The sequence below is a fragment of the Chryseobacterium sp. Leaf180 genome (assembly GCF_001424585.1).
Taxonomy (GTDB): Bacteria; Bacteroidota; Bacteroidia; order Flavobacteriales; family Weeksellaceae; genus Chryseobacterium.
In genome coordinates, this window is record NZ_LMPJ01000009.1 from 112633 (window position 1) to 170303 (window position 57671).

Genomic DNA, 57671 nt, shown 5'->3' on the forward strand with positions numbered 1-57671 from the left:
GGAAAAAAAATATTTTCTGGATCATCCATACAAATCACCTGAATGTCGACAGGCAAAACCGTGGAAGCTTTTATGGATTCCAGAAGGTTGCCGAGTTGCTTTCTCCTTCCTTTTACAATCGTAACAACGCTAAATTCAGGCATACCAGTTATTCATTTTTTGAGCGATTTCTTTTGCAGCAAAAGGATTTACTACATTTTTATTTAAAGGTTTAAAAGATTTTGCTTCAGATAAAATATTTTTCCAGTCTTGAGCGGTAAAATTTTCTTTAGCAAGCAAAGCAATTCCTTCTTCTGCTAAAATCTCAGCGTGAATTTTCTGTTCATCGTAAGGTCTTGATTCAGGAAGTAAAATCAACGTTTTATTTAATGAAAACATCTCGGCAACCGTGTTTTGCCCGGCCGCGGAAATAACAATTTTACCTGAAATGCCATCACTGATATTTTTCACTCGGCCAAGCTGAACACAGTTTTCAGCCAGATTATATTTTCTTTTATTTCCGATAACGGTAAATTTGGTATTCAGATCACTCGTGATGTTTCTAAGAACAGATTCATCATAATTATCATAACCTAAAATAATGGTCACCGGATTTTCGTTCAAACTCTTATTTTGAATTAAATTTTCCTGAAAATATTTCGACAGATATCCGCTGTAAAAAGTTTTTGTGGCAAACCGGTAATTTTCCTGTTCGAGAGAAGCAGGAAAATGCGCCACAATATGATCTGCCAGTTCGTGGGCAAAAACCTGCGTTGGATCTTGTATGATATTTCCCGGAAGATGAACCAAAACAACCGGTAAACCCATACTGCGCGACATTATGGCTATCTCAGGAACGCCATCGCAATAGAAAGCTTTGGGTTGATATTTAATAATCGCTTCTGCGAAAGACTTTGCCCGAAATGCAGGTTCAATTTCGTAAGGTGTCATTTCAAAAGCTTTGGAGAAAGTATGCTCAGGAATTTCATAGTTGGGTGGATATTTCGGCGGTAACTGCAGAATTTCGACTCTGTGGTTCCACTGCAAATATTCTGTAACTTCCTCATTTGTAGTAACTGCAATCACATTAAAAAACTCCGACAATTCTGGATAAAGCAAATTAAAAATCGCGCGGTGACCGTTTCCATGAGCATGAACAAAGTAAAAAATAGTGGGTTTTTCCATCAGTTTGCGTTTAGTTTTAGACGTTCATACAGTTCCACATATTCTTTCACTGTATTTTTTACATCAAATTTTGAAGCAAAATCTCTGCAAGATTGTGATTTTACTTTTCTGATATTTTCCACAGGTTCTATCAAATCACGCCAGTCATCAGAATTAACAGCGATTGAGACATCTTTATCACGCAATTCTGGCGGAATGGCAGTTTCAAAACCCACAACCGGCAATCCGCTGGTAAGCATTTCGACTGTACTGAGACCAAAAGGCTCTTCCCAAACCGCCGTCGCCAAATATGCTGAAGCGTTCGCTGCGATCTGATTCAGCTTATTTTGCGTGACATGAGGAATGTATTGAATATTTTCGTTCAGATGCGGTTCTACACAGCTTTTAAAATAATCTTTGTCGAAAACCGGACCGATGATTTTTAATGGTTTTTGGAGAAAATTCGCGAGTTTAATTGCGGCTTCTACATTTTTTTCTTTTGCAATACGCCCGCTCCACAGCAGATATCCGTCTTGATTTCTTTCATTAAATTTCCATTTATCTAAAGGAATTCCATTTAAAATAACTTCCATATCAGTTTTAAAAATCTTTTTCCATTTCGCGCCCATCCTTTCTGAAATGCCGATGGGAACTACAGGCGCATGTTTAACGAAAAACCGGTATATCAAAGCAAATTTTTCTGTTGGAGGCAGATGTAAGGTCAAGACGCCGGGAGTTTTAAAAAGTGCCGCAACGGAATAAATTTCGGGTATAAAAGAGTTGTAATGAATGACGTCGTATATACTGACATCCAACATACTTAATTGTAAAGTCTGAAAATGCTGCTGACCAAGTTCTTCCGAGCAAGCGCGGTAAGAATTATCTTTCATGCTCAAAGGACTTTCGGGAAATTCAATTACCTGAAAAAGATTTTTTTCATCAGCATCTTTAGCAATCACATCAACAGAGTGACCCAAACGTACCAGTTCGTTGGCATGTTCGACAATGAAAGCTTCTGTACCACCATTGTACGGTTCGCGCAAAGAGATAAATGGTCCGGCAACGATCAATATTTTCATATAATTTCCTCAAAAAATTTAATGTATCGCTCAGCCATTGTTTCTATAGAAAATTTTTCTGCGTGGCATCTTACGTTACTGCTTTCCAACTGTATGGCAGCCTCAATGGCTTTTACGAGCGACTTTACGTTTTTCTGTTCGGCAACTACTCCACTTTCATTATTTATCAGTTCACGGAAAGCACCACGGTCAAAACCAGCAATCGGAACTCCGGCTGACATGGCTTCAATCGTCGTAAGGCCAAAGGGTTCTTCCCACCGAACAGCACTAATAACAGCGGCTGCGCCTATCATTTGCTGGTGAATTTCGGATTGTTTTAAATGGCCGAGATAAGTAATATTTTCACTGAGAAACGGTTGAATATGTTCCTCAAAATATTTTTTATCATCCAGAGGTCCGGCAAATTTCAGCGGCATATTCATTTCAATAGCGGCATCGATGACAATATCAAGACCTTTAGAATGCACCATCCTACCGTACCAAAAAAGATATTCAGAATTCTCACGAATGAGTGGCCACTTTTCAAGATCAACACCATTATGAATCACTTTTGACCGGGAATTTATAAAAGGATGCCATGATTTCCGGAAGGAGTCTGATGGGAAAACGAAATGAAGATTTTCAGATCCAGAACAAATAGTTGTAGCCGCTTTCAATTTGCTGATCGGCGGCGTATGAATGGTTGTCACCACTGGCACAGTTTCTTTTACGCCCCAAATAATTGGCAGTTCATGCGTCGAATTATTATGAACGATATCAAAATTATTTTTTTCAATATCTTTTAAAATTGATAAATATTCATCATTTTCATAGATTTCAAAATAATCGCTGTCACGGTTTTCTTCACCGTAAAATCCTTTTACATTCAGTGCAGGATCGCTGTCTCTGTGCGCGTATAAAGTCACTTCATGACCAAGACGCAAATATTCTTTGCACAATGAATGGGTAAACGCTTCCAAACCGCCCCGAAATGGCTCAACAATAGGCAGTCTGGTTTTGGCTATAACGGCAATTTTCATGAATAGTTAAGATAAAATTTGTGTTGATTCGGCGATTTTAGCTGCAGAAAAATCCGTTTGCTCAAATAATTTATCATTAAATAATTCTAAATAATCAGATGTCATTTTTTGAATGGTCATTCCCAAAGCGAATTCTCTGCATTGAAAAGGGCTGATTTTTGTGCTCTTTTCAACCAGCCCAATCAAGTCTTCCCAACGTGTAGACTCTGTAGTCAAAACACTTATGTGCTTCCAGCTGGGCGGAACGGCAGTATTAAAACCTACAACGGGCACGCCACTTGCCAACATTTCTAAAGCTGCCAAACCAAAAGGTTCCTGCCATGTTGCCGTTGCCAGATATACTTTGGCATTTTGTGCCAGACCGCTGATTTCACGTTGTGTAACGTGCCCAATATATTTGATCTTACTGTTTAAATAAGGTTTTACGTTTTCATCGAAATACTGCTGATTCACAATTCTGCCGGCAATTTTCAGTGGCAAATCTAAATGCTGAGCAAGTCGAATGGCATCGGCAACATTTTTTTCTTCTGCAATCCTTGCCGACCAAAGTAAATATTCTCCACTGCTTGTCTTTTTTATTGGCCAGAGATTTACATCAATTCCATTGTTTATCAAAGGAATATCTATCTCAAGCACTTCTTCCCACTGCTTTTTTATTCTCTTTGAAACTGCAATGAAATTAAGATCAGATGTTTTCAAACGCTCTTTGTAAAACGCGATTCGCTCCTCTTCCGGCGGTGTGTGAAGTGTCAGAAAAGACTTTTTTTTGAAATTCATTCCCGCTTTTATCAAATGCGGATAAAACATATGATAATGTATCAGATCGTAAGAGTCAACATCCAAGTTTCTGTATTGATGTTTTTCTATCGCCCGCTTAGCCAAGCGTCTGCTATCTGAGTAGTGATTTTTAGACGGCTTGATAATTTTAAAAGCTGCAGTGTCATCTGCTTCTTCTGCAAAAATATCCACTTCATGACCTTCCGCAAAAAGCCGGTGAGCAAAGGAAACCATGAAAGCTTCTACACCGCTGTTAAAAGGCTCTTTCAGCGATATATTAAAACCGGATACAAGTAAAATTTTCATACGATGTAAGTTTTATACGTAAACTTCACATTTTTATAGTTAACAATTGAAGTAGCCAAAAAAGAATTTCTGCAAGTGGTTTGAGTTTCTGTTGTTACAAATAAGATGCTAAAAACGCTACCGATATTTAATATGATCAGGAAATGAAACAGAAACACTGAAACTTTATCTGTAAATAATTATATGCTTAATGCTAGTTATCATGTCAGAAGTTAAAGGTGAAATGGCTGTCTACATGTTGGTTTACAATGGATGTTTATAGTAATTATAATTACTATAAATTTATTATTAATAAATTAATAAACATTTTATTGAAAGCATAGTTATTATTATTTAAATAATGATAAATTCGCGAACGATCTAAAAATCAAAAAAAACGTAATGGTTTTTCAAAGTTTTATCGGCAATTGTATCATAGTAATTGTTCACAAATGACAGTAGATTCCTCCATTGAAAAGAAACTCTACAGGTAACAGATTTTGTACAGCAGCTTATCATTTAAATCAAAAGACAGCATATAAACCAAATTATTTATGGGAAAGAATTTACTCATTGCCCCAATATTTTTCATTTTATCAAACGCAAACTTTTCGGCACAGCAGAAACCCGACACCGATACTGTTTCAACATCAAATATTGATGAAGTTGTCATCACTTCGCTTGGTTTAAAAAGTGAACGAGACAAATTTGCCTCATCAGTAAGCACTGTGAAAGGTTCTGTAGTTGCACAATCTGGCGAAACCAGCGTTCTGACAGGTTTAAGCGCAAAGGCATCAGGTGTTTTGATCACCAGAAACGGTGGCGATCCGGGGGCCGGAGCGTACATCCAGATCAGAGGTCAAAATACCATCAGCGGAGATGCGCAGCCATTATTCATTGTTGACGGTATGCCGATCAGCAATTCTAGTTCAAAAACCGGTTCATCTCTGGCCAATGGAATTGTGCAGCAATCGCGGACGAATGATATCAACCCGAACGATATTGAGCGTATCGAGGTTTTGAAAGGCGCTGCCGCAGCGGCACTTTGGGGAACCAGAGCGGCCAACGGTGTTATTATTATTACCACAAAAAAAGGAAAAAACAATGCAGGAAAAGTTAATATCTCCCTTAGATCGACGGTTTCTTTTGACGTTGTAAATAAAATGCATCCGCTTCAGACAACTTACGGACAAGGTTCAAACGGACTTTATATTCAGGGTGACCGGTTGAGTTTTGGTGACCGTATTGCTGACCGCCCCGGCGGTGCCGATACATATATCACAAATCCCGGCAATACTCTTTATCAGGGTTATGTCACTTTTCCTGACGGAACGGTGCGATATGCAATTGCTCCCGGCACTGCAACAAATAAAAACGGCGGGAAAAACTCACGCGATGTTTTTGATCATGGAAAAGACGCGTTCCGAACGGGACATTTTATTGAAAATAATTTATCCGTAGACGGTGGAAATGAAAAGTCAAATTTTCTCCTGAGCTTTTCAAATTTAATGCAGGATGGTGTAATCCGAGCATTCAGCGATTACGACCGAAATACTGTGCGGCTAAATACGTCGCAAAAATTCAATGATTGGTTTAAAGCGAGCGTCAATGTAAATTATATTAAAAGTAAATCTTCACGAACGCAGGAAGGCGATAATGTCGACGGGCTTTTGCTCAGCAGTTTGAGAACGCCGCCGGATTTTGACAATTCATATTACGAGGGAACTTACACCGATCCTTCTGGTCAGATTTTTCCGAATGCGCACGTTTCGTACCGAAATCCTTTAGGAATTGACCGAAAAACGACGTACGCCAATCCGTACTGGAATATTTTAAATAATAAAAACACCAGCAACGTAGACCGGATTTTAGGAACTGTGCAGGTTGATATTACGCCTCTGAAATGGTTAACAGCAACAGGCCGCGTCGGAATTGATAATTTTACCGATAAAAGAGTGGAACGATTTGCGGCAAACTCTGCAAACTTTGTAGACGGTTATCTGGGAATCACCTCGATTGCTGAAAAACAGTTTAATACAGATCTTTTTGCGATTGCGAAACATACGATCAACGAAAATTTCAGAAGTTCTTACTTATTCGGTTTTAATTATAACAGCCGCAGAGCCGAGTCGGTTTCCAACGCTATTACAAATCTTATCGTTCAAAACGGACCGGATATTTTGGACAATGCGCTAAATACAAATCTGAAAGCAAACAATGTAGCTTCACTTTTGAGAACCTACGCATTTTACACTCAAATTGATTTGGAAGCGTATAATACATTGTTTTTAACCTTAACCGGAAGAAACGAAAGCGCTTCCACTTTTGGAAAACAAACGAAAAACAGTTTCTTTTTTCCTTCCGCAGCTTTGGCTTGGCAGTTTTCAGATTTAAATTTTCTGAAGGACAAAAGTGCGTTCAGTTTTGGTAAATTGAGAATAACGTGGGGCCAGGTGGGAATTCAGCCACGACCGTATGAGAATTTTACACTATTTAATCCGGCGAATTTTGGCGATCCTTTTACGACTGGCGTAAGCGGAGTCAGTAGTCTTTATAACGGCGGATATATTAGAAATTCAAAAGAAGGCAATGCTTTTTTAAAACCGGAAAGGAAAACCGAATTTGAGCTGGGAACCGATCTGCGTTTCTTCAGAGACCGCGTGAGTTTTTCTGCAACCGTTTACACCAATAAAACTAAAGATGTCATTCTGAATTTAGGGCTGCCAGCTTCTACAGGATTTACCAACAGAACCACCAACGCTGCCGTTTTGCAAAATCGAGGTCTGGAGCTTGATTTAAGCGGAGATCTTATCAGAAAAGGCGATTTCAGATGGAATCTTTCAACCAATTTCTCTACCAATAAAAATAAAGTCGTTTCGCTGGCGGGCGTTTCTGCGTTTACTTTGGAGGACAGTTTTATACAAAATTCATCGTTGATTCCAGGGCAGCCTTTTGGCGTGTTTCTGTCGACAGATTTCCTTAAAGATGCTTCGGGAAATTACATACTTGATGCCAACGGTTTTCCACAGCCCGGAACAACTACTGAAGTGATCGGTGACCCGAATGCCGACTGGCGCGCAGGTTTGGGAAGTACATTTTCGTATAAAGATTTCAGTCTTTATCTGCTTTTCGACCGCGTTCAGGGTAATGATGTTTTTAACGGAACGAGAGGTTCACTTTATGCTTTCGGAACGCACGGCGATCAGGGAAATACTGTAATTGTTCCGGCTGGCGGATTACGTGATGTCAATGGAAATATTCTTGCCGCAGGCACAACGTATCAGGGAGAAATCAGAGATTTCGGCGCCGGACCGGTTGCTTTAAATCAAGCTTGGTATCGCGGAAGAGGAACGGCTTCTACGACGGCTTCATACAAACAGTTTGTGGAAGACGGAAGTGCAACAAGACTTCGCGAGGTGACTTTAAGCTATACTTTAAGAACCGAGAAGCTGAAAAAGAAACTGAAGTTATCAAGCATTAATTTCAGTCTCACAGGAAGAAATTTAGTTTTGTGGACAAAATACACAGGTATTGATCCGGAATCCAATGTTTCGGGTGCAGGACTTTCCCGCGGACAAGACTGGTTTACCAACCCAAATACGCGGTCTTTCCTCGCTTCTATTCTTATTAATTATTAAAAACATCTATTATGAAAAATATATTTAAAATAAAATTTCTTCCGTTAATCATTGCCGGTTTGCTTTCTACAACCGGGTGCAGTCATCTTTTTGATGAAGCCGATATCTTGAATAGCCCGAATGCACCAACCGATGTTGATGTAAGAACGTTACTCGCAGGAACGCTTTTAGGCATGTCTCTGCTTCACGAAGATACCGATGTGAGAATTGCATCAATGTGGTCGCGCGAAGTAAATGGTCTTGCCAGAGCGCATTTCGGATACGGACAGTACATCGTTTCATCTACCAATTTTACCTGGAGAAATCTGTATCCGGTTGCGGCAAACGCCCGTTTAGTACAGCAGAAAGCAGACGCCATCGGCAATAAAAGGATAAAAGGTGTGGGGCAAATCATTGAAGCTTTAGTGATTACTAAAGCCACTTCTCTGTACGGCGATGTGCCTTACAGCCAAGCTTTTGATAAAGAAAATTTTCCGAATCCTGTTTACGATCCGCAGCTTGAAGTTTATCAGCGTCTTCAAAATACGCTTGATGACGCGATTATCAATTTAAATTCTACTGCTGTATTGGCTTTTAATAATCAGGATTTCATCTTTAAAGGTGATCTTGCAAAATGGAAAAAAGCCGCGTACACTCTGAAGGCCAGACTTTATCTTCACACCGGAGATTATCAGTCCGCGGTTGCAGCAGCAAACCTCGGAATGTCTGCAACCAGTGATGATGCTCTGGTTCCGCACGGAAAAAGTCAGGGAATTAATTTCAATCAGAACTACGATTTTTTCAGGGTAAAATCTACCGGAGATGTAGGTTTTGCAGGCGCCTATTTACCGGTTTTAATGACTTCACGGATTAATTCTTTAAATACGAAAACCAATGAAACGGCTTTGTTAAATTTTTTCAGGCTGGCGAATTTAGAACCTAATACCGATGACGGAGCGTTTACGAATGATGCGCCGCATCCAATCCTTACATATTATGAAAATCAGCTGATCTTAGCGGAAGCAAACGCCAGACTCGGAAATCAAACGGCAGCAATTACAGCTTTAAATTCGGTACGAACGGCCTTAAACACGGGCTACTTTAACGGAAAAACCTTTTCTGCGACCGGAAGATTATATGAAAATTATGTCGCTGCAGACTTTGCTCAGAATGGCTTGGCAAATCCTAAAAATTATTCTTCTGCGCAGCTGGCTATTTTATATGAAATCATCAGTCAGCGTTATATTGTTTTTTTAATGCAGTACGAATCTTTCAATGATTACCGACGTCTGTCTAAAGCAATACCGGTCGTTGAATTGGCGATTCCGCTTTCTGTGGGAACTCAGAAGCCGCAGCGCTTAATTTATCCGGAAAATGAGATCAACACCAATTCGAACACGCCAAAACCGGTACCCAATCAGTTTGTAAAAACTGCAGTTTTCAATTAAATAAATTTAACAGCCATCCTATAACTGTATGAAAATTCCTGCCTTATCGCAAAGCGCTTTTCTTAGATATTTTAATTTTATCGTCCTGTATTTTGTGGAAGGTTTACCGCAGGGAATGATCTTCATCGGAATTCCCGCCTGGCTGGCAACTTCAGGAAAAAGTGTAAGCGAAATCGGCGCTTTTGCCGTTGCCTGCTCACTTCCCTGGACTTTCAAATTCGTGGTTGCACCGCTGATGGACCGCTACACATACCTTCCGATGGGCAGAAAACGGCCCTGGGTTTTGCTCAGTCATTTGGGTTTAATTGCCAGTTTAATCGGGATTGCTTTCGTTGAAGATCCGCTTAATAATTTATCAACTTTAAATATTGCCGCATTTATTCTGTCTTCTTGTGGAGCGATTCAGGATGCGGCGGGAGACGCGATGGCGGTAGATGTTATTCCTGATGATCAGCAGGCGCGTGCCAACGGTTACATGCAGGGATCCCGAATGTTGGGAAGCTCTCTTGCTCTCGCCTTGGGAAGCTGGGCGCTGAATGCGTACAGTTTCAAAGTGGCGATGCTCCTAATTTGTGTTTTGGTGATTATTTTAACTATTGTTCCGCTTGTTTTACGCGAAAAAGAAGGTGAAAAAATCCTGCCTTTTACACCTGGAAAAGCTTCTCCCGCTTCTGCGGAAATGCAGATCTCAAACTGGTCTGTTATTCTGAAAGCTCTGTTTGAAGTTTTCAGTTTAAAAAACTCAATTCTTGTCGTTCTTCTTGTTTTTATCACACAAGGCGCATATAATTTTTTTGAACATTTACTTCCGATTTTTACCGTTAAAAATACAGGCTGGACGAATGTAGATTACAGCCAGATCTTTGCTACAGCAGACATAGTGGGAGGAATTGGAGGCATTCTTTTGGGAGGTTTTCTTATCGAAAAATTTGGGAAAAAGCGCATGATCAATCTTTATCTTTTCATCATCATCGGAATGGCTCTGGTTCTTGTTTTTATTAAATCGGTTTGGGCTAATTCCGTTTTTATGGACGGATTTATCATTACTTACCGGCTTTTCAATGCGTTTGCGAAAATAGGAGTCTTTGCCATCGCCATGCAGTGCTGTTCCAAAAATGTTTCGGCCAGTCAGTTTACATTGTACATGACTTTCGGGGCAACCGGTTCTATCGCTGGTGCGGCATTAATTGGTCCCATCAAAGATAATTTCAGCTGGGAAATTTCGTTCCTTTTCTTCGCCGGATTTCTCGCTTTGGCGTGGCTGGTTCTTACTGTTCTCAACATCGATCAGCAGATTGAGAAAATCAGTAATCTGGAAAAGAAACACATGGATCATGATGTGGTGAAAGTAAATTCACTTTAGTTTAATATTATATTCATAAAAAAACCATCACAGTTTGATGGTTTTTTATGTATATATGAATTACAAATTTCAAACGATCTTCGAAGCGGCCGCCTGATCCAGAAACCAATGTACTTTTTCATTATCAGAATCAATCAGCCTTCCGGGATATTTTTCTGCTGAAACATTTTTCTCTTTTAAAACATGATAAACAGCTTCAGATTTATCTCTTCCGAAAACCAAAAAAGCAATTTCTTTCGCCTGGTTGATCAGCGGTGCCGTCATCGTAATCCGGTACATTTCCACTTCTTCTACAAAAATTGATTTCATACTTGCTTCAGTTTCCTTTAAAACAGAAGTGTGCGGAAAGAGCGATGCCGTATGAGAATTATCGCCCAAACCCAACAGAATAAAATCAAATTCTACTTCTTCTCCATTAAAATGTTTTAAAATATCCTGCCAGTATTTTTCAGCAGATTCTTGCGGCGTTCCGGTGGTATCAACTTCAAAAATATTTTCCGAACAAATATTCAACGGTTCAAATAAAGCCTCTCTCGCCATCAAAGAATTGCGCTGGGAATCGCCTGCCGGGACAAACCTTTCATCTCCAAAAAAGAAAAATATTTTATTCCATTCTATTCTGTTTTTAAATTTTTCAGAAGCCAGTAACTCATAAAGTTTCTTTGGCGAACTGCCACCGGAAAGCACAAGATCAAATCTTCCGTGATCCCGAATGGCTTTTTCCGCTGATTCACAAATTTGTTCTGCTAAGGCATTCAGCAATTCATCGGTATCATTTAAAACCGTCAGATTCATCATTATTTTTTCTTATGCGGAATATTAATCCAGTGAAAACCGTCTTTCGCGATCAAAGCCTCTGCATTTTCCGGTCCCCACGAGTTCGCCGGATAATTCGGGAAATTCGTCATCTGATTTTTCTCCCAATAATCGAGAATCGGCATCACCGCTTCCCAGGCTGCTTCCACCTGATCGGCACGCATGAATAACGTCTGATCTCCAAAAATCACATCCAGCAGCAGTGTTTCATAAGCTTCAGGCGTTTCAGTTTTTGCTTTTCCGGAATAATCAAAAGTCATATCCACTGTATTCAACATCATTTCCAGACCCGGAGTTTTGCTCTGAAGCTGAAATTTAATAGCCATATCCGGCTGAATACTTATAATTAAACGGTTTGCTTTAGGTAAATTTCTTTCGTCGTTATTAAAAATATTGTGGGGCACTTCGCGAAACTGAATAATGATGTGCGATGCTGATTCATATAATCTTTTCCCTGTGCGCAGATAAAACGGAACGCCCTGCCAGCGCCAGTTATCAATGTGCAGTTTCATCGCAGCGTACGTTTCCGTATTAGAATCTTCTGTAACATCTACCTCATCACGGTAACCCGGAACTTCCTTTCCTTCTACCCAACCGGCGCCGTACTGACCGCGAACGGCAATATTATCAATGGTTCCCGGAAGAATTTTTCGCATCGCTTTCAAAACATCTACTTTTCGGTCGCGAACCAAATCAGCATCAAAATTTACGGGCGGTTCCATCGCAATAATACATAATAACTGCAGCAAATGATTCTGAATCATATCCCGCAGAATCCCGGCATGGTCGAAATAACTGCCGCGGTCTTCAACACCAATCTTTTCTGTAACGGAAATCTGTACATGCTCAATGTGCGTGCGGTTCCACAAAGGTTCCATAATAGAATTTGCAAAACGGAATGCCATCACATTCTGCACTACTTCTTTGCCCAGATAATGATCAATTCTGTAAATCTGTTTTTCATCAAAAATATTCAGCAAGTCTTCATTCAATGTTTTTGCCGACCCAAGGTCTTTTCCAAAAGGTTTTTCGATGATAATTCTTGTAGAATCTTTCTTGTTTTCAAGTTTGCTTTTCGAAATATTTTCAGCAATCGTACAGAAAAGATCAGGTGAAACGGCACAGTAATAAAGCACTGATGGGTTTTCTTTCCACTCGTTTTTAAGCTCAGTTATTCTTGTATGAAATTCGTTGTACGAAGCCACATCTTTGATATCCGCAGCCTGATAAGAAATGTTTTTAGAAAATTCTGCCCACTGTTCTTTCTTAGCTTTTCCGGTTCGTGAAAATTCATTAATACCTTCCAGAAGATCGTTGCGGTATTTTTCATCTGTGAATTTTGTACGTGAAGTGGCAATGATGGCAAACTTTTCCGGAAGATGATTTTCAAGAAAAAGATTATATAAAGCAGGTATTATTTTGCGTTTCGTAAGGTCGCCATTGGCGCCAAAGATGATAATCACCGTTGGCTCTATTTTTTTGTCGGATGTGTTCGGCATTTTTTAATCTTAAATTAAAAGTAATTATTCCTTAATATTTTCCATCACCCATTTTGTATGGAAAACACCTTCTTTGGCTTTCAATTCATACGTGTGCGAACCAAAATAATCTCTTTGTGCCTGAATGAGATTCGTCGGCATATTTTCATTTCTGAAATTGTCGAAATACGCCAACGCCGATGAAAACGCCGGAATAGAAATTCCGTGAAGCGCAGCATCTGAAACTACCGCGCGAATTCCAGACTGCGTTGATGAAATTTCTTTCGCTACATTTTCGTCCAAAAGCAAATGTTCCAGTTTTGAATTTTTATTGAATGCCGCATAAATATCCTCCAAAAATTCCGAACGGATGATGCAGCCGCCACGCCAGATTTTGGCTATCGTATCTAGATTTAAATCATATTTAAAATTTTCATTCGCCTGATAAAGCAGATGCATTCCCTGCGCGTAAGCAGAAACCATGGCAAAATAAAAGGCATCTTCCAGTTTCTGAATGTATTCTTCAATGCTTTTCTGATAAACCATTCCGGAATTATCATCATAGATTTTTGAAGCTTCCACACGAAGATCCTTTAACGAAGAAAGATCACGCATTGATACAGAAATATCAATCACAGGTGTTGGCAAATGTAAATCCATCGCAGCCTGAGAAGTCCATTTCCCGGTACCTTTTGCTTTTGCCTGATCCCTGATTTCATCGAGTAAAAGCCCATCCTCGTTTTCATTTCTGTAGGCAAAAATCTCAGTTGTAATTTCAAGAAGGTATGATTTCAGTCTTCCATCATTCCATTTTCTGTATACAGCATGAATTTCTTCGTTATTCATCTGAAGGCCTTTCTTCATGATTTCGTACGACTCAGAAATCAGCTGCATGATTGCATATTCAATTCCGTTGTGCACCATTTTCACAAAATGTCCGGCGGACCGGTTTCCCATAAAAGCAACTGTGGGCTCGCCATTTACCTGAGCGGCAATTTTTTCTAAAATAGGTTTCAAAGTTTCGTAGGCTTCCTCGTCGCCACCCGGCATCATACTTGGACCTCGGCGCGCGCCTTCTTCACCGCCGGAAACTCCCATTCCCACAAAGTGTAAACCTTTATCTTCAAGTTCTTTCGATCTTCTTTCGGTATCAATATAATGCGAATTTCCACCATCAATGATGATGTCACCTTTGTCTAAAACGGCTAAAAGTTCGTTTATTACACTGTCAACGATTTCTCCTGCAGGAACAAGCATCATCACAACCTTCGGACTTTTAAGACTGTCAGTAAATTCTTTAAGATCAGAAAATCCGTGAATATTTTCGCTGCCTAAATTATTTAAAGCATCTACTTTATCCCTGCTGTTATCATAACCGGCGCAGCTGAAACCATGATCTGCAATATTCTGTAAAAGGTTGGAACCCATTGTTCCCAAACCGATCATTCCGAATGCGTTTTTATTTTCCATGAGACTGTAATCAAATATGTTTTTGAGTTTTTAATAATTTTAAATAGATCGTCCGTAATTTATTTGTTCCCTGAAACCAGAGCAGTGGCTTTTTTCACGACGTTTTCCACGGTGAAACCAAATTCTTTAAAAAGTTCGTCGGCAGGCGCAGATTCACCGAAACGGTCAATTCCGATCACATCGCCACCGTCGGTAGTGTATTTCATCCAGCCAATTGTTGATCCTGCTTCTACAGCCAGTCTTGTACGAATTGCTTTCGGGAAAACTTTTTCTTTATATTCATCATTTTGCTGATCAAATAAATTCCACGAAGGCATGCTTACGACACGTGCGGAAATATTGTTTTTCTTTAATTCTTCCTGAGCTTTCAGAATTAACTGAACTTCTGAGCCGCTAGCCATTAAAATAACATCAGGCTGACCTTCAGAATCCGAAAGAATATACGCACCTTTTTCAAGATTTTCAGCGGAAGCAAATTTCTTCTGATCAATCACCGGAAGTTCCTGTCTCGTCAACGCCAGTGCGACCGGACCGTCTGTATGTTCAATTGCTACATGCCATGCATGAGCCGTTTCGTTAGCATCAGCAGGACGAATAACCGTCATATTTGGAACCGAACGCAAACCGATCAACTGCTCCACAGGTTGGTGCGTCGTTCCATCTTCACCCAAACCGATGCTGTCGTGTGTGAAAACCATAATCTGACGGATTTTCATAATGGAAGCCAAACGCAATGGAGGACGCATATAATCAGAAAAGATCAAAAAAGTAGCGCCGTAAGGAATCAAATATTTGCTCAGAACCATTCCGTTTAAGACCGCACCCATCGCATGTTCGCGGATTCCGAAATGAAAATTGCGCCCGTCTCTATTTTTGGGAGAAAAAGATTCAAAAGCTTCAAGCACTGTATTGGTTGATGGCGACAAATCTGCTGATCCGCCAACCAACTGCGGTAGATATTCTGCAATCGCATTCAATACTTTACCAGAAGCTTTTCTTGTGGCAACGGGTTTTTCGTCATCGAATACAGGAAGTTTTTCTTTCCATTCCTCTGAAAATTTTCCGGAAATTATGTTTTCATATTCAGTAGCAAGTTCAGGATAAGCTCTTTTATAATTTTCATAAAGCTCATTCCATTTTTGCTCGTTTTCCGCTGATTTTCTTCCGGCTTCAAGATAAAAGTTGGAAACTTCAGAAGAAATATCAAAATCTTTATCAGGATCAAATCCGAATTTTTCTTTTACCAACCGGATCTCATCTTTTCCTAAAGGCGAACCGTGCGCTTCTGCTGTATTTTCTTTATTCGGACTTCCGTAGCCGATGTGACTTCTCACTTTAATTAAAGAAGGTTTACCTGTTTCCTGCTGCGCATTTTTAATCGCTTCAGACAATGCATCCAAATCATTGATATCAGGAAGATTCTGTACATGCCAACCGTACGACTCAAACCTTTTTGAAACATCCTCATCAAAAGCCAAATCTGTGCCCCCTTCTATGGTAATCTGATTGCTGTCGTAGAAATAGATAAGATTTCCCAATCCCAGATGGCCCGCGAGTGATGCTGCTTCTGCTGTAACGCCTTCCATCAAATCACCGTCGCTGCAGATGGTGTAGATTTTATAATCGAAAATACTGTAATCTTTTTTGTTGTAGCGTGCGGCCATGTATTGCTGGGCGATTCCCATCCCGACTCCGTTGGCAAAACCCTGCCCCAGCGGTCCGGTTGTCACTTCAATTCCCGGCGTCATACCATATTCCGGGTGACCGGGCGTGATGCTGTGCAGCTGTCTGAAGTTTTTGATGTCGTCTAAAGTGATCTTATAACCGGTTAAATGCAGAAAACTGTATTGCAACATACACGCGTGCCCGCAGGAAAGAACGAAACGGTCGCGGTTTGCCCAATCTGGATTTTCAGGATTGTAGTGCATGACTTGCGACCACAAAACATGACCGAGCGGAGCCAGCGACATTGGCGTTCCCGGATGACCGGAATTGGCTTTCTGAACTGCATCTGCCGCTAAAACGCGAACGGTATCAATACTTTTCTGAATTAAATTTTTGTTCTCCATATTAATGTGATGTAAGTGTAAATGAGCAGCGAAAATGATCTGATCTGAGATTTTCCTGCTTTTAGAATCCGCCTTTCTACATCAAAACTGTGACCACTTTTTTTTTTGAATTGTGGTGTGTAGATTCTTCATTAATATTTTAATCTGAATTTAATAAACGAAAAATTTTGATTCTTTGAATTAAGAATGATCGATTTTTATGTACACCATTTTAACTGACGAGATTATATGTCAATCAATATTACAACCTTGCATTTTATCTTTTAACAAGAAAAACCGCCCAGAGATTCTGAGCGGTTTAATATTAGGGAAAAAACTGTTTTTAGTTGTTAAACATCAACAGTTTTTTAACGATTTTTTCACCATTTACCGTTACGTGGATCAAATAAGTTTCTTTAGGCAGATAAGTAAGGTTGATTCTTTCTAAATGCTGCTCAAAAATGTAGCGCGTTTTTTTAGGGATAATCAGCTTGCCATCCATTGAATAGATTTCATACGTCACTTCGTACGGTGCACGTGGTATAATTGGCGGGAAATCAGCTTTGATGTACACATAGCCGTCATACGAAGGAACTGGATAGATCATTAAGCCTTCAAAAATTTTAATTGGAGAAGGCGTCGGCGTACCAGGCGTGCCAGGATTTCCTCCCGGCGGCGGAACTACTACTGCTGATGAAACTACGCTGATATTCTGAGAATTGACATTCAGAAACACATTATCAACCGCTTTTACCATAATTCTGGCATTGGAAAACGTTCCTAAACCAGCCGGAACCGTGTAAGTGTACGTACCATTGTTTGGCGTGCTTGATACTATCACTTCGGGGAAAGTGAGTCCACCATCTTTTGAAAGTAAAATCGTAACATTTGGCGTGCTAACCGGTGCTGAAGTGGTATTGGCGACATCCCAGGTGATCGTCTGCGCAGATCCCTGATTCCAGATGATTCCGGCGGTATTTTGAGATGTTACAACGAAAGGTCCTGCAGAGTTTGTTACAGTAATTTTCACATCGTCCCTACCGGTTTGTCCGCCTTGCGTATTATTGTCGCGCACCATTGCTGAGAAATTTAATATACGGTCTCCTGACGCTAACTTTTCCCATGCTCTTACATCGGTCGGTGTGTTGATCGCAGGATTGTATCCTGAAATAATTGTCGATAATCTCGGGAAATATCTAAAAGAATTCGCTGTAGGAAGTACCGATCTGAACAGTGGTCCAACGGTATTTGCAGGAAGCGGAGGCATCGTGGCAGCACCAAAATCTGTCTGTTCCCAAGTGTAGGTGAGTGGATCGTTATCTGAATCTGTCGCAACTGCATTCAGCACGAAAGGGGTACTTTTTGGAATGGTTTTATCCAGACCGGCATTTACTACCGGTTCGGCATTGCTGAAAGGCGTTTTTGTACCACACGTTGATGTATTTCCTGTTGTAAGCCTGGTATAAATTTCAGCAATACTCACAGCATGAAAATACGCATCACTGTTACTCTGAACGTTTGGCGGACAAATTCCGGCATAACCCATAATAGAACTTGCACTTCCAGGCTCTACAGAGGTCGCATTATTCCTGTTGCAGTTGTTATTTTGTGTATGGTTGGCTCCAAACTGGTGACCCATTTCATGCGCCACATAATCAATCACAAAAGGATCACCAACCGGAACTGCAGAGCCGGTCACACCACCCGCTTTATTGTTGCTGCAGACAGAGGGCGTCTGGGCCAGACCATTATCATTCCCAGCATTAGCCTGGAAAAAAAGATGACCAAGATCGTAATTTGCTACTCCGATAAGGTTATTGGTAACCGTAATATTTTCACCCAGCATCTGACCTGCATCTAAAGCGTTAAATGTATCGGTCTGAATGAAAAACAAAACATCTGTATTGGCAATCAGCTGAAATCTTACAGAAAGATCTTTTTCGAAAACCTGATTCAAACGGTTTACTGCAAGATTTACTGCTGCTAAAACGGCTGCTTTTTTCTGTGCATCGGTTCCGTTTCCTACGCCAGCCTGTGTAGCAATATATGCTGTATACTCTGTCGTTGTGGTAATTGCGAGTCGGTATAATCTTTTTAAACCGTCAATCACCGTTTTTTGAGAATTACTGTTAGCGACTAAAGCCTCGGCAGTTTCTGTATTAAAAAGACAATCGAACTGGCTGTTGGATGTAGCATTTTTTCTGTTGTACAGACGGTACACTTTATTGTCCTGTGTATAAGAATCGAGGTAATAAATGTTTTCAGCATCTCTCATCATTCCATTAAAACCGAAATACGGATCAACAGTAAATCTAATCTCAGAAGACACATCGCCTTTTCTGTAACCTACATACGATTTTATATCAGAATATCTGCTCTGCAAATCCGGGTGCATCGTAGACGCTTCAAAAACTTCGTACGCAGCGAAACTTCCATCATTGGTAGGAAAACTCAGCAAAACACCTTTTTCCTTTCCAAATAAACTGCTTTCTGGTGCGGCATGTAGCTGCGCTGTAATTTGTGAAAGATCAAGAGCAAAAAGAGTCTGAGCAGAAGTACGTACACTATGATCACGTAATCTATTCTCAGTCTTCAAAACAGTGCTCTGCCAATTATTTTTCTGAGCAAAAGCGCCTGCAGAAAACAAAAGGGCAGAACTAAGAATAAGTAATTTTTTCTTCATATAAGGATAAATTTATCAGTTTTTAAATGCGGATCAGGTCCACTTTAGCCGGAACAGCTCCTTTAATTTTCACAATGATCACCGGATTTTTAAGCTTTTCTTCAGCGTACTGCGAATTTTTTACTTCACGGTAGAAAACCTGAAAACCGGTTTTTGAACGGACGATTTTTGAAATCTCAATATCACCATATACTTCATTTTTCATTTTTGGCTGAATGGCCAAAAGATATTCACCATCTTCCAAGATAGGAATGGGTGCCGATCTCTTAAACTTTTTGTCCTGCAGCAGACCGTACAGTTTGGTGGTTTTTTCCAGGTTTTCAGCGATTCTGTAAGTACCGATCATCACCTCTGTGGTAAGCCGTCTTACTTCTTCAAACGCTACAGAAGTTTTCTGATCAGATTCGGATGTATTTTTATCATTCATAAAAGTGCGTGCAGACTGAGTTCCGCAACCTGCAAAAAGGTACGTAAATGACAGAAAAAAAAGAATTAAGGCATTTCTCACGATGAATCTTGTAAAACGCAAAGATAATATTATTGATTACTCAACAAAATCTTTTTATTAACAATTATTAATATTTGTAAAATAAAAAATTTCTGAATTAATCATTTACAAAAAACTGAAAATCAACAAGTAGAGATTTTACAGCAAAATTGCGAAGCCTTTACAAATGACCGCTTTAAGACTGACGTAATTTCACTTCAACAAAAAAATCAGTTATGAAAAAGTTTATTGTAATGGCTGCCGTCATGAGCAGTTTTATCATGTGTAAAAAAGGTGAAGTTACTGGAGAAAGTTTTGAAAACACTAGCCCGACTTCCGATACATTAAGTGTGCAAAATGCTCCATCAAGTGTAACAAAAGAAAATTCAGCAGTCGATTCGGCTTTTATCAAAGTGAAAAATTTCGAGAAAGAAGTTCCGGATATTGTCTCTAAAAAAATTGATTCTGTAGCAGAAAAGCTCGGCAATATTTCATTAAAATCTGAAGAAAAGAAAACAGATTCTCTGAAAAATGAGAAGCAGAATATTACGATCAATGTTGTGCCCCCGAAAATTATCAAGGAAACTAAAATAATTTATCCAAAAAAAACTTCTTCGCCCGAGAAAACAATCCGCATAGGCGATATGAAGAAAAAAGGTGAACTTCAAATCGGAGTCAGCGATATAGAAACGGCGAAAAAACTGGTGAAAGAAGAACTGTATCAGCATGATGCGCTGCTGAAAAGCCAAAGTACGTCATCACAAAACGGAAATCAGAAATACGCATATCTAAATGTGAAAGTTCCGCTGAAAAAGTATGAACATTTAATGGAAAGTATTGGTTCTTTAGGTGAAATTGAGCGCGAAGACAGCCAGATTACCGAAGGAAATTACCGCCCGGAAACACTCTGTGATCTTGAAATTACGCTTTATGAAAACGAAGACAAAGCAGCTGGCGCATCTGAACCCTTAACATTTGGAGGAAAATCTGCAGCTGCTATCTCTTCAGGCTGGCATGTCATCACTTCCATCTTCCTGTTTTTCCTTCCTCTCTGGCCACTCTTTCTACTTATTGGCGGCGTTTATTATTTTGTGAAGAAAAGAAAAAAAGTTAATCCATAAAAAAAGGCTCTCAACTATGAGAGCCTTTTTCTTATTTCATGCTTACGATTTTGTCGACGACAAATTTTGTGTTGCCACGCCATGGCAAAGTACCGTTGTATTCTTTGTAGTGCAGATCAAACATTTTTCCGCTGTTGGTCTCGAGCTGTTTGAAAACTTCAGGATCTGAAACCGAAAACTCAAATTCGTAGCTGGTTATTGAACCGGTTTTACCGCGGCCAAAACCTTCCTGAATCAGTTTTCCTTCGTATGTCTTAAAAACATATCCTTTATTTATGGCATAATTCAGATAACCCGATTTTACGCCTTCCCCAAATACAAAAAAGTATTTGTACCAAACGAGAGCCGCTAAAATGACTGCTACTACTGCAATGGTAATTCCCCAAGATTTTTTCATAAGCTGTGTTTTATATTCAAATTTTATTTCGAGATACTTCTCGAGATCACAATTTTCTGGATCTCGGATGTTCCTTCATAAATCTGAGTAATCTTCGCATCACGCATCATTCTCTCCACATGATATTCTTTCACGTAACCGTAGCCACCGTGAATCTGTACTGCTTCTATCGAAGTATCCATTGCTACCTGAGAAGAATACAGTTTGGCCATAGCACCACTTTCAGAGATATCTTTCCCTTCATCTTTTTCACAAGCCGCTTTGAAACAAAGCATTCTCGCTGCGCTGATCTGTGTCGCCATATCTGCCAATTTAAACGCGATCGCCTGGTGATTGATGATTTCAGTTTTGAAGGCTTTTCTGGTTTTAGCATATTTTAAAGCCAACTCATACGCTCCGGAAGCAATCCCCAAAGCCTGAGAAGCAATTCCTATCCTACCACCATTTAATACAGCCATTGCAAAATTGAAACCAAAACCGTCTTCACCAATTCTGTTTTCCTTCGGAACTTTTACGTTATTAAACATCAAAGAATGCGTATCACTTCCGCGAATTCCGAGTTTATCTTCTTTCGGACCAACTGAAAAACCTTCCCAGCCTTTTTCTACGATAAATGCATTGATTCCTTTATGTTTCTTCTCAGGATCGGTCTGTGCGATGACGATATAATAAGTTGCTGTTCCACCGTTTGTGATCCAGTTTTTGATTCCGTTTAAAAGATAATGATCACCTCTATCTACCGCGGTCGTCTGCTGTGAAGTGGCATCAGAACCAGCTTCCGGCTCAGACAGTGCAAAAGCACCGATCACTTCGCCGCTTGCCAAAGGTGTAAGATATTTTATTTTCTGTTCCTCGGAAGCAAATTTTTCTAATCCCGCGCAAACCAATGAGTTATTTACAGACATCACCACCGCTGCAGAAGCGTCGATTTTTGCGATCTCTTCCATCGCCAAAACGTAAGAAACACTATCCATACCGGCACCGCCGTATTTAGGATCTACCATCATTCCCATAAGACCCATCTCGCCCATTTTCTTCACCTGCTCTGTCGGAAACTTCTGGTCGCGGTCTCTTTCGATCACCTCAGGTAATAGCTCTGTCTGTGCAAAATCTCTTGCTGCCTGCTGAATCATCAGCTGCTCTTCGGATAAATTAAAGTTCATAAAAATAATAATTAGATACCCGTAAAAATACACTTTTTGCAGGAATCTGAAAATTAAAATAAAATGCTAAAAAACTCATTAAAACATCACCGTCAGCAATAAAATCCTTATATTTAAAATCATTTTTCAAAATATATTAAGATCATGGCCATAAAAAGACTGTTCGACATACCTCATTATGTATTAGAAAAATTACCGCAGACCACGATGTTTGCCACCAAATACAATGGTGAATGGAGAAAAACTTCTACCCAGGAGTTTGTGAATCAGGGGAATAAAATCTCGCGCGGACTGCTAAAACTGGGCATAAAACCTGGCGACAAAATTGCGCTCATCACCACCAATTCGCGTACCGAATGGGCGATCATGGATCTTGGTATTTCTCAGATCGGTGTGGTTTCCGTCCCTGTTTACCCGAGTATTTCTTCAGAAGATTACGAATTTATTTTTAATGATGCAGAGATTAAATACTGCTTCTTATCTGATAAAGATCTGCTTGAAAAAGTGGTTAAAATAAAAGGCAATGTACCGTCATTACAGGGCGTTTTTACCTTTGATGACATTACAGGTGCCGCCAACTGGAAAGAAATTATCGATCTTGGTGAAGACGATTCTACACAGATTGAGGTGGAAGACCTTTCTAAAGCCATCAATACTGAAGATCTGGCGACGCTCATTTACACTTCCGGAACAACAGGCCGGCCAAAAGGCGTAATGCTGACGCATGAAAATATTGTTTCCAATGTACTTGGCTCAATTCCCAGAATTCCCCGAAAGAAAAGTTTAGACTATAAGGATACGCGCGTTCTGAGCTTCCTTCCGATCTGCCATATTTTTGAGCGAATGCTTTTCTATTTATTCCAGTACAACGGTTTCTCGATTTATTTTGCCGAAAGCATTGAGAAAATGGGTGAAAATGTAAAAGAAGTAAAACCACATTATATGAGCGTGGTGCCGCGTTTGGTGGAAAAAGTGTATGACAAAATTTATACAACAGGTTCTACCGCAGGCGGATTAAAAACTAAAATTTTCTTCTGGGCCCTGCAGCTGATCAGCAAGAAAAAAGAAGTTTCAAAACCTTCAGGACTGCAGGAAATTATTGCTGATAAACTCGTATTTAAAAAATGGCGTGAAGGTTTGGGTGGCGAAATCATCACTTTGGTTTCCGGCTCGGCTGCGCTTTCCACAAGATTAAATCTGATGTTTCAAAATGCCGGAATTCCGATTCTGGAAGGATACGGACTTACCGAAACTTCACCTGTAATTTCTGTGAACTCCGTAGAAAAGATGAAGGTGGGAACTGTGGGTCACCCTTTGGATAATCTCACGGTGAAAATTCAGGAAGACGGCGAAATTACCGTGAAAGGTCCGTCGGTTTTCAAGAGTTATTTTAAAAATGAGGAACAGACGCGCGAAGCTTTTACTGATGACGGATTTTTTAAAACCGGAGATATCGGTCATCTGGACAACGAAGGTTTTCTGCAGATCACCGACCGTAAAAAAGAAATGTTTAAAACGAGCGGCGGGAAATATATTGCGCCTCAGACGATTGAAAATTTAGCCAAATCTTCAAAATTTATCGAGCAGATTATGGTGGTTGGCGATGGCGAAAAAATGCCGTGTGCTTTTGTACAGCCAGACTTTGAATATGCTAAAATCTGGGCTTCAAAAAACAACCTGAACTTTGGAACAACACCCAAGGAAATCGCGCAAAGCCAGGAACTAAAAGATAAAATAGAGGCCGACATCAAAAAAATCAACGAGCATCTCGGTCACTGGGAACAGATCAAAAGAATCGAGCTAACACCGGAAATCTGGAGCATTGAAAGCGGCTTGCTGACGCCAACTTTAAAGCTAAAAAGAAAAGCCATTAAAGAAAAATTCAGCGATCTTTATCAGAAAATGTATCCTCAAAATCAGTCATAAAAAAATGCGCTTCAAAACATGAAGCGCATTTTTTTTATTATTAAATCAAATTAAAACTTGATTTCAGATTTCATTCTCTCGTTCTCTTCCATTACCAGTTCGTCATCAACCAGGATTTTACCGGAATGCTCATCGATGATGATTTTCTTTCTCTGGGCAATTTCCATCTGCTTCTGTGGCGGAATGGTGAAGAACGAACCTTTCGGAGCGCCTCTTTCCAAACCAACTACAGCAAGACCTGTAGAAGAATTTGAACGGATTCTGTGGTAAGAAGCCAAAAGTCTTTCGTCGATTTTTGAAGCGAATTCCTCAGATTTTTTAATCAGATAATCTTCCTCTTTCTGCGTTTCAGCAACCAAACCTTCCAGTTCTTCTTTCTTAAATTTCAAGTGATTTTTAAGATCTTCAATCTTTTGGTTAAGCTCACTTACCGTTTCGTCCTTCAGGCCGATTTTTGCGCCAAATTCTTTGATTCTTTTTTCAGAAAGCTGAATTTCCAGTTCCTGGTACTCCATTTCTTTACCAAGCGCTTCGAATTCTTTATTGTTACGCACGTTATCCTGCTGCGTTTTATATTTTTCGATCAGCGCACGGGCATGATTGATCACTTCATTTTTTGTATTGATCTGATCATTCTGCTCCTTAATTTCTGCATGAAATTTTTCTGCTCTTTTCTCTAAACCTTCAATCTCGATTTCAAGATCTTCCACTTCTATCGGCAATTCTCCTCTGGTATTACGGATCTCGTCTAGTCTGGAGTCGATGATCTGCAAATCGTATAAAGCTCTTAGTTTTTCTTCGACTGAAATATCGTTGGTTTTTGCCATATCTATTAGAAATAATTTACGGGGTTTGTTTTTTCGCTGGATTTAAAGACTGCAAATGTACTAAATTTTTGTGATAAAATCTGAAATATTTGCTCGCTGACCAATTGCTCAGATTCATAATGTCCTATGTCACAGAGCAGCATTCTGCCTTCCGCCAGAAAATAATCGTGATACTTCAGATCGCCTGTAATGTATGCATCACAACCTTTTGCCATCGCTGCCAGAATTCCTGAAGCGCCGGAACCACCCAAAACACCTACTCTTTTTATCTTTTTTTGATTTAGATCTGTATGTTTAATAATTCTAAGATCAAATTTGTTTTTTATTAACGCTAAAAATTCTTCTTCCGACATTTCATTCTCAAATTCTGCAGACATTCCCAAGCCTGAATACCGGTTTTCATTTTCAAGCTGATAGATCTGATGCGCCACCTCTTCATACGGATGCGCTTCCTTCATCGCGGCGACAACGGCATTTTGTTTATACGATTCAAAAATCACCGAGATCATATTTTCATCGGCATTTTCGCGTACATTTTTTGTCCCGGAGAAAGGATCAGAACCTTCTTTCGGTCTGAAAGTTCCCGCACCTTTGATGGTGAAACTGCACTCATCATAAAATCCTATGCTTCCGGCGCCAGCATTCAGTAAAGCCTCTTTTACTTTTTCAGAAAAATCTGCAGGAACATATACCGACAGCTGTTTCAAATTACTCTTTTTAGGCTGAAGAATCTGCAGGTTTTTTAAACCCAAATAATTGCAAATCCCTGCATTTACGCCAAAAAAGTCATTATCAAAAGCTGTGTGAATTGCGTACACGGCAATTTTATTTTCAATCGCTGCTAATACCGCTCGTTCAACATAATTTTTACCGGTAATCTTTTTTAAACCAGAAAAAATAACCGGGTGAAAGCAAACGATAAGATTGCAGTTTTTTTCTATTGCTTCTTCCACCACATTTTCTAGCGCATCATGACAGACTAAAATTCCGCTCACATTGCGATCCAGACGGCCGCAAAGTAATCCCACATTATCAAAATCTTCTGCCTGAGGCATTGCGATCTGTTGCTCGATCTGAGAAATAACTTCTTTTACTGTCATAATATTCTGTAAGTTTGTTACGAAAATACTGATATTTTGCTGAACCTGAAAAAGATCAATTTTGTAGAGCCGGAACATCATCTGGAAGCTGGCGATGCGTACTGGAAGCGTTTTCTTTTCCGAATCATCAACCGTTCAGATACGCGTCTGGGCAAGCTTTACGACGTGTTTTTACTTTGTCTGATTTTCCTGAGTACAGCGATTATTATGATGGAAAGTATGCCCAAACTTTATAAAAGTTATCATGCGTATTTCATCATTTGCGAATGGGTGATTTCCATACTTTTTTCGGTTGAATATATCGTGCGGATTGCGGTGCTAAAAAATAAGAAACAGTATGTCTTCAGCTTCTTCGGAATCATCGATTTTCTGGCAATCGTACCGTTTTACCTCAGTATTTTCTTTCCCGTTACGCGGTATTTTTTGATCTTCCGCATGCTGAGAATGCTTCGGGTTTTCAGAATCTTCAACCTTCTGGATTTCATGAATGACGGTTATGTGATCGTACGTGCTTTAAGAAACAGTTCACGCAAGATTTATATTTTCCTGTTATTTCTCGTCATATTTTCTGTGATCGTCGGGTCTATGATGTTTATGGTAGAAGGCGGAAGACCGGGTTTTGAAACCATTCCACATTCAATTTACTGGGCTGTGGTTACGGTAACCACTGTGGGCTATGGTGATGTTTCTCCTGTCACATCAATGGGAAAGTTTTTTGCGGTGCTTCTTATGCTGGCCGGTTATTCTATTATTGCTGTTCCTACAGGGATTGTGACGGCAGAAATGCGAAACAAGCGGCAAAACCTCGAATTAATCTGTGAGCGCTGCGGAAATGAAGACATTGATGACGATGCGCGTTACTGTAAACAATGTGGCAAGAAATTAGCTTAGTGTACTGAAATAAAATCAACACAAATACTTACATTACGTTATGGAACCAACCGCCAAAAACAAACCCAATAAACTGGTCATCGTACTTTTTTCAATGATTGTACTGCTGATCGTCGCTTATTTTTTTATTGTCATGTTTTTCCCTGCGCTCGCCGAAGGACTTACACTGGGAACGATAAAACCGACAACACCAGACAAATAATAATCTCAACCAATTTTAAAAAATCAAATCACTCTTCTCAGAGTGATTTTTTTTGATATACAGTAAAAAAATAGCGGTCCGAAGACCGCTATACACTAACCCAAAAATATTATTTATGGCTAAATAATTATTTCTTAATTGTTTTGATGGTTTGTTTTGTTCCGTCATTCATATTCAGAACTACCATGTACATTCCTGCATTCAGTTCAGATAACTGAAGTGTGGCAGTTGGTTTCTCAAATGTTTTTACCAAACGGCCTGCAACGTCAATTACAGAGATTGATTTTACATTTTTTATATCTGAGATATTCAATACATCAGAGAACGGATTTGGATATACCGAAAGGTTATTTTTCGCAACAGAAGTTTCTGTAGTTCCTAAACTTGCAGTATATGCTGAAATCTTAAACTGGCCATCAGTAGCATTCGCTGTACTTCCATATCTCCAAACACTCACCAAAAGTGTAGCTCCAGGAGTCTGACCCGTCATTACCACCTGAGAGAAAGCATCTACGCCACCGTCGTCATCACATAATAATGAGGTTGTTGCGTTACAGTTAGCAAATACTGAAATTACTGTATCAAGCAATGGTGAACCGGTTACAGGACCTGTCTCGATAGTCACGTTTCCTGACGCAGGAACAACAACGCTGTACCAAACATTCCCTCCTACATTTGTTGTGGTAGACAAACAACTAGCTGCAAGCGCCGGGGTATTTGTAGCACCAATTGTAGTTCCTGTCAATGGATTCTGACTAATTGAGCTACCTACAGGTAATGCAATAGCACCAGAGCAATTATCATTTGCAGGTGGTGTCGCCAGAGTTGTGAATGACAAAGGACCTGTCCAAGTACTGTTGGTTCCCGTAGAGCAAGAAGAACGCACCCAAAAATAGTAGGTAGTAGAAGGAAGCAAATTTGTTAAATTAGTTCCATTCGGCGTATTGCTTCCCGTTGGCGTTGTTGTTGCCGTAGGCGCAGTATTTGTCGTAGATAAATAATACTGATACGAAATCGGAGTTGGGGTTTGCAGTGCCCAGGATACCGTTGCAGAATTCGTTGTGATATTGCTGGCTGCCAAAGTATTCGGTGGAACACAAGACGGCGCTGCTGTTAGAACAAGATTAAAATCAACATAATTACCATAAGGAGCAGGGCCGCATGGCGTAATAGCACCGGAATAAGAAACTGCAGTTCTCATTCTGTATGTTCCTGTTGCAAGAGTTGCCGGTAAAGTTATTGTACCAGAATTGGTAGCTGTGTACGATGTAGTGGCAACAATAGTTTCGCCTGCATCACTAAAATCAAGATCATTATTCAAGTCAGCCCACACATAATAATAGTATGTAGAACCACCCGCAGCGGCTAACGAATAATTAAATACTCCTCCAGGATATGATGTAAGTGCTGTATTAGTGTTTACATAAGCTGCGTAAGATGTAGCTGCATAATTTAAATTAGTTGTCGCTCCAGAAGTAGTTACAGAATTCAGATAGTAAGAAGTAGATAACGTTCCTCCTGCTGGTAAACATGTACCTGTAAGCACTGCCAAAGGACCACTCCAAGAACTTTTATCCGCTGCAGTACAAGATGATCTTACCCAGACATAATATACTGTATTTGCTGTCAAGGAAGCTATCGTTGCACTTGTACCTGTCACATTAAGTGAATTAGTAGCATTCAGAACTGTAGCTGAGGTAGGCGCTGTATTTGTTGTACTGTAATAAACCTGGTACGATGATGCCGGTGCCTGCGTAGGTGCTGTCCAACTAATAGATGCTGAACTTAACGTAGACCCAGTCGAAGTTAACGCTGTTGGAGCGTAGCAAGAAGCTACCTGCGTAAGTACAACATCGTCCACATTCAGATACCAATCTCCAGTACCGATATTATTAACGCGGATTCTGAATTTAAAATCAGCACCTACAGGAACTGCTGCAGCAGCAAGATTTCCTGTAAAATTAGCACAAGATGCAGATGCCGCCGTCAAGTCAACTTGATTTCCAATCGGTAGATATGTCGTACCTCCATTGACAGAATACTCCACTACAAAGTTACCACTTACAGTTCCTGAAGTACCATATGGTTTTGCATTGTATTTAAAACTTAATGCTATTGCCTGACCGTTTGATATCGTATTCGAGTACGTTAGACTTGCTGTTGGCAAAAGGCTGTAAACATTCACGCTTGCTGCATAAGTTCCTGTGCAGGGAAATCCAGATGTCTGGGTAACAAAGAAGTTGGTTGATGCCATGCTTGATGGTAGCGATCCACTTTCAAAACCTTCATTTAAGACAATTTGTGCATTGGCTGATAGTCCAGCAGCCATCATGCACATGAGTAGAATTTTTTTCATAATATAAAATAAAATTAGACAGTGAAGTTACACAATGATTATCAAAATGATGATAATTAATTAAAATAATTATTATAAAAAACAATTTAATCCCATTTAAAATACAATTATGATAATTCACTTTACTATTGTCTAATTATAATTATTAATAATTTCCAACATTAATTGCTTTATTTTACTAATTTTCGCCTTATGACTGTTAATTAGTTATTAATAAACCTCTTATGGTATATAATTCAAACATACAGAAGTAGAGTTATTCCTTTAAAGATGAAACAAAAAATTTACTAAAAGTTTATTATTTTAGAAAATAATATTGCGAAAACGTCAAATAATATCCATTTCAGGCGTTTTATTTTGCTCCTTTACACTTTAGCACAAGCAATAGAACTATTTTTTACCAAATCTTCACAACCAATACATTTCGTTTACATCACCGAAACGCTCAGTATTCTAAATTTGTAAACCATATTAAATACAGCAACTTTCAAATACTAAAGTAAGTACAACCACACCAGTTACATCTTTATTTCGTTTATTGATCGAAAACTTATAATTTATTATCAATTATGTAAAGATTGATCAAACGTTAAATATTTTTATTTCCTATCCTTTTTGATACCACATTGACACTCTATAGTGGGAGTATCTATGCTTTATCTATAGAGTATCTATGTTTTAACATGGTAGAATCGTTGCTCCAGTTGCTTTGAAGGCCGATTTATATTGATTATTCAGATCAGATCATGTATTTTTGAGTAAAAATCAAAACAATTTTACTCTACTAATCTTGTAGTGATAACGCAATCATAATTTAAAAATATTAACAGAATACTAATCGTTGAAGTAATTAGTCATCGCTATAGCCTCTTTAAATTTCAATTTAATTTAAGATTTTTGGCTATGAGGTTCTCAGTTAGTCTGCTCATTCTTATCAGTATGTGCAGAGTAATTTCATTTATGACCGTCGAATGGATAACCTTCAACCTTTTCCTCTTGCAGTTAGTTCATCAGGGTAACCGTTCCGTCTTTTATTTCTCACATTCTGAGATTCTACATTTTCATTCAGACAGAGCTTTGAGACGAAATCGATAAGGTACTTTAGATAAGGATCGCCTATGGCAAACCGGTATTCGAAATTTGAAACTTTGACAAAATAAATATTGGAGCGGAACTAATCCCTTACCTCTGTTCCCATCTTTGGAACGCAATCTTTTTCACATCGGTTTTGGGAAAAAAGTTAACCCGAATATATGATGTACCTGATTCTTTTCTTTATTATAAATTGCCTCAGACGCCTATACTCTAAAATATAAAAAAGAGCTTCTGATATTCTTCAGCCTTACATTAACCCTGACTTATAACGGCCACTACTCGAGTGATTCATTGAGCTTATATTTACGGTTTTAGAGATCCGACTTTCATCTTCCGACAGAAATCTTATGAAATTCATCTTTTTGCGTTCATAAATTTCAGGAATACTTTCCTGATTGTTTTTCTATTACAATTACCGAGTTCTCCGAATAAAGTAATTTGTCGGAGATAAAAGTATTCGCGTTCCACTTGGTCCGTATACTTTTGGGACATTTCATAATCCCATTTACAGTTCCTAGCAAAGGCAAAACTGTAAAAGGGAAATTGATGGGTGATGCAGCAGAAAAAAAATGCATTTGGCGGCAGTAGAAATTTACCGGAAAAAATATAACTACAGGAAAGTCAAATAGCAAACCGTTCCCTTCGTATTGTTGACAGAGAATTTTACCAAAAAAAATTAAAAAAGCCCGTAAATTCACTTCTTTTTAAGTTGATAATTTCAGTAATTTTTGAATTTATTTTGCTCGACAGATAATGAGTTGATCCGAATCCTTTATCTAGAACAATAAAGTGCAACAATTTTGGTATTAATCTATTTTTCTACGTTTTAATATCGCAGACAAAAAACTAAAACAATTCATCAGATCAAAATTTCATCACGAGGATCATCAATGTTTTTGATAAAACTCAGACATTTATGATTATTCCACCATTGATTATTTCTCAAGGATCATCGTCACACCCTGACCTCTTGCAGCGCATATTGAAATAAGACCTTTGCCAGTTTCTTTTTTATCTAACAGCTTAGCGAGTGTGGCAATAATTCTGCCGGCGGTTGCTGTAAATAGATGTTCTGCATCAAGGCTGCTTCCCTTACGTTAAGTTTATTTCTGTCAATGGCTCCTAAAGCTTGATCTAAGCCAATGTTTCAGACCTCTGAAAGTAAATGGGAATTATAGTTGAAAAAACGGGCACCGAAACGGTCATTTCTTAAATTAATCTGCAATCCAATTGTTATTTTCGACTTGTTGCGTAGTGCAGTAAGTTTCTGCTAGCTTTGTATTCAATTAAACTGCGTCTTTAAAATATGAAATACTTTAAAATTATTATTCTTTGTTTTGTAATAGCCTCTGTTGTTAGCCTTACCGGCGTGTTTATCATGAAATCTACTAATATGATCGGTAAAGCGGATACAGATTTCAGAAATCTACCCTATGGTATTGCTATTGGCATTAATCTCTGTTTTTTTCTAGGGAGTTTTACGATTTTGCTTAATATGAAACAAAATATTGCCGGTAATATCGTATATCATGCGTTAAGTTTTTTTCTGTTACCTGGCTTGATTGTATTATTTTTTTTATTTGCCGGGTGGGATGAACTTTGGCCAGGAGTATTGTTTTACATTCCCTACCTGATTGTCCTGTTTATTTTTTTTGTTCGTTTAAAAAAACAAAATATCAGTAACCATAAAATTTGAAATTAAATTAAGTATTTCTGCTATGCTGTTATTTGCAGCAAGTTTTGTTGCTATTGCAGCGGTAGTTCAGTGTTAATTTTCTGAAGTTATTAAACGGTATAGTCCCGCAGCTGAGCTGTATGGATCTCATTTTGTGCGCTTTTTTAAGGCTTGCCAACATGTGTATCGATCATTTTGCTAGCCTGCGCGTTTTATTTCCTGAGTAGACATCATGTTGCACAGAAAAAACAAATGGCTTTTATCTTGAAGTTATGCCAAAAGCTGCGACGCTATCCTTGTATTTCATGCAAGTATTATTAATCTGAGCTTCTAAGCTTGCTATGGCAACGCTGGCTGTATTACCAATACCTGAATTCGAATCGGTAATAAATAGTGTTTTATTTTGTAAAAAAACCCATCGTTTTGATGAAACACCTAATGTTTACAATATGATTTTTTAAAGACTGGCTAATTTGCAGCTTATAAGATCTATCTAATATCAAAGCCAGCACGACATAAAAACTTCATAAAATAATTACAAGCAGAATATACAGCATATATATTTCATTTATTTTATATTATGATGCAAGATCAGCTGGATAATTTTTCTGGTATGCATGGTAGATATATAATTTTGTTATTGCGAAAATAAACTTAAAACTGCTTTAAATATATATTGCAGAGATTCGAAAACAAAATTATACTTTTATACAGCTTAAAGAACAAATGATTTTATAACACCAGGAAATAATAAACTGAAAAAGTGTTAGCATTAATAACGTTTCGAACAATACCGTCAAATTTTCATGATAAAAATAAAGTACGCTCATACCAACATTATAACGAAGGACTGGAAAAAACTTGCAAAGTTCTATGAAATCGTATTTAACTGCATACCAGTTCCACCTATACGAACCTATCAAGGAGAGTGGCTTGACAAAGGCACCGGTGTTGTAAATGCTGATTTACAAGGGATGCAATTACGTTTACCCGGATGTGGCGATAATGGACCAACACTCGAGATCTATCAGTATTCAGAAATGATAGATGCTGAAAGACACATAGCTAATCAAAGAGGATTTGGACATATTGCATTCCAGGTAGAGGATATTGCCGGACTTTTAGCATTAGCATTATCGAATGGAGCATCGAAGATTGGAGAGCTAAGCGAACATCATTTTGATAATAAAGGAGTTTTTAAGTTTATTTATATCTCGGATCCTGACGGAAATATAATAGAACTCCTAAACTGGAGTTGATATTGATTTAGCAAGCGTTGAAATTGACACCAAAAATTTTTATGGTTTAAATCCTTCAGTTATAATCCAGTTTAAATCGCATGATTATGCGAGAGATTTCGAACTATAATTCCAATAAAATGATTTAAGAACAGGCATTTTATTATAAAACATTCTACGCCTGAATTCCTGAAATATCCTGTAGCCGCAAAACTTAAAAAGTCAGCAGAGCTGCCAGAAAAATATATTGAATTATAGACACATAATGAGCTAAGCAAATCCCTGTAAGGAGTATCAGGGGTATGATTTGGGCAGCTGCAGATATATCCTAACGTCTACATGCAAGTATTATTATCTTAGCCCCGTAGCTTGCTATGGATGCTGGCTGCCTTTCCAATTCCTGGAGTCGAACCAGTAATAAATACTGTTTTATATTATAAAAAAACCCATAGGTATGAAATTCATTTGTTCAGATTGGCAAGCATTTAATCGTATCTACCAGCCTCACTTACTGATCATTTACTGAGAGTTAAAATTAATGTATATAATATCTCCGACCTCTTTTTCCGAGAGAATTCATGAGTTTAAATAACTGCAGATGTCGGCATTATGTCCATAAACAAGCTGACAAATAAAAATTAAAATATGGGGCTTTATCGACTGAAAATGTAAGCAATGTTGCAGTATCAGGAATTGAGCACTATTTTTTAGTTTATTTCTTCTGATCTATGAGTTCCAATGCTTTCAGTAGAAGCAGATCCTGATTATCTCTGATACTCTCAACGGTGGGGCGTACGAAAATGTCAGGCTGAATACCGATTCGCTGGGTTTCATCACCATTTGGATAATAAATGCCCAGTCCGGAAAAAATTAGTTCGCTTCCGTCCGTCATTTTAATGGAGGTCTTATTCCCGTCCGCCCCCGCAGTCTGACTTCCTACAAAAATGACGTTAGGGACTTTTTTGAATATCATTGCCCAAAGTTCAGCTGCACTCTGTGTGTACTCGTTGATTAAGACAACAACCTGACCTTTGTAGGCATTTGGATTATTCTTACCCGCAAATTTGTAGGTTTTGTCAATGATGTTATCGATAAAGCAGAATTTGNTTGATTAAGACAACAACCTGACCTTTGTAGGCATTTGGATTATTCTTACCCGCAAATTTGTAGGTTTTGTCAATGATGTTATCGATAAAGCAGAATTTGCCGGGCTGGCTGAAATCTGCTTTGGTCATAATCCCGAAATGTTCTGGCTTACTCAAAAGGTAATCAAAGATCTTTATCAGTGATCCGTCATTATTATAGCCTCGGAGATCGAAAACCATTCCTTTGGTATTTTGATACTTTTCCATNCTTACTCAAAAGGTAATCAAAGATCTTTATCAGTGATCCGTCATTATTATAGCCTCGGAGATCGAAAACCATTCCTTTGGTATTTTGATACTTTTCCATTAACGTTGGAATCTCCGTTTCTTTTAAAGATGCAAATTCAAAGTATACCTTGTCATCAAGCGGAAAGCTGGGATTCAGACGGCTTTCTTTTTCATTATATGTCAGGTACGTGTACTTTTTATTTTTGTAAAACAGCTGATAATTCGGTATGCCATCCTTGTCCCATTCATTCTGAAAAATGCGCTCAGTTCTTTCCATCACTGTTTTGAAAGCTTTTCCATTCTTTTTTACACCTTCTACTGTTGCTGTCGGGTCATTACTGCTGAATAGATAGCTNAATGCGCTCAGTTCTTTCCATCACTGTTTTGAAAGCTTTTCCATTCTTTTTTACACCTTCTACTGTTGCTGTCGGGTCATTACTGCTGAATAGATAGCTGTAAGCCTCACGTAATTTTACTGATTCATTGGAGTARGCAAAATATTTGGAATTGATATTAAGAGATTTAAGAACAGAATTTCCATTGATCTTTGTAATGAKATCTCCAACTTCAAGGTTGGCTTTCTTCATCTTGGTTTCATCTTTAATACCAGTGATGACGACTTGGCCGTCGGCGATCTGAAAAATAAAAGGAGCAGATAATTTTCCGACTACATCGTACTGTAAAGTTTTCTTTATTTCAACATGGCTGTCCTGAATTTCAGCAGCAAGCTGCATYACWGCAGATTTGTARTCTGYTTCTGTTTTTATCTGTTTGAAAACAGGGATGTACTTTTTCAGAACCTGATCCCATTTTTCATCCAGAAGATATTTGTAGGGATAAAAGTATTCGATCGCATTCCAGATTCTGAAGAGTTCCAGCATTTTAATTTCTGCAGAAAATTGMGTGTACGTTTTTTCATTACTGCTTTTGAAGCGRATGCTGTTTTCAACGGGATTGGAGTAGAAAGATCCTACGTTTTTATGTTGGGTAATAAGATCCAGCAATCGTTTTTTGTTGGTAGGATTTATTTTATTCAATTTTTTAATCCACGAATCATCATAATTACGAAGGGTAATGGAGTCGCAGTCTGATTTTATGATAGGGATTTGATCAGACGAACGTTGATCTGCCTGTCTCATCCAGTTGGTTATTACTTCGTCAGTGGTAGATTTTTTTGGATTGCTGATAGACTCCAGCAGGACATTATCCCAATCTATTTTTCCCATAGAAGCTGCCGGATGATAATATTTGATCAATCCCCACACTTTAGCTAAGTCATACAATTCACGGTCAGAGAATCTGTTGGTTTGAGCTGACAGGAGAGATGTTATAAAGATCGAGAGAAAAATGAGAAATTTCATGCGGTTAAATTATTGTTTTATTATAACGAATACGGTCTCCAAATAAAGTAAANGACAGGAGAGATGTTATAAAGATCGAGAGAAAAATGAGAAATTTCATGCGGTTAAATTATTGTTTTATTATAACGAATACGGTCTCCAAATAAAGTAAATTTTTATTATAACATGCTAAAAAGATTAAGTGCTTTTTATAATGACAATGGGAAACGTATTAAAGTTACAGGGATTTAGATTTTAAATAAATAAAAAGTTTTGTCACGCTGTTTTCAGTATAGGAAATAAATAGGACAAAAATCTAGCTGATTATTTTTTTAATACTGATCTTTCTTTTAAAAGCTAATGCTAAAATCTCCCACTGTAATTGTGGTGTAATCCGTGAATCCAGTAATCTATTGAGGTCTGTTATAATCTAATTATATATAGTTTTACCGCAGACACAAGTTGCATTTCCATGATGCACATTGATAGATAGTCGCTTAATTTTAATTAATGTATTAAGCTATAGGTGAAAATTGTATTGGTAGATTTAAGTTATTATCGTTTTTATTTTTTGTACTTTTCATTGCTATATTTATGATTTCCTTTACTGCGCAAAAAGCGACCTCACTTCAAATGAAAAATATTGAATTCACGGAGATTAGAAGAATGTACGGTAAAATGAATTTGCCCGAAGCAACAATTTTAAAATCAACGAAGGAAGTACGTGAACTGTACAGAAGTTTAAAGGACGTAAAATACTCCAGATCTACTCCTATACCTGTTTTGGAAAGCAAAGAATCAATTATCGTACTGAGACCAAGGCTTTATCAATTGAGATACTACGATATACAAGTAGAAAAGATATCAGATAACGGAAATGCCAGTATTGTTTATTATACAGAAATAGAAAATTGGGAATACGTCGATGCTAGACAGTCCCAACCTATTTTAATTATCAAATTGACACACACTCCAAAAAAAATAATTTTAAAACCTTTAAAAAAGTAATTATGAAAAAATGGTTATTATTGGTAGTCGGTTTAATCTGCGGGTCAGGCTCGGTCTACTCGCAACAGAATCGATGGTCTACAGCAGACAGAACGGTAAATGAAATCCGAGACCGTGCAGTATGGGTAACAGATTATCAACTTTTTAATCTGAATCTGAATGAATTAAACAAACAGTTGGCAGAGGCTCCTGATGGCGCTCTGTATCCTTTAGCAAAAGGTATCCTGATAAAATTCCCGAACGCAACGGGCACATTTGATACCTATGAAGTAAAAGAGGCTTCTACCATGAGTCCTGAACTGCAGAGCAGATATTCAGAAATCAGATCATACAGCGGTCACAAGATTGGAGATCCATCAACAAACATAAGGTTTACGGTAGATCCTGTTTTTGGTTTAAATGCTGTTGTACGAGGCGTGAACGGAATGTTTTATATTGACACTTACACAAAGGACAATAAAACCTATATTGCCTACAACAGAAAAAATGCAGTTTCATCAGCAGGATTCAATTGTCTTTTTAAAGAAGATGAAGCTGCCACCCAATCATTAAAAACAGAACTGGAAGGAAAAACCGTCATCGATGGTTTAAAACGCACCTACAGATTAGCTATCACTACCACCACAGAATATTCTGCATACATTGTTAACCAGGCCGGTCTGAATGCAGGAACAGATGCACAGAAAAAAGCGGCTATTTTAGCAGCGGTAAACCTTGCAGTAGCCCGTCTGAATCAGGTTTTTGAAAATGAAATTTCCGTTAAACTGCAGCTGATTTCCAATACGGATGCCCTCTTCTTTCTGACCACAGACACTTTTGATGCGCTCGATGCAGGACAAATGATCGATGAAAATGTAACAGTTACCAATAGCGCGATCGGGGTCAACAACTATGATATCGGTCATTTATTTTTTCAGGCAACTCAGGGAAATGACAATGGTTTAGCTTACACGCCTTCCGTTTGTAACAACTCTGTAAAAGCAGGTGGTGTTACCGGTTCGGGTATTCCTGTGGGCGATCCGTTCGTAATTGATTTTGTAGCACACGAAATGGGACACCAGTTTGGGGCAAACCATACTCAAAACAACGCCTGTAACAGAAATACAGCTACATCTATTGAACCCGGAAGTGCCAGTACGATCATGGGATATGCCGGAATCTGCTCTCCAAACGTCCAAAATAATAGTGATGCTTATTTTCATGCAGTAAGTATTAAGGAAATGTATACAAGAATTACAGGCGCAGGGAACTGCAGTGTCAATGTAGCGACAGGAAATAATGAACCAACCGGCGTAAATGCAGGTCCGGACAGAACGATTCCTATAAGCACACCTTTTGCACTGACCGGTACAGCCACAGATCCTGATGGAAATGCTATGACGTATAACTGGGAACAGACTGATTTTGGCGCAGCACTCATGCCTCCAAGACCTACCAATACAGTTGGACCTATGCACAGATCATTGTTCGCAACAACATCTCCTACAAGATATTTTCCAAGACTTTCAACGATTATAGAAGGGTATGATCCGTCAATTCTTACGGCAACAAATTACAGATCTTGGGAAAAACTGTCCTCTGTAGCAAGAACGTTAAACTTTTCTTTACTGGTAAGAGATAATAATCCACTGGGAGGACAAACGGGTCGTGATGATATTTTACTTACCGTGTCTCCTACTGCCGGACCTTTTATTGTGACTTCTCAAAATACAGCAGGTACCGTTTGGAATGTGGGAGAATCTAAAACCATTATGTGGAATGTAGCAAATACCAATGTTGCTCCCGTAAGCACTGCCAATGTTGCAATACTGTTATCAACAGATGGCGGACTTACGTTCCCACAAACACTGGTTGCAAGTACTCCAAATAACGGTTCTTATACCTTTACCGTTCCGGCAGGATTAGGAATGAGCTCAACTGCAAGAATTATGATTAAAGCGATTGACAATGTATTTCTGAATGTCAATACCACCAATTTCACAATCAATTCTGTCTTGGGTGTCAATGAAGCTGAAAAACCGAATGATGATTTCGCCATCTATCCAAATCCGTCAAACGGAATTTTCACACTTGAAACCAATTCAAAAGATAAGATTTCATATACAGTGTACGCAATGGACGGCAAATTAGTAAACAGAAAAACAGAGATCCGAAGCAGCAATGGGAAGATTTCTGAAAAAATAAATCTTTCTGATTTGCAGTCTGGAGTCTACATTATTCAGGTAGAAAAAGAAGGACAGAAAATTTCTAAAAAATTAATCGTCAAGAAATAAGACCTTCAACTTAAAATCTTTAGAAATTTAATCATAATCCGTCTCACTACAAATGTGAGGCGGATTTCTTTTATTAGGTTTTTAAAAGATAAATGCAACTCGTAGTGCATTATCAAATTGATAAATAAAGTTGATCATTTTCTGCAGAGATTTAATTTTATAAACAACTAAATACCATTTGATTAGAGGTAATCCTGTTCCATTCTCCAATGCTCAAAGCCTATTCCCAAAGGAAGTTCACAATTTATTTTTATTTGTTTTCAGTTTGTTGTTAACACGATGGGCATATTTTGTCAATAAGGTGGCAGTTATTTAAAAATAAGTATTTCAAAGTACTGAACTATTAATTGGTAACATTTTCAAAAAGTTATATGATTTTTTAAAACTATGTAGTGACTCAAGTCGTAGATAAAACTAAACACAATGATGAATCAGCTTATCTATCTTAAGATATTTATTNCAAAAAGTTATATGATTTTTTAAAACTATGTAGTGACTCAAGTCGTAGATAAAACTAAACACAATGATGAATCAGCTTATCTATCTTAAGATATTTATTATCAAAGCCATCGACTGGAAAGCAAGAAACGGAATAGTCATTTTACGAGTGTCTCTCGGAGCGGTATTTTTTTGGTTTGGATTTGTAAAATTTTTTCCAAATTTAAGTCTCGCCGAGGCAATCGCATCTAAGACAATCTTCGCACTTTCCGACGGTTTTATAGATAAAAACATATCGATGCCGGTACTCGCTATTTGGGAATGCGCGATAGGAATTGGTCTTTTNGTATTTTTTTGGTTTGGATTTGTAAAATTTTTTCCAAATTTAAGTCTCGCCGAGGCAATCGCATCTAAGACAATCTTCGCACTTTCCGACGGTTTTATAGATAAAAACATATCGATGCCGGTACTCGCTATTTGGGAATGCGCGATAGGAATTGGTCTTTTGAGTGGAAGATTCATGAAAATAACACTTTTTTTATTATACCTGCAGATGATCGGTACACTTACACCTTTAATAATTTTCCGAAACGAAACCTGGTCAGGAGTTTTTCTTGTGCCCACACTATTAGGACAGTATATTATCAAAAATGTAGTGCTGATTTCTGCGGGCATCGTAATAGGAGCGACTACCAACGGAGGAGCTTTGATTTCAAATCCTAATGTTGCTGTAAAGGCAGTTCATCTACAAACTCTATATTTTAGATACAAACGCCGTTATAATCAAGATCCTAAGTATAAGATTTANTTAGGACAGTATATTATCAAAAATGTAGTGCTGATTTCTGCGGGCATCGTAATAGGAGCGACTACCAACGGAGGAGCTTTGATTTCAAATCCTAATGTTGCTGTAAAGGCAGTTCATCTACAAACTCTATATTTTAGATACAAACGCCGTTATAATCAAGATCCTAAGTATAAAATTTAAAATTATAAAACGTTATTAATTCTGGATTTCATTCATTAGTAGATTTTCCAAAACGACGGTATAATCATTGATACTATCAAAACGCTACATCAAAAGATAATAAACCATCAAAAGCTGTTAAATCCTGAATATATTTCAGGATTTAACTTTTATGATCAAGAAATAATTTATCTTAATAAAGTCTGACGAATCTATCCTAATCTTTTATTTTTAAAAAATTTGCCACACCATTCAAAAATTCAAATTATCTGTTGCTTGAATTACATTTATCCATAAAAATTAGGTAATCAAATTTTCTTCAATCGATTCTATAACCTTTAAAATAAAGTTATTACTAAATAATCAAACTTTTATATTAAAGATCATAATGAAATCCTGCTCAATCCTAAACTCAGTATTAAGATAGATAACTTGTAATTTTTTAATTTTAATTATATAAAATCTTCAAAGTAAAACCAACAGCTTAAAACTCCTAATCTAATCTTTAAGATGAAATCCATTCTTGTAATTTTTATAATATCTGTACACTATCTGTACTGGTCTCCTGTACAAGAAATATGAATCAAAATTCTATAACTCTTAACAAGGAAGATATCAGTGATGATTATTTTTTAACAGAAGAATATCGATCCCGATTGACTCCAAATACCATTCTTGCCATTTTGAAGGAGAGAAATAAAGAATATATGCAGGATGATCTTACTATACGAAACACTTCGAAAAGAATTGGGAAGGCATCAATCGGACAGTATCCGGCATCGGTCATTTTATCTTTTTAAGACTCCAGAGTACCAGTAGAGTATGTCTTTCATTCGGGATAGGCAATTTATTTGTTGCACGAGTAGCAGGTAATATAAGCAATGAAGATATTTTAGGCAGTTTAAAATATGCTTGTAAGGTTTCCGGTGCAAAGGTAATAATCGTTAGGGGTCATGAGAATTGCGCTGCAATTAAGTCCGCAGTTGAAGATGTAAGATTAGGAAATATTACCGCACTCTTATTCAAAATAAAACCTGCTGTGATAGAGGCTTCAAACAATTTTTCTGGTGAAAAAATATCGAAAAGCGAAAAGTTCCTTGATTTAGTTACTGAAACCAATATTCATATGACTATCAATAACATCAGGCAGAATAGTGCTATTCTAGAGGAAATGGAGAGAAATGATCAGATTAAAATTTTGAGCGCCGAATATCAGATGGAGAAGGAAAACGTGGAATTTTTCAAGCACTGATATATTTCTAATCATATAGATATTTTTCGCACGAAACTTTAAAACACTCACTTTTTATCTATAAAAAGCGTACATTGGCTACAATTCAGTCTTTTTTATAATTTTATTATAAAAAATTAATTGCAGTTGTATACATTATTAAAGCATTTCTTTGCGCACATTTATTTCTAAAGCTAAAATCAAAATTCGTTTTATGACCATTTGTAAAAACTGCGGAAACTCATTTGACGGGAACTACTGCAACTAGTGCGGTCAGTCGGCCAAAACCAAAAGGATCAACCACGAATTTCTATGGGAGGATGTTCAGCATGGTCTTCTGCATTATGATAAGGGAATCCCTTATTCCTTAAAAAAACTTTTCGGAAAGCCTGGTTTTGTCATTGATGAGTACATTGCGGGTAAACGAGTCAATCATTTCAGACCGATTTCGATGGTAATTGTTCTGGCTACGATCTACGCTATGATTTATCACCTTTTGAATCTTAATGACAGACCAACCCTCGATCAATCTTCCGAATTGATTGTGGAAAAGGTATTTGAACATTATTACTGGTTTGTCGTTGCGACGATCCCGATCTACGCACTTACAACGTTCATTATGTTTAAAAAAACAGGATATAATTTTTTTTTTGAATTTATCATTTTTGAAGCTTTTAAGACCTCACAAAGTCTGGTAGTACATATACTCTTTCTTCCGGTTCTTTACTTCTTTAAAGATCGTTCCGTATTTAATACTATATCACATCTGCTTCTGGTGCTGGATTTCATACTAATACTTTGGATCAATAAGCAATTTTTCAAAAATCTATCACTGTCGCAGGTTTTAATTAAAAGTCTGGCAAGTTATCTCATGTATCTTATACTTTCCTTAATACTTATTGTAATCATAATTATACTATTTGGCCTTGACCGTTGAGATATTTTTTTAAATAAAAAAGTGAAGCGGTAAGGCATCACTTTTATGTTTTAACTGTCAATTTTATATGAACAGGTAATAACTGATAAACATTTATTTACAAATTCATTTTTTTTCGTAAAAATAGATTTTATAACTAATGTAAATCTAAGCTTCTGAACTACTGCAGCTTTCTCACCGAAACATTTGGCTCTTCGCCCTGTGGTACAATGAAAACCGCATTGTCACTTACCGTATCTCCCAGATCAAGATAATATCCTGCGACTACAGGAAGTACTGAACTTACATATTTACCTTCTTTGTTGTATGCCCAATACGTCACATTAAGTGTATGTGCTTTTGGTTTCAAATCGATTTTCTTTGATGTAAGTTTGGCTCCTGTGGCATTGATGCAGTTGATTTCAACCAAAGCGTTATTAATAACGATCTGAGGAGCGCTTGCAAGTCTCATATTAATGCTGTTCCCACTTTTATTGGTTGCCGTAGCAGAAACTTTGTAGCGGTCAAAATTTTTACCACCCACGGTAACAGATTCTTTATTCAGGATATTAAAACTGACATCCAAACCATTGACGTCTACTGTTCCTCCATCAGTAATTTTCTGTCCGTGTAAACTGGTCAGTGAGGAGATTGTAAAGAATACTGCTAAAAAAATAGTTTTTTTCATGGGATTAATTTTAAAATGAATATGATTTTGATGTATCTGTATCAAAGAGTTTTACTGCATCGGTTTCCGGAACTTCTTCAGTTGGCTTTACCAAAGATGGATTTGATGGATATTTTCCATTTTTATTCATCAGTTTTTTCCAAGAATTGCCTTCCTTAAACCATAGTACTTTCCATCCGTTTTCAGTTTGCGAATCTACAGTTATCGGAGTCCGGATTACGGTAAATCTGTTGATTAATTTTAATTTGCTGTCCAGAAGTAACAAAGTGCAACCACCTGAACCACAGAAGTAAGGGGTGTAGAAACTGATGAATATTTCTTTTTTAGCATCGCTGTTTAAATCAATTTGCTGCATATGAAATTTTCGCTCTCCCGGATCAATAACCCTGAGATCTTCAGGTTTCAGATATTTCGAAATGATATAATCTTTTAACTTTAATGCCAATGAATCTTCCGATTTTATTACAGATTTAACAGCTGAGGACGCACCAGTGTCCACGGAGCCCACCGGCATGTCTGAGAAATTTCTCTCCTCTACCGCTTTGTAGGAAGTTTTATCGCATGAAACTATACTAAAAAAGATCATGCACATGAGAGACGGGAACAAAGAAAATTTTTTCATTTGTTTGATTTGGTAAGTAAAGATAATGAGATCGTTTTAAAAATTTGTAAGACCATATTTTTAAACAGTATTGTGAACTCTACTTTTCAAGAAGGATTATTATTAAGGATTATTATTTTAATTAAACATAAAAAGTACAGACTAAAAAAAACAGTCTGTACTCTAAAAATCAATTATTCCAGCGGTTATTTTTTTACAAATGTTTTTTGAAACCGTTTGCTTGCTGTGTTAACCACGATAATGTAATTTGCATTGGGTAATGACTGTATATCAATATTTTCGTCATAATTCCCCATTGAAGAATTTACTGTTTTGTAGAAAACCACTTTTCCTGAGAAATCGATGATCTGCACTTTGATTTTATTTTGAGTTGATTTCAGTTTAAAATTAATTTCCTTGCTGGCCGGATTGGGATAGACTTTAAATTCTGATTCACTATCGGTAATTTCAGTTACAGCAAGACTTCCACTACTGCACTGCGGAATTCTGTTTACGCCATCAATTCCCCAGACTGACTGTACGGGAATACATAGCCAGTTAAGTACAGTTGGAAAATGATCGGTCTGTCTTGGTGTATTCAGATAATTCTGTATGGTAAAAGTTTCTGATGTCTGAAGATTTCTCGTCGGAGAACCGGTAATTGTTGCATTATTGCCTAATGGTCCTGAATCTGTCAAAGTATTTCCAGAAGCTTCAGTCATTTTATAATTTGCCAAAAGATTAGCGTAAAAAGGATGGGAACTCGTGACGTCCTGATTAGCCCACTGTAAAATGGCTTCATTCGACAATTTCGCATTCCAGATTCTTATATCTTTATAAGAGGCAGCGAGGTTGACACTATAGGTATTCGTACCGTCCTGATTGATGGTTAACGGTAGATTTGAAGTGATGTCACCAATGGTATTCAATTTTCCAACAGTTACAGGAACTCCGTCATCATACATTGTCGCAAGACCGTCTCTGTCAAACGTTACAGCGATATGCTTCCATTGGTTAGTTACAAGTTTTCCACCCGTTAAGTCCAGTCTGTTGCTTCCGTCACCGATATTCATTTTAAAATTCTGGCCCGAAGATCCTGAAATTACAAAACCTTTATTGTAACCATTATTCCAGTTTTTATTGCCGATAAAAACCGGGTCACTTGTATAGTTCGAATTAGGTTTTATCCAGAATTCAACCGTAAAATCCTGTGTTGCTCCAAAATTAAAGCCACTCTGAACGGAAGGTTTCGCATAAGTTCCGGCGGGAAAATTTACCCGGTTATACGTTGGTGTATTCTGATTTTGCGTTTTGCTGATTTGCTGAGACGTAAATGATGGATTCGAGTAAATTGAAAAAATATCTCTCTCAGAAAGGTTTGCTCCACCGTGGGCTGTATCGGTAGCCCCATGATCAGTGGTAACTACTACCAACCAGTTTTCATTATTATAAGTACTTCTGTTTTTCATCGCTGTCAGTATTTCACCGACATAAGTATCTGTTACCTGAATAGAAGTTACATATTGGGGCACAGCCGAAGAGAAACCGTACGAATGTCCCGCGTGATCTACGTCATCAAAATCTACAAAAAGTACATCAGGATTATCGTTTTGCAGGGCATTAACCGCTGCATTTTTAACTGCAAGATCAGTTGAGAAGTTGGTTTTTACATCTGCATTCTGAATAATAGTATTGTTGATGGGAGCCCAGTGTGCCAGGGAGATGGTTTTCAAATTTGCATTGTAGGTTTCAATTCTTGAAAGAAAATCAGGATAAGCTGTAAAATTGGGAGCCGTAAAATTGTTATCCTGTACATTATGTTTATTATGGTATACTCCGGAAAGCATCGTACTCCAGCCGTTTCCACTCCATGTCGGTGCCAGCGTTATCGCATCTAAAGAATAGATTGCAGTAGGCAATAATCCCTGGATGTTAGGCGTGTTCGATGACATCATCACATCAGGTCTGCACCCATCTATCCCTATGAACAGGACTTTTTTGGTCTGAGCACTCATCATTGCGCCGGTTATGAGCAGAAGAGAAAGAAGTTTTGTTTTCATAATAACTATTTTAAAGATTTAATTTTGGAATTGAGTTAAAACTGACTACAGAATTACTTCCGTAATCAGTTTTTTGAAGTAATTAAAAAAGAATATATTCAGCCTCTGATAGGTTGTTTAAAATATGATCAGGTGATGCCAGTTCAAGTTGTGCTCTGGTTTGTGCACCGCTCAAAACGGCAATTGTCATTCCGCAGCCTGCGTTTTTCCCCTCCTGAATATCGATGGCAGAATCTCCAGCTTTCAAAACCTTTTTGGGATCGGTAATTCCGAATTTTTTCATCGCAAGGATGATCATTTCGGGGCTTGGTCTGCTTTCAGAAACATCGTCGGCAGTAATAAGTGCATGATAATGAACATCAATTTTCCAGTTAAGTTTTGTGAGCAATTGTTGGGCAATTTTCTGCGTGTAGCCGGTATTTAGAACCACTTTTTTACCTTTAGATTTTACTTTTAACAAAAATTCTTCAACTCCGGCGATGGGTTTTACGTTGAGATCGTTATAAGCAAGAGCCAATTCATCAGAAAACTTTTCGAAGATTACTTCCGTATCTTCTGTATTTCCTTCTATGTTTTCCAGTAAATTTTTAATAGCTTCCGCTTTTTCCATTCCGGCACATATTTCCAGAACTTTATCTAAAGTCACCTGATAACCAAAGTCAGTGACTGCTTTTGTAAGTGTTTTATACACTACATTATCTTCATCGATCGTTGTTCCGGCCATATCCAGAACCAATAATTCTATCGCATTCATTTTTAAGAGTAAATTTTATCAATATTAAATTTTGCGAAGCCGCCGCTTCCTGTCATTCCTTTTCCGCCAATACCTGTCACAATGTGAATGTTGGTCGAAACATTGTGCTCAAAAATATCTTTAGTTTTGCACTGAGAATAAATTCCAAACCATCTTCTCTGAATTTCGTAGGTTGGCAAATCGATTATTTTTTTAGCTTCATTAATCATAAATTCGTCGATATCCATATTTAAATCATAACCAAGATCATCTGCATTTTTGGCATCTGCGTATTCGTGAGAATCGCCGATAATAACAGAGCCATCCAAAGCCTGTTTAAATAAAATGTGGATTCCGAATTTCTTTTCAAATAAGTTTTTGTCTTCTCCACTTTTTATTTTGTCAAAAGATGCACATTCGGTAAATGACTCGTATCTTCTGATGGAAAGTCCGGTCAGAATATTTCCAGGAAGTGAATAAATTCCCTGCGGTTTGGTCTGAAGCATTTGCAGTTTGCTGACTTCAAGATCACTTTCATTAAAAGTTTCAGGATATAATGTTTTAAACTCGTGTCCGCCACAAATGATGATTTTAGATGAGTTGAATTTCTTTCCGTCTGCTGTCAAGACAGTACACTGAGAATTATTTTCATTCGTTTCTACCACAGTGGTATTGTAGAAAATATCCAGGCCTTCCTGAGTTTTCAGATATTGATGAAGTTTTACAATCATCTCGCTGGAATCAACTGAAATCTCTTGTGGGTAAAACAATCCGCCTTTACAGTAATCAGATCTGAGACCGTCAAACTTCTGGATGCATTCACTTTTTGAAAGAATGATTGATTCGTAATCATTGTTTTTGTTAATTTGAGCCAGTTCTTCAATCAGCTGCAGTTCCTCATCATTTGAAGCAATATAAACTGAACCATTTTGTCTTACGGTCAGATCGGCTTTAGACTGTAGATCTTTATAAATATTTAAACTTTCTTTTCCGAAATTCTGCCATTTAATATCCATTCCCGATGGAACTACCTGTCCGAAATTTCTTACGGTTGCGCCCTGGGGAATAGAATTTCTTTCCAGAATCGCCACTTTCAGATTTTTCTGTAAAGCGTGGTATGCGTGGAATGTTCCTAAAATTCCGCCACCTACAACGATTAAATCATATTGAGTATTCATATGTATTATTTTAAATTTTAAAAGCATCAAAACGAATTACCTGTGATGTTTCTTCGTCTTCAGCATTTGACTTTGACCTCGATTTTTTTTGGAATGCTAAAAATGCAACAACAGAAAAAAGTAAAACGATTGCTGCAATGATATAATTAAGATGAATATAAAACTGAAGCCACGAGCGGTCTTGTGATCCTAAATTTTTCAGAAACAGAACGGAAACGCTTCCCAAATATCCAAATGCGTCAACGAAATAAATGAAGAATCCTACATTTCCTTTTATTTTAAAAGCAGCAATCATCCGGTCAAAATAAATTCCGTTAAAAGGAATATAACAGAGATACATTCCGAAACCAGATACAGTCATCCATAAAAATGGAGAAATGATGTTGCTCTGAAATAAAATAGTGGATAATGCAACCAAAATAATTCCGCCAAAAAGAATATAATGATAGTATGCAAAGGCTTTTTTATTGTTTTTTACCTTAACCATAATACCAAGAATCAGTAAAACCATTATCGAGATTGGAACTTCCGTCAAAGTGAAAACTGAACTGTCTGCGTTACCGCTCATCTCATCCCAAATCTCACGGCTGAAATTATCACGGAAATCACGCAAAACAGTAAGACCAATATAAAGGATCGTGATGCTGACCAACGGGAGGAAAAACCTTTTGACCAAAGACATTCTTTCCTCTTCACTCAAAGGTTTTCTTTCTTTTTTAAGAGTGATATCTTCTTCATTCGGAGCCGGAATTTTATTTAATAAAACCGCAAAAATAATCAACGGAATAATGAAAAGTAGACCTGTTGCAAACGGCATCCAGAATTCCGAAATTCCAAAACTGTCCATCAAAAATTTTCCGGCAGATTTTACCACTCCTGAAGAAACTACGAAGCTTGAACAGAGAAATAATCCGATAATTTCGGTGGTTTTTCGTCCTTCAATGTAAGAGAAAACAATTCCCCAGATCATGCCCAAAGGAATTCCGTTGATGAACATGAACAAAATATTGTATGGCGCAGGAACGACTGCAAATCCCAGCAAAGCAAGCTCGGCAATTCCGATAAAGACCAAAAGAAAAAGAATTCTTTTCTGAGGTTTCAGTTCTGAAATGAATTTAATTCCGATAAATTTTGAAATAAAATACCCGACTGCCTGAGCGATGATAATCAGAATTTTATAATCGAAACCAAAAAACTCCAGATTGCTGAATGAAGCTACAGCAAAAGGTTTTCTGAAGGCATACATGCAGAAGTAGACCCCGAAAGCAGCGATGGCCGCTTTCAGAGTTACATTCAGTGTATTATTTTTTGATGGAGTAATCATTATTTTAGAAATTAAGCTTTACCCCAATGTTTCCTCTTACACCGTAATATTCCACCTGTTCCGGTCTTTGCTCGTCTTTTCCGAAATGATAAATCAAAGGTTTATTCAAAATGTTGTTGACATCGGCAAAAACAGTGATATGCTTATTGATTTGGTAAGATGTTCCAAAGTCAAGATTGCTGTATTTTCCGTAGTAAGAATCATAAAGATCTTCTTCAGCATATTCTACTGCAAATTTCCCTTTGTGATTGTAAGCCAGTCTTGCATTGAATCCTTTTTTCTCGAAGAACAACTGGATATTGTACAGTTCTTTGGCCTGGTAAGGAAGTTTTACCATTCTTCCGCTGGGCTTTTCCATCTCAGAAGTCATAAACGTGGCATTCAGCTGCGTTCCGAAGTATTGCAGGAATCCCGGCAGAAAATCAAATCTTCTGTTGATTCCCAATTCGATTCCGCCTAACCAGGCTGCTTTTCCGTTGTTGGGAGCACTGAACTGTACACCAGTGTTTCCATTATAATTTCCGATAAAAGAATCCTGAAAAATAGGATCAGTAATAGATTTATAAAAAACCCCACCGCTTAAAATCCCGACATTTGAGAAATAATATTCGCCCATTAAGTCTAAATTGACCGAGTAGGTCGGGTTAAGGTTTGGATTTCCACCCTTAAACTCGTTGTCTGCTTCAATGTATGTTCCACCTGGAGTAAGGTCTCCGAAATTTGGTCTTGAAAAAGTACGGGTTGCAGCAAAACGTAAATTGGTTTTGTCGTTGATCATATATTTCAAGTGCAACATTGGTAAGACAGCAAGATAGTTTTTGACATTTTCAACGGGTGTTAAAACATCTTCAACAACATTATAACCCTTTACTTTGGTATGAGTGTTTGATAATCTCAGACCTCCCAGAACGGTTATTTTGTCACTGATTTTATATGTTCCCATTCCGTAGGCGTCGGCATGCTTTTCGAAGACGTCGAAATTTCTTCCTAATGCTTTGTTGTATTCTAATGCCTCAGAATCGGTTTTGTTGATGGTTAAATTTCCCTGATTCTGGAACCAGAACTGATCCATTCCGCCTGTGGAAAGTACGGGACCGAAAGTATTTCCGATATTGGTATTCAGTTCGCTCAGATAATTCGCTGCTCCAGGTTGAGTGGTGATATGCTGACCGAAATCTGATAATAAGGGAGCCGTGCCGTTAGACCAGTTATAGAAAATGTCAGAGAAGCGGGCATTTCGTTCTTTATCCCGGTATTTTAAACCGTATTTTAAAGTTAATTCATCCGAAACATTGATTTCGTGGTTGAAACCGGCAACAATTTTATCTTTTTCCTGAACATGCACTTTGTAAAATTCCAGATCAGTGAATCTCATTTGAGAAGCATCCATTTTATAATTCGGGTTGCTGTAAAAACCAAATAGTGCATCGGGATCTTTGTAGTCTAACTTTCCGCCATCTGCTTTCCAATAAGCTCTCGGGCCGTTTCCTTTATCAGAAATATAATTTGGATTGATTCCCACACCGTTTTGGGTGTATTTAATAACATAGTAAGAATTATTCTGCTTATCCGGAATGTTACCGTATTTAAAAAGGTTGTTGTAGTAGGAAAGATCCCAGTCAATTTTACTTTTGTTTAACTGATGAACTCCACCCAAAGAAACTGAAGTCAGTTCTGTAATCAGTAAATTGTGAATATTCTGAAGCTCAACTCTGGCCGTATTGTTGGCCGCACTGAATTTATCAAACCGCACTCTGTGTTTGTAGTGCGTTTCGTCATCAGAAAGCGTTCCGTACATTCCTTTCAAATACAGGGTGCTTTTTGGTGACAGCACATATTCTAAAGCAGCGTTGGCTCCTGTGGTTTTTCTTACCCCATTATAATCACGGAGTTCCATTCTGAAAACCCCTTCGTCACCGCTTCTTCTTGCTTCAAAATTATCTGTTGACCAGTTTCTGATGAAGTGCGAAAAATTAACAAGATATCCGAACTTCTTATCTTTCGTTCTTCCGCCGTAAAGCAGTCCCAGATTATAAACACCTTTGTCAGACTTTGCATTGTAACCTGTCCCCAAAGTTCCTCTGAATTCCGTTTTCATCGGAGGAGTTTTGGTAATGAAGTTGACACCTCCGCCTATACCATCTGCTTCCATATCCGGGGTAAAAGATTTGTTGACATGAACATAAGAAATCAATTCGGTAGGGAAAAAATCAAAAGCTGTCGCTCTGGACGTGGTCTCTTCTTCAGCGGTTGGAAGTCTGTTTCCATTAATGGTTGTGGAAGCCCAGAAAGGCGGAAGTCCTCTTAAAGAAACGAATCTTCCTTCGCCCTGATCACGCTCGATAGAGACTCCCTGAACTCTCTGTACAGTTTCCGCTGCATTTCTGTCCGGCAGTTTTCCGATGCCGTCTGAAGCAATGACGTTTGAAATATTGATAGCATTTTTCTGCATATTCAATGCCCGGGCTTCACTGTTTTTCAAAGATCCAGTTACTACAACCTCATCAATATTTTTCTGTTTCTGAAACATTGAAATAATTCCCAAATCAAGCGACTGATCTGATATCAGATCAACAGCCATGTTTTGAGGTTCATAACCGATGTATGTAAACTGTAAATCGTAGTGACCAGGTTTCAAATCATTGACAGAAAATTTTCCGTCAACATCTGTGATTACAATTTTTGAGCTTCCATTGATTTTAACCGTAGCGCCCGGAAGTGGCTGATTGTTATCTGAAACCGTTCCTGTGACGATTTGTTTTTGTGCCGACACAAATATGGTACAGCAGGCAAAAAGAGGAAATAAAGATTTTTTTATAATTGTTTCCATTGTTTACATATATTAAATTTCTATTGCAAAACAACTCATTAATTTTAATATATGTAAAATTTTAATATTAATTTATATTTAATAAATAATGGATGAATATTAACTCAATCTTACGGAATCAGGATCTAAGTTCTATTGAAACTCAAATGATTAAACAGTTTAGAACACTGTAAATTAGGGAGTTATTTGAATAAATAAAAAATGAACTGCTGATAAGCAGTCCATTTTGTGCAAGGTTATATTGTCGAATTTATATTAACAATTTTAAATATAAAAAATCTAAATTTTACTATTTGTAAACTTTTACAATAAAAAGAAAGAAAAACTAACTCAGTTTTCAACTTTTATCAGAGTAAAAATAAAGCACCAACATCAGACAGTCTTCGTCTGAAATACTGACCGGAACATGAGGTAATTTTCCATTGAAATAAAGCGAGTCGCCTTTGTGAAGCTCAACTTCTTCATTATCTATGATGTATTTTACTTTGCCTTTTAAGATATATTTAAATTCCCAGGCATCTGTAATTACTTTATCTCTTTTGGAGTTGGGTTCCAAGGTCAACAAAACCGCTTCAAACCCTAATGAATGCAGACTTTTGCTGAAAATATGCATATATTTAAAACCTTCAGCCTCTACTTCTTTTTCTATAACCTGCTGATTTTCTTTCGGTACAAAAATAAATTTTGCATTAGATTTTTTCTCAACACCTTCAAAAAAATAACTGGCATCAATATCCAAAGACTGTATCAGTTCAAGTAAAACCGGCAACGAGGGAATCGTCCTCCCGTTCTCAATTCTGGAAACCAAACCATTGCTCACGCTCGCTCTCGTAGCAAGATCATTAATAGTAAGATTATTTTTTTTTCTTATATCCTTTAATCTTTTTCCGATACCTATTAAAAAGTCACTCATGTTATCTACTGTTTCAGGCTATTGTATTTATAGTGACTGTAAAAATAATAAATAAATAAAATGTTAATGTAAAAAAAATTTACAAATAGTAAAATACTTATCTATATTCTAACGTAATTTGATGAGACTATGCTGCTTTAAGACCTTTTAGTGTAGCCATTTCCAGTCTTTAATTGTTGAAGATTGAGAGGAAAAAATTAAAAGTAGCAAGACCAAATCCTGCCGTACACAGGGGAGGCATCAATGCCGTTGCAATAGCAACAGCCGGAATAGGATTTCCTTTTTCTACCCTTGTTATGGCTATGATACCTACCAGACCACCAAAAAAGCAATCAGAACATCATAAATGTTGGGTGAAGTCCTTGCCAAAAGTTCTGATTGTACGTCCTTAACAGGAATGATGTAGAAATAAAATCCAGAAACCTATAAGCTCACACTGTTGCGATGATAAGATTTTTGAACGATTTTTTGAGCAGAGGAAAGTTATAGGTTCCAAGAGCAAATCCACCTACTAAATATAAAAGAAGTAAGTGAACTGCTGACCGTTGTGGAAACTGTTAAACTTAAAATGGAGATAACAAGAATAATGGATCTGGTAAAAGGGAATAAAATTCAGATTTCTGCTGCAAAGGGTTGATACGACGGGTATAGATATCCCGGTAGCAAACGGTAAAATACATCTTAGAATGTATACTCCTAGAAGCGGTAACGGACCTTTTCCTGTCATTGTATATTACCATGGTGGTGGATTTGTCATAGCTGATCTGGATGTCTACAATGCATCAGCTCAGGGTATCGCTGAACAAACTGGATCAATTATCGTTTCTGTCAGGCACCTGAACATAAATTTCCTACTGCGCACAATGATGCGTTTGCTGCATACGAATGCGTCGTAAAAAATGCAGCTTCATTTAAAGGCAATCCCTCTAAAATTACAGTAGTAGGCGAAAGTGCCGGTGGAAATCTTGCTGCCATTGTATCGATTATGGCACGTGACAAAAAAATCATGATGCCTTTATATCAGGTATTGGTATATCCCATTACACAATCTGATATGAATACTAAATCATATGTTGAATATGCAGCGGCAAAGCCACTCAACAAACCGGTGATGGAATGGTTAACCAAAAACTATTTAAACAATATGAGCGAAGCAAAAGATACAAGAATGTCACTGGTAAATGCCAATTTAAAAGATGTACCACCGACTATAATCATCACAGCTCAAATTGATCCCCTTAATCAGGATGGAATCATGCTTGCTGAAAAACTTTCTGATGCGGGAGTTAAAGTTGACAGTAAAAATTATGATGGCGTAACCCACGAATTTTTCGGAATGGCGATTATTGTACTTGAAGCAAAAGAAGCACAAGCCTATGCTGCTGAAAAGCTTAAAGCAGCATTGAAATAAATAAACCATAATTAAGCTTGTAATCTTGAACGGCGTTCGGGATTTTTTTATGACCATAAGCATAAATTCATACAGAAAAATAGTGGATATTTCGTATTGGAATTATTGCAAAGAAATTATTGTATTAAAACTGTCAACATGGAAAAAGAAAAATATATTATTCTTGATGCTGAAGATAATTTTTACAAAGGTGAAGAATTTTTTGTGCATAGTTCTCCTAAAGCTCCGATAACTGTTGTATTTGAAGACACCGGTGAATTGGGATGTTTTTATGCGGTCAATACAGATCTTGAAACTGAAATATTTGATGAAATTCTTATATATAAAATTCAAGAAGGTCAGATTTTTTCTAAAACCACTAAAATTCAAATTTATTGGACAGCAGATTATTTAAAATCGCTTCTTTATATTAATTATATCTGTGAAGCAGTATTGGATTTTCAAAACAACAGTATGTATGCAAGAAATCCAAGTTTGGATAAATTGTTAAATACGGCAGATTCTAAATTAAGAACCCTGAACGATCAGATATTAAATTCAATAATACAATTTCAGTAGTTAAATTCTAATATTGACATCATATTAAAATAATTGATAACTAACTTAATTAACTGTAAGGTATTTCTATTTTGATCAACTTAACTGACTTTTAAAGGAAATTAATTATTACATAAAAAACCCCGCTAATAGCGTGATAAGCATTATAAAAAATGATTTACAAATAATATTTAGAAGATTATAAAATCTATAATTTTAATGGGTGATTATTTTTCATCCATACAATTGCTTTTCTAAATATCCGTATATGTACATTATCGCAGTTAGCAACAGGTATCAGATAGGAAATAGTAGCTGAATCTTTGAAGTTACACTCCTGAAAATTGATAATAATTTCATTACGATAGATTAATAGTTGCTTCAAACAGATTGTCGAGGAATAAAGCATAGAGCTATTAAAATCCTCCATGTTGCAGTTATTTATAATTTCATAATCTTTTTCTCTCATAGTAATTTGCAGAAGCACTAAATTATAATTATTATTTATCTACCATATTCTCCAAATCTAATCTAAGAACTTATCTGTAATTTCACGTCTTTGCTTCGCAACAGTATTAGTGTTATGATCATATTTTTTTTTTCATTTTCTTTACCAAAACTTTGAATAGCATCTCGGATTATCACGATATCTAATCAGCGTTCTATATTAATAGATAATAGTATATGAAGTCATTTTGTTATTCTTTCTGCACTTTCAGCTTATATATAAAATTTGCTGAGAATCCTTGAATGTTAAGTTTGTTGAAGAAAATGATAAGATAAACTGATATTTAGTGTAACTCTTCTGAAAGTTTTCTTTTAACCGGGGAATGATAACTGAAACTTATAAGTTTGACCTCATTGTATTATATCAATTTCGAAATGGCAATAGATACTATTTATAGGTTTAAACTTTGTATCGGTAGTATTGAAGAGGAGTGTTCTTGGTTCGGCTTATTCTAGTATTTTATTATCAGAGGTCAGGTGGCATAATAATGACAAAATGAAATTAAAGAATCATTCCGACTTACACCAAAGGCTCACTCAATAGCGAAGTAGCTTGCTGGCTTGCAATTACTATTTTGTTATGATCCCAAGAAAGGAGTAGTTTTGAAAGGTAGTATTTGATTTCCCTAACGCATAATTGCCGGTACAACATTTAGGTTTAAAAAAAACTCTGGCTAATAATTTGATAATTTATCGCAATACTATTCATATTATCTTACAAATGAAATAAATCTAAAATTATTTTAAACGTGATTATAGCAATTATATGAGTTTTTTATCTACGGATCCGTATCTAATCATTTTTACAGTAATTGGAATTATTTCTTTTAGTATGGCTTGGATGCCACAAATTTCACAGAAATAGGAATTTCATATTCTATATTTTATGTTGCAGCAGGATTTCTACTTTATCTTTTAATTCCTGATCTACTGCCGAATCCGCTTCCACAAAAAAATGAAGGTTTAACGCTCCATCTTACACAACTGATTGTTATTGTATCTCTGATGGGTACTGGCATAAAAATCGACCGTGCATTTTCTCTAACAGCCTGGTCGTCTCCCTTGAAACTTGTAGGAATCACCATGCTTTTATGTATTGGCGCAGCAACGTTTCTGGGATATTATTTCCTGAGTTTAGGTCTTGCATCGGCAATATTGCTTGGTGCGGTTTTAGCTCCTACTGATCCCGTACTTGCAGCAGATGTGCAGGTTGGCCCTCCAAACGATCAGATGCAATCAGAAGCAAGATTCACTCTAACCTCTGAAGCTGGATTAAATGATGGGATAGCATTTCCGTTTACTTGGCTTGCTATTACCTGTGGTCTTATACTTTCCGGAAAAGAAATTAGTTTTTTTGGTTGGTTTGCCTTTGATGTACTCTACCGGATAGTAGCCGGTATATTAGTAGGATATATTTTTGGTAAGGGTGTCGGTATTTTGTTATTTAAAATAGCTAAAAAATATGAGACTTTAAAAACAAGAGACGGTCTTGTTGCTGTGGCAGCTACCTTGTCGGTTTATGGTATAACAGAGCTGATACATGGGTATGGTTTCATTGCTGTATTTATATGCGCGATTACACTAAGGCATTTTGAGAAAAGACACCAGTTTCATGATAAACTTCATGCCTTTACCGATC

General features: G+C 37.5%; 41 protein-coding genes and 3 pseudogenes (2 of these 44 only partly in view). 17 read left to right on the forward strand and 27 right to left on the reverse strand.

The genetic code is table 11. The features are described 5' to 3' along the window. The 5 genes in view from ASG01_RS09630 to ASG01_RS09650 are tightly spaced (at most 6 nt apart) and all read right to left on the reverse strand, a layout consistent with a single transcriptional unit that may run on beyond the window. Positions 1-143 carry the 5' end (the start) of a glycosyltransferase family 2 protein gene (locus tag ASG01_RS09630; RefSeq protein ID WP_055863137.1) on the reverse strand. The gene continues 691 nt to the left of window position 1, outside the view, so 143 of the gene's 834 nt are visible here — the first part of the coding sequence; its start codon is at positions 141-143; its stop codon lies off the left edge, out of view. Further along, positions 136-1164: a glycosyltransferase gene (locus tag ASG01_RS09635; protein WP_055863139.1), complete on the reverse strand. Its 1029-nt coding sequence runs from the start codon at positions 1162-1164 to the stop codon at positions 136-138. Before ASG01_RS09635 ends, ASG01_RS09630 begins: the two co-directional genes overlap by 8 nt. Beyond that, on the reverse strand, positions 1164-2222 hold the full coding sequence (locus ASG01_RS09640; RefSeq protein WP_055863140.1) for a glycosyltransferase: 1059 nt from the start codon (positions 2220-2222) through the stop codon (positions 1164-1166). The genes ASG01_RS09635 and ASG01_RS09640 overlap by 1 nt, the downstream gene beginning before the upstream one ends. After that, positions 2219-3241 (reverse strand): glycosyltransferase, encoded by a 1023-nt coding sequence (locus ASG01_RS09645; RefSeq protein WP_055863143.1) that lies wholly within the window; start codon positions 3239-3241, stop codon positions 2219-2221. Before ASG01_RS09645 ends, ASG01_RS09640 begins: the two co-directional genes overlap by 4 nt. A gap of 6 nt (positions 3242-3247) precedes the next feature. Next, positions 3248-4324: a glycosyltransferase gene (locus ASG01_RS09650; RefSeq protein ID WP_055863145.1), complete on the reverse strand. Its 1077-nt coding sequence runs from the start codon at positions 4322-4324 to the stop codon at positions 3248-3250. Between the two features lie 533 nt (positions 4325-4857). Here ASG01_RS09650 and ASG01_RS09655 point away from each other — a divergent pair. Genes ASG01_RS09655 through ASG01_RS09665 form a run of 3 tightly spaced genes read left to right on the forward strand, consistent with a single transcriptional unit; the run spans position 4858 to position 10731 of the window. Further along, a complete protein-coding gene (locus ASG01_RS09655) occupies positions 4858-7941 on the forward strand; it encodes a SusC/RagA family TonB-linked outer membrane protein (protein ID WP_055863147.1) in 3084 nt (1027 codons plus the stop codon). Positions 7942-7952: 11 nt separating this feature from the next. Then, positions 7953-9368 (forward strand): SusD/RagB family nutrient-binding outer membrane lipoprotein, encoded by a 1416-nt coding sequence (locus tag ASG01_RS09660; protein WP_055863149.1) that lies wholly within the window; start codon positions 7953-7955, stop codon positions 9366-9368. A gap of 28 nt (positions 9369-9396) precedes the next feature. Further along, entirely contained in the window at positions 9397-10731 is a 1335-nt protein-coding gene (locus tag ASG01_RS09665) for an MFS transporter (RefSeq protein ID WP_055863150.1), read from the forward strand. A 69-nt stretch (positions 10732-10800) separates the two neighbouring features. Here the strand turns inward: ASG01_RS09665 and pgl are convergent, their stop codons facing one another. The 6 genes from pgl to ASG01_RS09695 form a co-directional block, all read right to left on the reverse strand. Further along, on the reverse strand, positions 10801-11529 hold the full coding sequence (pgl, locus tag ASG01_RS09670; protein WP_082498340.1) for a 6-phosphogluconolactonase: 729 nt from the start codon (positions 11527-11529) through the stop codon (positions 10801-10803). Continuing rightward, a complete protein-coding gene (gene zwf, locus ASG01_RS09675; protein ID WP_055863152.1) occupies positions 11529-13046 on the reverse strand; it encodes a glucose-6-phosphate dehydrogenase in 1518 nt (505 codons plus the stop codon). The genes pgl and zwf overlap by 1 nt, the downstream gene beginning before the upstream one ends. Before the next feature lie 24 nt (positions 13047-13070). Next, positions 13071-14495, reverse strand: a complete 1425-nt coding sequence (gene gndA, locus ASG01_RS09680; protein WP_055863154.1) for an NADP-dependent phosphogluconate dehydrogenase — start codon at positions 14493-14495, stop codon at positions 13071-13073. 59 nt (positions 14496-14554) lie between these two features. Then, positions 14555-16564 (reverse strand): transketolase, encoded by a 2010-nt coding sequence (gene tkt, locus ASG01_RS09685; RefSeq protein ID WP_055863156.1) that lies wholly within the window; start codon positions 16562-16564, stop codon positions 14555-14557. A gap of 322 nt (positions 16565-16886) precedes the next feature. Next, positions 16887-19226, reverse strand: coding sequence for a reprolysin-like metallopeptidase (locus tag ASG01_RS09690; protein WP_055863158.1), 2340 nt, complete (start codon positions 19224-19226; stop codon positions 16887-16889). 22 nt (positions 19227-19248) lie between these two features. Next, the gene (locus ASG01_RS09695) at positions 19249-19755 is read right to left on the reverse strand and encodes a hypothetical protein (protein WP_131725358.1); all 507 of its coding nucleotides are present in this window, start codon (positions 19753-19755) and stop codon (positions 19249-19251) included. A gap of 194 nt (positions 19756-19949) precedes the next feature. Between ASG01_RS09695 and ASG01_RS09700 the strand changes: the two genes are divergently transcribed. Beyond that, complete coding sequence (locus ASG01_RS09700; RefSeq protein WP_055863161.1) at positions 19950-20834, forward strand: DUF4349 domain-containing protein; 885 nt, start codon at positions 19950-19952, stop codon at positions 20832-20834. 31 nt (positions 20835-20865) lie between these two features. On the opposite strand, the gene ASG01_RS09705 is transcribed toward ASG01_RS09700, so the two are convergent. Beyond that, entirely contained in the window at positions 20866-21231 is a 366-nt protein-coding gene (locus ASG01_RS09705) for a hypothetical protein (protein WP_055863164.1), read from the reverse strand. 23 nt (positions 21232-21254) lie between these two features. Further along, positions 21255-22394: an acyl-CoA dehydrogenase family protein gene (locus ASG01_RS09710; RefSeq protein ID WP_055863166.1), complete on the reverse strand. Its 1140-nt coding sequence runs from the start codon at positions 22392-22394 to the stop codon at positions 21255-21257. 144 nt (positions 22395-22538) lie between these two features. Here ASG01_RS09710 and ASG01_RS09715 point away from each other — a divergent pair, with 144 nt between their 5' ends. Beyond that, positions 22539-24320, forward strand: a complete 1782-nt coding sequence (locus tag ASG01_RS09715; protein WP_055863168.1) for an AMP-dependent synthetase/ligase — start codon at positions 22539-22541, stop codon at positions 24318-24320. Between the two features lie 50 nt (positions 24321-24370). On the opposite strand, the gene ASG01_RS09720 is transcribed toward ASG01_RS09715, so the two are convergent. Further along, positions 24371-25147 carry a zinc ribbon domain-containing protein gene (locus ASG01_RS09720; protein ID WP_055863170.1) on the reverse strand — a complete coding sequence of 259 codons (777 nt, stop codon included), beginning with the start codon at positions 25145-25147 and terminating at the stop codon, positions 24371-24373. A 5-nt stretch (positions 25148-25152) separates the two neighbouring features. Beyond that, a complete protein-coding gene (locus ASG01_RS09725) occupies positions 25153-26247 on the reverse strand; it encodes a Nif3-like dinuclear metal center hexameric protein (protein WP_055863596.1) in 1095 nt (364 codons plus the stop codon). Between the two features lie 45 nt (positions 26248-26292). Between ASG01_RS09725 and ASG01_RS09730 the strand changes: the two genes are divergently transcribed. Together ASG01_RS09730 and ASG01_RS16010 are read left to right on the forward strand one after the other, a co-directional pair. Beyond that, positions 26293-27138, forward strand: coding sequence for an ion transporter (locus ASG01_RS09730; protein ID WP_082498355.1), 846 nt, complete (start codon positions 26293-26295; stop codon positions 27136-27138). 40 nt (positions 27139-27178) lie between these two features. Next, the gene (locus tag ASG01_RS16010) at positions 27179-27340 is read left to right on the forward strand and encodes a hypothetical protein (protein ID WP_157844194.1); all 162 of its coding nucleotides are present in this window, start codon (positions 27179-27181) and stop codon (positions 27338-27340) included. A gap of 127 nt (positions 27341-27467) precedes the next feature. Here ASG01_RS16010 and ASG01_RS09735 read toward each other — a convergent pair whose 3' ends face one another. Continuing rightward, complete coding sequence (locus tag ASG01_RS09735) at positions 27468-29696, reverse strand: fibronectin type III domain-containing protein (RefSeq protein ID WP_082498342.1); 2229 nt, start codon at positions 29694-29696, stop codon at positions 27468-27470. A 2030-nt stretch (positions 29697-31726) separates the two neighbouring features. Further along, a pseudogene (locus ASG01_RS15730) lies at positions 31727-31932 on the reverse strand (acetyl-CoA C-acyltransferase); the annotation flags it as partial. Positions 31933-32097: 165 nt separating this feature from the next. On the opposite strand from ASG01_RS15730, the gene ASG01_RS09740 reads away from it, so the two are divergent. Together ASG01_RS09740 and ASG01_RS09745 are read left to right on the forward strand one after the other, a co-directional pair. Continuing rightward, positions 32098-32487 (forward strand): hypothetical protein, encoded by a 390-nt coding sequence (locus ASG01_RS09740; protein WP_055863175.1) that lies wholly within the window; start codon positions 32098-32100, stop codon positions 32485-32487. A 785-nt stretch (positions 32488-33272) separates the two neighbouring features. Then, positions 33273-33725 carry a VOC family protein gene (locus tag ASG01_RS09745; protein WP_055863177.1) on the forward strand — a complete coding sequence of 151 codons (453 nt, stop codon included), beginning with the start codon at positions 33273-33275 and terminating at the stop codon, positions 33723-33725. 691 nt (positions 33726-34416) lie between these two features. On the opposite strand, the gene ASG01_RS16420 is transcribed toward ASG01_RS09745, so the two are convergent. Then, positions 34417-34797, reverse strand: coding sequence for a S41 family peptidase (locus ASG01_RS16420; protein WP_082498343.1), 381 nt, complete (start codon positions 34795-34797; stop codon positions 34417-34419). Positions 34798-37011: 2214 nt separating this feature from the next. On the opposite strand from ASG01_RS16420, the gene ASG01_RS09770 reads away from it, so the two are divergent. The 5 genes from ASG01_RS09770 to ASG01_RS16425 all read left to right on the forward strand — a co-directional run bounded on the left by ASG01_RS09770 (position 37012) and on the right by ASG01_RS16425 (position 43271). After that, positions 37012-37425 carry a hypothetical protein gene (locus tag ASG01_RS09770; protein ID WP_055863186.1) on the forward strand — a complete coding sequence of 138 codons (414 nt, stop codon included), beginning with the start codon at positions 37012-37014 and terminating at the stop codon, positions 37423-37425. A 2-nt stretch (positions 37426-37427) separates the two neighbouring features. Then, positions 37428-39698, forward strand: a complete 2271-nt coding sequence (locus ASG01_RS09775) for a reprolysin-like metallopeptidase (protein WP_055863188.1) — start codon at positions 37428-37430, stop codon at positions 39696-39698. A gap of 1983 nt (positions 39699-41681) precedes the next feature. Beyond that, positions 41682-41903 carry a hypothetical protein gene (locus ASG01_RS16215; RefSeq protein WP_238584540.1) on the forward strand — a complete coding sequence of 74 codons (222 nt, stop codon included), beginning with the start codon at positions 41682-41684 and terminating at the stop codon, positions 41901-41903. A 74-nt stretch (positions 41904-41977) separates the two neighbouring features. After that, on the forward strand, positions 41978-42355 hold the full coding sequence (locus ASG01_RS16220; protein ID WP_238584543.1) for a carbonic anhydrase: 378 nt from the start codon (positions 41978-41980) through the stop codon (positions 42353-42355). Between the two features lie 334 nt (positions 42356-42689). Beyond that, the gene (locus ASG01_RS16425) at positions 42690-43271 is read left to right on the forward strand and encodes a DUF3667 domain-containing protein (protein ID WP_410492822.1); all 582 of its coding nucleotides are present in this window, start codon (positions 42690-42692) and stop codon (positions 43269-43271) included. A 160-nt stretch (positions 43272-43431) separates the two neighbouring features. Here ASG01_RS16425 and ASG01_RS09795 read toward each other — a convergent pair whose 3' ends face one another. From ASG01_RS09795 to ASG01_RS15740, 9 genes and pseudogenes are all read right to left on the reverse strand, one after another. Further along, positions 43432-43938, reverse strand: a complete 507-nt coding sequence (locus tag ASG01_RS09795; protein WP_055863195.1) for a hypothetical protein — start codon at positions 43936-43938, stop codon at positions 43432-43434. A gap of 10 nt (positions 43939-43948) precedes the next feature. After that, positions 43949-44560 (reverse strand): hypothetical protein, encoded by a 612-nt coding sequence (locus ASG01_RS09800; RefSeq protein ID WP_055863197.1) that lies wholly within the window; start codon positions 44558-44560, stop codon positions 43949-43951. Positions 44561-44745: 185 nt separating this feature from the next. Beyond that, on the reverse strand, positions 44746-46599 hold the full coding sequence (locus ASG01_RS09810; RefSeq protein WP_055863201.1) for a LamG-like jellyroll fold domain-containing protein: 1854 nt from the start codon (positions 46597-46599) through the stop codon (positions 44746-44748). Positions 46600-46681: 82 nt separating this feature from the next. Continuing rightward, entirely contained in the window at positions 46682-47353 is a 672-nt protein-coding gene (locus ASG01_RS09815; protein ID WP_055863203.1) for an HAD-IA family hydrolase, read from the reverse strand. A 2-nt stretch (positions 47354-47355) separates the two neighbouring features. After that, on the reverse strand, positions 47356-48510 hold the full coding sequence (locus tag ASG01_RS09820) for a TIGR03364 family FAD-dependent oxidoreductase (protein ID WP_055863205.1): 1155 nt from the start codon (positions 48508-48510) through the stop codon (positions 47356-47358). A gap of 10 nt (positions 48511-48520) precedes the next feature. Continuing rightward, positions 48521-49834 (reverse strand): DUF5690 family protein, encoded by a 1314-nt coding sequence (locus tag ASG01_RS09825; protein WP_055863207.1) that lies wholly within the window; start codon positions 49832-49834, stop codon positions 48521-48523. Between the two features lie 4 nt (positions 49835-49838). After that, positions 49839-52664, reverse strand: coding sequence for a TonB-dependent receptor (locus tag ASG01_RS09830; protein ID WP_055863209.1), 2826 nt, complete (start codon positions 52662-52664; stop codon positions 49839-49841). A gap of 337 nt (positions 52665-53001) precedes the next feature. Continuing rightward, complete coding sequence (locus ASG01_RS09835) at positions 53002-53577, reverse strand: helix-turn-helix domain-containing protein (RefSeq protein WP_055863210.1); 576 nt, start codon at positions 53575-53577, stop codon at positions 53002-53004. Positions 53578-53755: 178 nt separating this feature from the next. Continuing rightward, positions 53756-54083, reverse strand: a pseudogene (locus ASG01_RS15740) (DUF389 domain-containing protein); the annotation flags it as partial. 180 nt (positions 54084-54263) lie between these two features. Between ASG01_RS15740 and ASG01_RS15745 the strand changes: the two are divergent. From ASG01_RS15745 to ASG01_RS09855, 3 genes and pseudogenes are all read left to right on the forward strand, one after another. Further along, a pseudogene (locus ASG01_RS15745) lies at positions 54264-54988 on the forward strand (alpha/beta hydrolase). Between the two features lie 138 nt (positions 54989-55126). Continuing rightward, on the forward strand, positions 55127-55546 hold the full coding sequence (locus ASG01_RS09850; RefSeq protein ID WP_055863217.1) for a DUF2251 domain-containing protein: 420 nt from the start codon (positions 55127-55129) through the stop codon (positions 55544-55546). A 1323-nt stretch (positions 55547-56869) separates the two neighbouring features. Next, on the forward strand, positions 56870-57671 hold the 5' portion of the coding sequence (locus ASG01_RS09855; protein ID WP_055863219.1) for a cation:proton antiporter. The gene runs 380 nt beyond the window's last position; the window shows 802 of its 1182 coding nt (coding positions 1-802); it begins with the start codon at positions 56870-56872; its stop codon lies beyond the right edge, outside the window.

What these genes read in the sequence shown, in the direction of transcription:
- tkt (WP_055863156.1), bottom strand. Translation starts at nt 16,564, where the DNA reads ATGGAGAACAAAAATTTAATTCAGAAAAGTATTGATACCGTTCGCGTT.
- ASG01_RS09640 (WP_055863140.1), bottom strand. Translation starts at nt 2,222, where the DNA reads ATGAAAATATTGATCGTTGCCGGACCATTTATCTCTTTGCGCGAACCG.
- gndA (WP_055863154.1), bottom strand. Translation starts at nt 14,495, where the DNA reads ATGGAAAATAAAAACGCATTCGGAATGATCGGTTTGGGAACAATGGGT.
- ASG01_RS09745 (WP_055863177.1), top strand. Translation starts at nt 33,273, where the DNA reads ATGATAAAAATAAAGTACGCTCATACCAACATTATAACGAAGGACTGG.
- ASG01_RS16010 (WP_157844194.1), top strand. Translation starts at nt 27,179, where the DNA reads ATGGAACCAACCGCCAAAAACAAACCCAATAAACTGGTCATCGTACTT.
- ASG01_RS09820 (WP_055863205.1), bottom strand. Translation starts at nt 48,510, where the DNA reads ATGAATACTCAATATGATTTAATCGTTGTAGGTGGCGGAATTTTAGGA.
- ASG01_RS09815 (WP_055863203.1), bottom strand. Translation starts at nt 47,353, where the DNA reads ATGAATGCGATAGAATTATTGGTTCTGGATATGGCCGGAACAACGATC.
- ASG01_RS09690 (WP_055863158.1), bottom strand. Translation starts at nt 19,226, where the DNA reads ATGAAGAAAAAATTACTTATTCTTAGTTCTGCCCTTTTGTTTTCTGCA.
- ASG01_RS16215 (WP_238584540.1), top strand. Translation starts at nt 41,682, where the DNA reads ATGAATCAAAATTCTATAACTCTTAACAAGGAAGATATCAGTGATGAT.
- ASG01_RS09715 (WP_055863168.1), top strand. Translation starts at nt 22,539, where the DNA reads ATGGCCATAAAAAGACTGTTCGACATACCTCATTATGTATTAGAAAAA.
- ASG01_RS09735 (WP_082498342.1), bottom strand. Translation starts at nt 29,696, where the DNA reads ATGAAAAAAATTCTACTCATGTGCATGATGGCTGCTGGACTATCAGCC.
- ASG01_RS09635 (WP_055863139.1), bottom strand. Translation starts at nt 1,164, where the DNA reads ATGGAAAAACCCACTATTTTTTACTTTGTTCATGCTCATGGAAACGGT.
- ASG01_RS09775 (WP_055863188.1), top strand. Translation starts at nt 37,428, where the DNA reads ATGAAAAAATGGTTATTATTGGTAGTCGGTTTAATCTGCGGGTCAGGC.
- zwf (WP_055863152.1), bottom strand. Translation starts at nt 13,046, where the DNA reads ATGCCGAACACATCCGACAAAAAAATAGAGCCAACGGTGATTATCATC.
- pgl (WP_082498340.1), bottom strand. Translation starts at nt 11,529, where the DNA reads ATGATGAATCTGACGGTTTTAAATGATACCGATGAATTGCTGAATGCC.
- ASG01_RS09720 (WP_055863170.1), bottom strand. Translation starts at nt 25,147, where the DNA reads ATGGCAAAAACCAACGATATTTCAGTCGAAGAAAAACTAAGAGCTTTA.
- ASG01_RS09795 (WP_055863195.1), bottom strand. Translation starts at nt 43,938, where the DNA reads ATGAAAAAAACTATTTTTTTAGCAGTATTCTTTACAATCTCCTCACTG.
- ASG01_RS09770 (WP_055863186.1), top strand. Translation starts at nt 37,012, where the DNA reads ATGATTTCCTTTACTGCGCAAAAAGCGACCTCACTTCAAATGAAAAAT.
- ASG01_RS09655 (WP_055863147.1), top strand. Translation starts at nt 4,858, where the DNA reads ATGGGAAAGAATTTACTCATTGCCCCAATATTTTTCATTTTATCAAAC.
- ASG01_RS09710 (WP_055863166.1), bottom strand. Translation starts at nt 22,394, where the DNA reads ATGAACTTTAATTTATCCGAAGAGCAGCTGATGATTCAGCAGGCAGCA.
- ASG01_RS09705 (WP_055863164.1), bottom strand. Translation starts at nt 21,231, where the DNA reads ATGAAAAAATCTTGGGGAATTACCATTGCAGTAGTAGCAGTCATTTTA.
- ASG01_RS09835 (WP_055863210.1), bottom strand. Translation starts at nt 53,577, where the DNA reads ATGAGTGACTTTTTAATAGGTATCGGAAAAAGATTAAAGGATATAAGA.
- ASG01_RS09850 (WP_055863217.1), top strand. Translation starts at nt 55,127, where the DNA reads ATGGAAAAAGAAAAATATATTATTCTTGATGCTGAAGATAATTTTTAC.
- ASG01_RS09740 (WP_055863175.1), top strand. Translation starts at nt 32,098, where the DNA reads ATGAAATACTTTAAAATTATTATTCTTTGTTTTGTAATAGCCTCTGTT.
- ASG01_RS09725 (WP_055863596.1), bottom strand. Translation starts at nt 26,247, where the DNA reads ATGACAGTAAAAGAAGTTATTTCTCAGATCGAGCAACAGATCGCAATG.
- ASG01_RS09810 (WP_055863201.1), bottom strand. Translation starts at nt 46,599, where the DNA reads ATGAAAACAAAACTTCTTTCTCTTCTGCTCATAACCGGCGCAATGATG.
- ASG01_RS09825 (WP_055863207.1), bottom strand. Translation starts at nt 49,834, where the DNA reads ATGATTACTCCATCAAAAAATAATACACTGAATGTAACTCTGAAAGCG.
- ASG01_RS09830 (WP_055863209.1), bottom strand. Translation starts at nt 52,664, where the DNA reads ATGGAAACAATTATAAAAAAATCTTTATTTCCTCTTTTTGCCTGCTGT.
- ASG01_RS09700 (WP_055863161.1), top strand. Translation starts at nt 19,950, where the DNA reads ATGAAAAAGTTTATTGTAATGGCTGCCGTCATGAGCAGTTTTATCATG.
- ASG01_RS09645 (WP_055863143.1), bottom strand. Translation starts at nt 3,241, where the DNA reads ATGAAAATTGCCGTTATAGCCAAAACCAGACTGCCTATTGTTGAGCCA.
- ASG01_RS09650 (WP_055863145.1), bottom strand. Translation starts at nt 4,324, where the DNA reads ATGAAAATTTTACTTGTATCCGGTTTTAATATATCGCTGAAAGAGCCT.
- ASG01_RS09665 (WP_055863150.1), top strand. Translation starts at nt 9,397, where the DNA reads ATGAAAATTCCTGCCTTATCGCAAAGCGCTTTTCTTAGATATTTTAAT.
- ASG01_RS09660 (WP_055863149.1), top strand. Translation starts at nt 7,953, where the DNA reads ATGAAAAATATATTTAAAATAAAATTTCTTCCGTTAATCATTGCCGGT.
- ASG01_RS09800 (WP_055863197.1), bottom strand. Translation starts at nt 44,560, where the DNA reads ATGAAAAAATTTTCTTTGTTCCCGTCTCTCATGTGCATGATCTTTTTT.